This window comes from uncultured Chloroflexus sp., assembly GCF_937951745.1.
In the GTDB taxonomy this organism is placed as follows: domain Bacteria; phylum Chloroflexota; class Chloroflexia; order Chloroflexales; family Chloroflexaceae; genus Chloroflexus.
This window is the reverse complement of record NZ_CALFBQ010000054.1, coordinates 1-46,033: the sequence shown is the minus strand read 5'-3', so window position 1 is coordinate 46,033 and position 46,033 is coordinate 1. Positions and strand designations below refer to the sequence as shown.

Annotated in this window: 42 protein-coding genes and 1 tRNA gene; 17 read left to right on the top strand and 26 right to left on the bottom strand. The window is 58.8% G+C overall.

Annotation, left to right across the window (positions count from 1 at the left end; translation table 11 throughout):
- The 5 genes from Q1A59_RS13300 to trpA all read right to left on the bottom strand — a co-directional run.
- On the bottom strand, positions 1–2,126 hold a 2,126-nt coding region (locus tag Q1A59_RS13300), incomplete at its 3' end, for a lipopolysaccharide assembly protein LapB (RefSeq protein WP_299645112.1).
- 266 nt (positions 2,127–2,392) lie between these two features.
- Positions 2,393–2,469: transfer RNA gene (locus Q1A59_RS13295), tRNA-Pro, on the bottom strand.
- Between the two features lie 34 nt (positions 2,470–2,503).
- Positions 2,504–2,755, bottom strand: coding sequence for an ABC transporter ATP-binding protein (locus tag Q1A59_RS13290; RefSeq protein ID WP_298406205.1), 252 nt, complete (start codon positions 2,753–2,755; stop codon positions 2,504–2,506).
- A gap of 65 nt (positions 2,756–2,820) precedes the next feature.
- A complete protein-coding gene (locus tag Q1A59_RS13285; RefSeq protein WP_066782560.1) occupies positions 2,821–3,054 on the bottom strand; it encodes an Lrp/AsnC family transcriptional regulator in 234 nt (77 codons plus the stop codon).
- 101 nt (positions 3,055–3,155) lie between these two features.
- On the bottom strand, positions 3,156–3,953 hold the full coding sequence (gene trpA / locus Q1A59_RS13280; protein ID WP_298406208.1) for a tryptophan synthase subunit alpha: 798 nt from the start codon (positions 3,951–3,953) through the stop codon (positions 3,156–3,158).
- Positions 3,954–4,194: 241 nt separating this feature from the next.
- Here trpA and Q1A59_RS13275 point away from each other — a divergent pair, with 241 nt between their 5' ends.
- Positions 4,195–5,613, top strand: coding sequence for a BCD family MFS transporter (locus Q1A59_RS13275; RefSeq protein WP_298406210.1), 1,419 nt, complete (start codon positions 4,195–4,197; stop codon positions 5,611–5,613).
- A gap of 49 nt (positions 5,614–5,662) precedes the next feature.
- Here Q1A59_RS13275 and Q1A59_RS13270 read toward each other — a convergent pair whose 3' ends face one another.
- The 5 genes from Q1A59_RS13270 to Q1A59_RS13250 form a co-directional block, all read right to left on the bottom strand.
- Positions 5,663–7,051, bottom strand: coding sequence for a nitrilase-related carbon-nitrogen hydrolase (locus Q1A59_RS13270; RefSeq protein WP_299645111.1), 1,389 nt, complete (start codon positions 7,049–7,051; stop codon positions 5,663–5,665).
- A 164-nt stretch (positions 7,052–7,215) separates the two neighbouring features.
- Positions 7,216–7,725, bottom strand: a complete 510-nt coding sequence (locus Q1A59_RS13265; RefSeq protein ID WP_299645110.1) for a hypothetical protein — start codon at positions 7,723–7,725, stop codon at positions 7,216–7,218.
- A gap of 126 nt (positions 7,726–7,851) precedes the next feature.
- Complete coding sequence (locus Q1A59_RS13260) at positions 7,852–8,502, bottom strand: response regulator transcription factor (RefSeq protein ID WP_299645109.1); 651 nt, start codon at positions 8,500–8,502, stop codon at positions 7,852–7,854.
- Positions 8,477–9,745, bottom strand: coding sequence for a sensor histidine kinase (locus Q1A59_RS13255; protein WP_298406218.1), 1,269 nt, complete (start codon positions 9,743–9,745; stop codon positions 8,477–8,479). Before Q1A59_RS13255 ends, Q1A59_RS13260 begins: the two co-directional genes overlap by 26 nt.
- Positions 9,742–10,698: a hypothetical protein gene (locus Q1A59_RS13250; protein ID WP_298406220.1), complete on the bottom strand. Its 957-nt coding sequence runs from the start codon at positions 10,696–10,698 to the stop codon at positions 9,742–9,744. Before Q1A59_RS13250 ends, Q1A59_RS13255 begins: the two co-directional genes overlap by 4 nt.
- Positions 10,699–10,945: 247 nt before the next feature.
- On the opposite strand from Q1A59_RS13250, the gene Q1A59_RS13245 reads away from it, so the two are divergent.
- The gene (locus Q1A59_RS13245) at positions 10,946–12,436 is read left to right on the top strand and encodes a M1 family metallopeptidase (RefSeq protein WP_299645108.1); all 1,491 of its coding nucleotides are present in this window, start codon (positions 10,946–10,948) and stop codon (positions 12,434–12,436) included.
- 521 nt (positions 12,437–12,957) lie between these two features.
- On the opposite strand, the gene Q1A59_RS13240 is transcribed toward Q1A59_RS13245, so the two are convergent.
- The 7 genes from Q1A59_RS13240 to mnmA all read right to left on the bottom strand — a co-directional run bounded on the left by Q1A59_RS13240 (position 12,958) and on the right by mnmA (position 17,797).
- Positions 12,958–13,236 (bottom strand): HU family DNA-binding protein, encoded by a 279-nt coding sequence (locus Q1A59_RS13240; protein ID WP_066782544.1) that lies wholly within the window; start codon positions 13,234–13,236, stop codon positions 12,958–12,960.
- 259 nt (positions 13,237–13,495) lie between these two features.
- A complete protein-coding gene (locus Q1A59_RS13235; RefSeq protein ID WP_066782542.1) occupies positions 13,496–14,026 on the bottom strand; it encodes an ATP/GTP-binding protein in 531 nt (176 codons plus the stop codon).
- A 31-nt stretch (positions 14,027–14,057) separates the two neighbouring features.
- Positions 14,058–14,870, bottom strand: coding sequence for a DUF4388 domain-containing protein (locus tag Q1A59_RS13230; protein WP_298406226.1), 813 nt, complete (start codon positions 14,868–14,870; stop codon positions 14,058–14,060).
- A gap of 39 nt (positions 14,871–14,909) precedes the next feature.
- Positions 14,910–15,845 (bottom strand): DUF1385 domain-containing protein, encoded by a 936-nt coding sequence (locus Q1A59_RS13225; RefSeq protein ID WP_298406227.1) that lies wholly within the window; start codon positions 15,843–15,845, stop codon positions 14,910–14,912.
- A 99-nt stretch (positions 15,846–15,944) separates the two neighbouring features.
- Positions 15,945–16,397 (bottom strand): hypothetical protein, encoded by a 453-nt coding sequence (locus Q1A59_RS13220; protein WP_298406229.1) that lies wholly within the window; start codon positions 16,395–16,397, stop codon positions 15,945–15,947.
- Between the two features lie 66 nt (positions 16,398–16,463).
- The gene (locus Q1A59_RS13215) at positions 16,464–16,721 is read right to left on the bottom strand and encodes a hypothetical protein (protein WP_298406231.1); all 258 of its coding nucleotides are present in this window, start codon (positions 16,719–16,721) and stop codon (positions 16,464–16,466) included.
- Positions 16,718–17,797, bottom strand: a complete 1,080-nt coding sequence (mnmA, locus tag Q1A59_RS13210; RefSeq protein WP_298406232.1) for a tRNA 2-thiouridine(34) synthase MnmA — start codon at positions 17,795–17,797, stop codon at positions 16,718–16,720. The genes Q1A59_RS13215 and mnmA overlap by 4 nt, the downstream gene beginning before the upstream one ends.
- A gap of 48 nt (positions 17,798–17,845) precedes the next feature.
- On the opposite strand from mnmA, the gene Q1A59_RS13205 reads away from it, so the two are divergent.
- The 3 genes from Q1A59_RS13205 to Q1A59_RS13195 all read left to right on the top strand — a co-directional run bounded on the left by Q1A59_RS13205 (position 17,846) and on the right by Q1A59_RS13195 (position 21,365).
- Complete coding sequence (locus Q1A59_RS13205; RefSeq protein WP_298406233.1) at positions 17,846–18,718, top strand: alpha/beta fold hydrolase; 873 nt, start codon at positions 17,846–17,848, stop codon at positions 18,716–18,718.
- A gap of 86 nt (positions 18,719–18,804) precedes the next feature.
- Positions 18,805–19,593 (top strand): alpha/beta fold hydrolase, encoded by a 789-nt coding sequence (locus Q1A59_RS13200; protein ID WP_298406235.1) that lies wholly within the window; start codon positions 18,805–18,807, stop codon positions 19,591–19,593.
- 83 nt (positions 19,594–19,676) lie between these two features.
- Positions 19,677–21,365 carry a long-chain fatty acid--CoA ligase gene (locus tag Q1A59_RS13195; protein WP_298406237.1) on the top strand — a complete coding sequence of 563 codons (1,689 nt, stop codon included), beginning with the start codon at positions 19,677–19,679 and terminating at the stop codon, positions 21,363–21,365.
- 60 nt (positions 21,366–21,425) lie between these two features.
- On the opposite strand, the gene Q1A59_RS13190 is transcribed toward Q1A59_RS13195, so the two are convergent.
- Positions 21,426–23,114, bottom strand: coding sequence for a hypothetical protein (locus Q1A59_RS13190; protein WP_299645107.1), 1,689 nt, complete (start codon positions 23,112–23,114; stop codon positions 21,426–21,428).
- Positions 23,115–23,686: 572 nt separating this feature from the next.
- Between Q1A59_RS13190 and Q1A59_RS13185 the strand changes: the two genes are divergently transcribed.
- From Q1A59_RS13185 to Q1A59_RS13160, 6 genes are all read left to right on the top strand, one after another.
- A complete protein-coding gene (locus Q1A59_RS13185; protein WP_299645106.1) occupies positions 23,687–25,207 on the top strand; it encodes an SPFH domain-containing protein in 1,521 nt (506 codons plus the stop codon).
- Entirely contained in the window at positions 25,204–26,445 is a 1,242-nt protein-coding gene (locus Q1A59_RS13180; RefSeq protein WP_298406242.1) for an SPFH domain-containing protein, read from the top strand. The genes Q1A59_RS13185 and Q1A59_RS13180 overlap by 4 nt, the downstream gene beginning before the upstream one ends.
- Positions 26,446–26,496: 51 nt before the next feature.
- The gene (locus Q1A59_RS13175; protein ID WP_298406244.1) at positions 26,497–27,675 is read left to right on the top strand and encodes a helix-turn-helix domain-containing protein; all 1,179 of its coding nucleotides are present in this window, start codon (positions 26,497–26,499) and stop codon (positions 27,673–27,675) included.
- The gene (locus Q1A59_RS13170; RefSeq protein WP_298406246.1) at positions 27,662–28,018 is read left to right on the top strand and encodes a type II toxin-antitoxin system PemK/MazF family toxin; all 357 of its coding nucleotides are present in this window, start codon (positions 27,662–27,664) and stop codon (positions 28,016–28,018) included. Before Q1A59_RS13175 ends, Q1A59_RS13170 begins: the two co-directional genes overlap by 14 nt.
- A 65-nt stretch (positions 28,019–28,083) precedes the next feature.
- Entirely contained in the window at positions 28,084–30,363 is a 2,280-nt protein-coding gene (locus Q1A59_RS13165; RefSeq protein WP_299645105.1) for an FAD-binding oxidoreductase, read from the top strand.
- A 282-nt stretch (positions 30,364–30,645) separates the two neighbouring features.
- Positions 30,646–31,431, top strand: a complete 786-nt coding sequence (locus tag Q1A59_RS13160) for an RNA methyltransferase (RefSeq protein ID WP_298406250.1) — start codon at positions 30,646–30,648, stop codon at positions 31,429–31,431.
- Here Q1A59_RS13160 and Q1A59_RS13155 read toward each other — a convergent pair.
- Positions 31,428–32,048, bottom strand: a complete 621-nt coding sequence (locus Q1A59_RS13155) for a LysE family translocator (protein ID WP_298406252.1) — start codon at positions 32,046–32,048, stop codon at positions 31,428–31,430. The genes Q1A59_RS13160 and Q1A59_RS13155 overlap by 4 nt on opposite strands.
- 230 nt (positions 32,049–32,278) lie before the next feature.
- Between Q1A59_RS13155 and Q1A59_RS13150 the strand changes: the two genes are divergently transcribed.
- Together Q1A59_RS13150 and Q1A59_RS13145 are read left to right on the top strand one after the other, a co-directional pair.
- A complete protein-coding gene (locus tag Q1A59_RS13150; protein ID WP_298406253.1) occupies positions 32,279–32,974 on the top strand; it encodes an Rcas_1661 family thioredoxin-like (seleno)lipoprotein in 696 nt (231 codons plus the stop codon).
- Positions 32,975–32,994: 20 nt separating this feature from the next.
- Positions 32,995–33,744, top strand: coding sequence for a hypothetical protein (locus Q1A59_RS13145; protein WP_299645104.1), 750 nt, complete (start codon positions 32,995–32,997; stop codon positions 33,742–33,744).
- Here the strand turns inward: Q1A59_RS13145 and Q1A59_RS13140 are convergent.
- Positions 33,695–34,018 carry a hypothetical protein gene (locus Q1A59_RS13140; protein WP_298406256.1) on the bottom strand — a complete coding sequence of 108 codons (324 nt, stop codon included), beginning with the start codon at positions 34,016–34,018 and terminating at the stop codon, positions 33,695–33,697. The genes Q1A59_RS13145 and Q1A59_RS13140 overlap by 50 nt on opposite strands.
- Positions 34,019–34,165: 147 nt before the next feature.
- Here Q1A59_RS13140 and Q1A59_RS13135 point away from each other — a divergent pair, with 147 nt between their 5' ends.
- From Q1A59_RS13135 to Q1A59_RS13120, 4 genes are all read left to right on the top strand, one after another.
- Positions 34,166–36,007, top strand: coding sequence for an AarF/ABC1/UbiB kinase family protein (locus Q1A59_RS13135; protein WP_298406257.1), 1,842 nt, complete (start codon positions 34,166–34,168; stop codon positions 36,005–36,007).
- Between the two features lie 139 nt (positions 36,008–36,146).
- Positions 36,147–37,517 carry a GH1 family beta-glucosidase gene (locus Q1A59_RS13130; protein ID WP_299645103.1) on the top strand — a complete coding sequence of 457 codons (1,371 nt, stop codon included), beginning with the start codon at positions 36,147–36,149 and terminating at the stop codon, positions 37,515–37,517.
- A 17-nt stretch (positions 37,518–37,534) separates the two neighbouring features.
- A complete protein-coding gene (locus Q1A59_RS13125) occupies positions 37,535–38,785 on the top strand; it encodes an MFS transporter (RefSeq protein ID WP_298406259.1) in 1,251 nt (416 codons plus the stop codon).
- A gap of 108 nt (positions 38,786–38,893) precedes the next feature.
- Positions 38,894–39,958 carry an NADH:flavin oxidoreductase/NADH oxidase gene (locus Q1A59_RS13120; RefSeq protein WP_298406260.1) on the top strand — a complete coding sequence of 355 codons (1,065 nt, stop codon included), beginning with the start codon at positions 38,894–38,896 and terminating at the stop codon, positions 39,956–39,958.
- A 13-nt stretch (positions 39,959–39,971) separates the two neighbouring features.
- Here the strand turns inward: Q1A59_RS13120 and Q1A59_RS13115 are convergent, their stop codons facing one another.
- The 6 genes from Q1A59_RS13115 to Q1A59_RS13090 form a co-directional block, all read right to left on the bottom strand.
- The gene (locus Q1A59_RS13115; RefSeq protein WP_298406261.1) at positions 39,972–41,012 is read right to left on the bottom strand and encodes a cytochrome c family protein; all 1,041 of its coding nucleotides are present in this window, start codon (positions 41,010–41,012) and stop codon (positions 39,972–39,974) included.
- Positions 41,013–41,124: 112 nt separating this feature from the next.
- Positions 41,125–43,050, bottom strand: a complete 1,926-nt coding sequence (locus Q1A59_RS13110) for a PhoX family phosphatase (RefSeq protein WP_298406263.1) — start codon at positions 43,048–43,050, stop codon at positions 41,125–41,127.
- A 261-nt stretch (positions 43,051–43,311) separates the two neighbouring features.
- Positions 43,312–44,358: a hypothetical protein gene (locus tag Q1A59_RS13105; RefSeq protein WP_299645102.1), complete on the bottom strand. Its 1,047-nt coding sequence runs from the start codon at positions 44,356–44,358 to the stop codon at positions 43,312–43,314.
- A 6-nt stretch (positions 44,359–44,364) separates the two neighbouring features.
- On the bottom strand, positions 44,365–45,339 hold the full coding sequence (locus tag Q1A59_RS13100; RefSeq protein WP_299645101.1) for a sugar phosphate nucleotidyltransferase: 975 nt from the start codon (positions 45,337–45,339) through the stop codon (positions 44,365–44,367).
- Between the two features lie 3 nt (positions 45,340–45,342).
- Positions 45,343–45,573 (bottom strand): FmdB family zinc ribbon protein, encoded by a 231-nt coding sequence (locus tag Q1A59_RS13095; protein ID WP_299645113.1) that lies wholly within the window; start codon positions 45,571–45,573, stop codon positions 45,343–45,345.
- A 247-nt stretch (positions 45,574–45,820) separates the two neighbouring features.
- Positions 45,821–46,033, bottom strand: a 213-nt coding sequence (locus Q1A59_RS13090; protein ID WP_298406269.1) for a hypothetical protein, incomplete at its 5' end; no start/stop codon positions are given.

Sequence of the window (46,033 nt, the reverse complement as noted above, 5' to 3'; positions counted from 1 at the left end):
GCCTCTAGCTGCGCGACCTCTTCCGGCGACAGCCCCAGCTCCTCCAGCGAGAACGGCGTCAACTCCGGCTCGGCCGAAAACGGCGTAAACTCCAGCTCTTCCTCCGGCTCTTCACCCTTGCCGCCCAATGCACCAACTGCGCCAGAAGGAGCGAGACTCTCATCAAGGCTCAGCTTCGGCAAACGGAAGGTGCCGGTCAAGCGCTCAGGCGAACCGTCATCCTCGCGCAATGACACATCATCACTCGAGAAATAAGCCGCTACGTCAGCATCAGTAAGTTCAACTGACGACAGCGGCGGCTCTTCGATCGGCGGCAACGCAGCAGCGCGTTCAACCAACTTGCTAAAGATTGACGGCCCGCTCGGCTCGACCTCTTGTGGCAACTGAATACCGCCACTCCGCATTGACGGTTCTTGCCAGCTATAGATCCCCGGTTCAACCGTTTCAGCTTGCGGCGCAGGCTTTGCCTCATCGAGCGCCAGATCGTCTAGCGAGAAGGGTTGCAATGATGGCGGCAATTCACCGGCAGAAGCATTTGCCCCGAAATCAAGATCATCAAGCGAGAAAGGTTGCAAACTGCTCAATTCATCAGCAAATGCATCACTGCCAGCCGTACCCAGCTCTTGGGATCGCGCGGCCTCATCCGCCGGCAAGCCTAACTCCTCGAGCGAGAACGGCGTCAACCCCTGCACCGCCGAACCCTCCAACTGGGCAATCTCTGCGGGCGACAGCCCCAGCTCCTCTAGTGAGAATGGCGTCAGCGCCGGTTCTGCTGCTTCCGCCTCCGCCGAACCCTCCAACTGGGCAATCTCTGCGGGCGACAGCCCCAGCTCCTCTGGTGAGAATGGCGTCAGCGCCGGTTCTGCTGCTTCCGCCTCCGCCGAACCCTCCAACTGGGCAATCTCTGCGGGCGACAGCCCCAGCTCTTCTAGCGAGAATGGCGTCAGCGCCGGTTCTGCTGCTTCCGCCTCCGCCGAACCCTCCAACTGGGCAATCTCTGCGGGCGACAGCCCCAGCTCCTCTAATGAGAACGGGGCCAGCTCCGGCTCAGCGGGGGCATCCGCAGCCACATTGACCCCAATCTCATCTAGTGTCAAACCGGTAGGAGTGGCAGCAGGCCCCGACAGATCGAAATCAAACACATCGCTACCCAACGTCGCTGGCTGAGGCGGGGAAACAACACTCATTGCCGGCGGCGAGAAGAGCAACATCGCTAGCAGATCGTCATCCGACATTGCCGAAGCCACGGCTGCGGGTTGAGCCGCCGGCGTCAACCAACTGGCTTCGGCAAAAAAATCATCATCGGCAGCAACCGCCGCCGGAGCTGCGACTGCCGCACGCCGCGCCCGCCACTCGGCCTCGTCCCACGCCGGCAACGAGACATCGGGCGTTGGTGCGCCCACCGGCAGTGGATCGAACAACATACGCGCTACGGTCTGATAGGGATCGAGGCGTTGCGCGATCCGCCAGTGGTCAGCGCCGCGCTGATCACCACCTTCCAGCAATATCGCGCCGAGGATCAGATGCGCTTTCAGGAGCTTTTGCTGTGCCTGCAACGCCTGCTGGCATGCCTCAACGGCTTCGTCGAGCCGGCCATCACGCCAGAGAGCCTCGATCAAGCCAACCCACGCATCGAGCCGCTCAGGATGTTCGGCAATCACATTGCGGAACTCATGAATTGCCTGTGGCAACATGTGGCCGCGGGCATACAGGCGAGCCAACCCAGAACGGCTGAGGCGAAGAGCAGCGTGCTCGCTCCCCCATGCTTCGGTGTAGAGCCGCACCAACTGGGCGCGCAACTCCGGCATATCCGGACGAATTTCCAGCGCCTGTTCAAACTCGGCAATCGCCTTATCGAGCCGGCCTTGCCACTCGTATGCCATGCCAAGGCCCACGTGGGCCGGAATATTTTCGGGATCAGCCTGCAACACCTGCTCGAAGGTCGCCACAGCGGCGGGCAAATCGCGCTGAGCGAGATACGCCTCACCAAGCAACCGCTGGGCTTCCAGATTATCAGGGTAGTGCGCGAGGATATGCTGGGTCAGGCCAAGTGCCTGCTCAATCTGGTTCGCCTCGAGGAATGTTCTGGCTTGTGTGTAGGCGTCTTGCAGGCTGATAGTCGCCATCCCGGATCCTCCCACATAAATATATGCTTGCGCCGCCCGAAAAGGTGAAATTATGCGTTGAGGGAACGCAGTAGCAGCGCGAATGGTATTCGCCACATGCTTGCAGTATAGCGCCGAATCATGGAAGGTGTCAAGATGTACTGAGTAATTATTGGCATTTTACCAGTATCGCCGGGCCAAAAACCGTTTACTGCGCTGGTTATGAGGACGGAAAAAAGCGCAAAAATACAAACGCTGGCGAGCAAATGCTCACCAGCGTTGCCGGATGGTCGGGGCGACTGGATTTGAACCAGCGACCTCCTGAACCCCATTCAGGTGCGCTACCGGTCTGCGCTACGCCCCGAACGCCCTGATTATAGCGCGGCTACGGCCAAGAGTCAAACTTCGCGCCAGATCAGCGATGCAAAAAAACCTAACGCCGCGCCAAACGGCAGCGCGCCTAGCCCCCAAAACAGTATTGCCGGCCACAGCACGCGCACCCAATCCACCCAACTGGCCTCAGGCGCGATTTGGCCGGTGAAGAGACCGATCACGGCGGTAAACACACCACCTAGCACAATTGCTAATAACGCCAGTATCAATGCGCCGCCCACAGCCCAGCGCATCCGTCGAGAAGGTGAGGGATCCATAGGTTTGTACAACACCCTTTTACCGATGATCCGTTGCCATTGAGAAGGAGTAGTAAGAATGAACTCTACCCAATCACCATACAGGTGATTGTGCGCTTGATGCCGCTAATGGCGTGGATTTCGCTCATCACCAGCCGGCCAATCTGGCGCGGATCAGGAGTTTGCACGGTCGCGACGATATCGTAGGGGCCAGTGACGGCATCAACCGCAATCAGGCCATCGATCGCACGCAGCGCGGCCAGCACCTCGCCGATCTTGCCCGACTCGGCCTCGATCAACACATACGCTCGCGCTTCCATTGCTCGGCTCCTCTCTTGTTTGGAATGGGTTTATAAACGTTCAATAGCGGAGCCGCACGGTCATGCGGCTCTACGGCTGTGTTATGCACCTTGCATCATCATTACCCTGCCACTTCGCTCAGCAACTCACGGATATAGGCAGCAGCGCCGGTCACCCGCTCGGACGGCGGCAGCCGTTCGAGGCGGTCGATCAAGGCACTGCCGACAATAGCACCATCAGCAATACGCGCCACCTCAGCAACGTGCGCCGGCTGGCTAATGCCAAACCCAACCACCAACGGCAGATCGGTTTGTTGTCGCACCGTGGCGATGAGATCGGCGAGATTGCCGGCTAGCGCCTGCCGCGCGCCGGTCACGCCGGTCAATGAGACGATGTAGATAAAGCCGCTGGCATGAGCCACAATCTGCGCGATCCGCGCCGGCGGGGTAGTGGGGGCGATGAACAAGATGAGATCAAGCTGGTGCTTAGCGGCAATCTGGCGCAGATCAGCCGCCTCTTCGAGCGGTAAGTCAGGAATGATCCAGCCATCACCACCAGCAGAGGCTAAATCGGCGCATGCACGGTCAATACCGTAGCGTAACAACGGGTTGTAGTAGCCCATTAACAGCAGCGGCGCTGCCACATGACGCGCGCGCAGCTCGGCGACAGTGGCAAGGCAATCGGCCATCGTCACGCCATGCTCGAGCGCACGCTGGGTCGCACGCTGGATGGTTGTCCCGTCGGCCAGCGGATCGGAAAAGGGCACCCCTAACTCAAACAAACTGGCGCCTGCCGCTTCCAGCGCCGGCACCAGCTCTAATGTGCTCTCGCGTTCGGGAAAGCCGACCGTCAAGTATGGCATTAAGGCAATCCGTCCCTCAGAACGGAGGCGGGCAAAGGTTTCGGCAATTCGGCTCATAAGGTACAATCTCGATAAACCAAGTACGCGTTGTGGCTATCATCATACCACAGGGAACAGTGAAACGCTTTGCGCACGATGGTCATCCCTGTAAGTGGCGAACGCTAATAGCAAATACATCGCACGACTATGAGCCTTGGATGGTTGAGCAGAAGAAGCATTGGAACCTCATTTTATACCGCATGTCACCGCGTGCTATAATACGTCACAACAACGACGCTCTAGCGCAAGGAGCCGGAAGATGGCAATGGCAGACACATTGCTGCGGCCGTTTCGTCAGGTGCAACACTGGCTGGAAGCCCGTCCGCGCCTGCGTATGTGGCTGCGTGTTTTTCGTCTCAGTCTGTTTCAGTTCGGAATGGGTCTCTCGCTTGCGCCGCTAACCGGCACCCTCAACCGGGTGTTAATCAACGAGCTAGGGATCGCCGCGTTTTTGGTCGGTTCCTTGCTGGCGCTGCACTACTTTATCTCACCAGCGCGCGCCATTTTCGGCTACCAGTCAGACGTGAATCGGGCCGCTGGCCGCTGGCGCACCCCCTATCTCGTATTAGGAGCGATGCTGACCTACGGTGGGTTGGCTACTGCGCCCTTCTCGCTGATTCTGCTCAGCGGCGAGGGCTATTTGCCGTTCCCGCTGGCGGTGATTGTCTGTTTTGCGATCTTTTTTGCCTATGGACTAGGGGTCAATATCGCCGAGACGATCTATCTCGCGATTGTCAGTGATGTAACCCCGCCAGAAGAGCGTGGGCGCGTGCTGAGTGTATTGTGGGTGGCACTGGTGCTGGGCACCATCGTTGGCTCGTTGTTGATCGGCGAGCTGCTGATCGACTATAGCCATACCCGCCTGATACAGGTGATGCAGGGTTCGGCGCTGGCTTTCGTCTTCTTAACGTTTATGTCAATGCTCGACCAAGAGCGGTTAAAGCCAAACGGCGAGCTAGCTGACGTGACACCGGTGCGGGTGCGCGAGACGTTGGGCGATTCGTTACGCATGCTGGCGGCGCAGCGCCCGTTGCGCAACCTGTTTATCGTGCTGGCGCTGGCCACCACCGGCTTTGCCGTGCATGACGTGTTGCTTGAGCCATACGGCGGGCAGGTGTTGGGGATGACGGTGGCCGAAACAACCCGGTTGACCGCAGTGTGGGGCGGCGGCATGCTCACCGCAATTGTATTGACCGGCTGGCTGCTCTGGCGCGGCCAACCGGCGTTGCGCATGATCGGCGGCGCGTCGCTGCTTGGCATTGTTGGCTTTGCTACGATCAGTTTCTCAAATTCACCCAATCACGTTGGCCAATTTCTGAGTGGAGTAGCTCTAATCGGTATGGGCCGCGGCATGCTGATCGTCGGCGGTCTCTCGCTGGTGATGGGTCTTTGCGACCGTGCTCACGCTGGTCTGTTCCTTGCTCTGTGGGGCATTACACAGGCGTTGGCGCAAGGCGTGGGCACCATTGCCGCTGGTCTTGCCCGCGACATCATCGGGCGAATGAGCGGCGTCGTTGCTAACGGTTACATCGCCGTTTACCTCAGCGCGCTCACCCTGATTGCAATCGCCGGCGTGATGCTGCTCGTTCTCTACCGGCGTGGCCAACTGCGCGCTGAGCAAGTGCGCTCGCCGTGGAGCAGCCTTGAGCAGGTGAATGCCGATCAGATTATTTTCTAGGTGGAAGGGCTGCTGGTGATCCTACTATCAGGATCACTAGAGTCTGTCGTTATGATGGCCTTGGCCGCCACGCTAGAATCAAGATGCCAGCTATGCTTACGCTCAGCCATTCAAACCAATCGCCAGCGAGCGTGTATAGCGTGTATTCAGCGCTAACAAATGTCTCGCCGATCAGCACTGTCGTCTGATTGACCCCGCTCTCGGCAGTGATACGGCCATACGGATCGACTACGAGGGCAATCCCGCTAGTAGTACTAACGGCAAAGGCGACTCGGTTCTCAACCGCGCGCAAGACCGTATCGGCGGCATGCGCGCGTGGAAACCACGGATTGGCGGCGAAATCATCATCGGCAGGCATAGCGACGATGCGAGCGCCAGCGCGAGTGAGTTGGCGTGTAATATCCGGTGTGTGCCGATCGTAGCAAACGCCGAGGCCGATGGTTCCCAGCGTGGTCGGATAGACTGGAAAGCGCCGCTGACCGGCGACAAACCCCTGCGCCCGTTCGTCGCCGGTCACATTGATTTTGGCTTGCCGCCCCACTTCAACCCCATCTGGCCCAAACAAGACTGCTGTGTCGTAGCGGCCAGCCGGTGTTGTCCAGATCATATCGGCAACGAGAAATGCGTTCAGTGCTTGGGCCAGTTGCCCGATCACCAAACGCAGCGCCGGATCGTCAGCCGTCGCCAACTCGTTTTCCGGCCATACCACCAGTTGCGGTTGCTGCGGTGCCAGCATTCGCGTCAGCGCAATATCACGCTCAAGCACAGCTTGTTGCTCTGACCCAAGCTGATTGGCGAGATCGACCATCACTCCGATCTGCACTGTTTCAGCAGGCGATGGCGCCATCACCCACCATCCGCATGCTAGTACCAAGGCAACACTCCCCAAGCTCAACACTGCCGGCCAAGCGATGCGTTTCTGCCAAGCGGCCACGAGCAGGGTCGCCAACGCTGCATTGGTTAAGGCGATCACGAAACTCAGTCCGGGCGAGCCGGTCAGAGTGACAATTTGCAACGCCGACGGAAAGCGCCATTGCGTTTTCGCGAGCGCCTCAAACCACCAATCGCCAATCACCGGTATGACCGTGCGTACAAACTCTAGTGCCGTCAATGCAAGTGGTAGACCGAGTGTCTGAACCGCTGACGGCAAGCGGCTGGCAAGCGCCATACCAGCTTGCAACAGTGCCGCGTCCAAGAAACCGACCGCCACGATCAGCAGCATGCCTCCAGCCCAACCAAACATCGCTGGATACCACGCATGCGCACCGAGCGACCAGAGGATGCCGCAAGGCAGCGCAATCCAGAGGTGAAAGCGAGTCGGACGGCTAGCCAGCGCGATCAAGATGGGCACGAGGCCTATCCACGCCAGCCAGCCCATATCAAACAGCGCCGGTTGGGCCAAGCCCATCAAGACACCCGAACACAGCGACAGGAGCATAGCTTGGCGCAACGTTTGTAATGGCGACGAAACGGCGGTAGATGCTGTTGTTAGAGGAAGCGTAGGGTGGTCAACCATAGTCACACACCTCTTTACCAAGCAAGGGGCTACGGTGTCTGGCCATAGCCCCTCGCTTCCCCTTCCTGCCGGAAATCGCCCTATCGTTACTCAGCTCCCCGCCGCAGCAGCAAGGCCACACCGATCCCAATCAGCACGAGCGGCCAGATCCAGCCGGCCCGGTTGAAGATCAGATCGAGCAGCGTGACGCCACCCTCACCGATCAGAATGAGCGAACCAATCATGGCCATCACACCGCCGGGGATGAACGGCCACCACACCTTCTCGTTGGCAAAGAGCGCGCTGAGTAGCGGAATAGCTGCCCAACCGGCTGCAAACGAGAGCAGGAAGACGCCACCTTCAAGGTTTTCGGCCAATGGTAGCGTTTCAACCAATGCCGCCCCTAGTCCGATCCCGCCAAGAATACCTGCTGGGATGAACCAACCTGCGTTGCAGGTGCGTATGCCGACGATTGCGAAGATAAGCGCTATCATCGGCAACACAAACAGACCAGCATCAACCATGTACCCCAACAGTAAGATGATGCCTAGCGCAATCAGCACCATCCCCACCACTGACCGGTTGCGCGTTTCGGTCATTGTCGTTTCGGTTTCCATTGCTTTCCTCACGTTCGCTACAGCTCTGTTGCCTGACTAGAGCATAGCACTCGGCGCGATGGGCAACCAGTGGCGAAGGATAGATTGTGGTCATAGGCGGAGGATGACGTTCGGCATAGGAAGGGATTATTCGATCAACCCCAACTTGCGGGCGCGGATGATAGCCTGTGTGCGATCGCGCACCGCGAGCTTGGCAAGCAGACTAGAAACATGATTTTTGACCGTGCCCTCACTGATACAAAGCTGATCGGCGATCTCGCGATTCGACTGCCCGATGGCAATCCCGCGCAGCACGTCCATTTCACGCTCGGTCAGCGGTTCGGCCAACGGCAGCATTGCCGGCGCTCCTCTACCGGCCAGCCGGGTGAACTCGGCCAGTACTTTGCGGGTGATGCTGGGCTGGATCAGCGCCTCACCGCGAGCGACGATTCGCACCGCCTCGACAATCTCGCTACTGTCGGCATCTTTCAGCATATAACCGCGCGCACCAGCCTTTAAGCCCTCGATCACATATTCATCATCATCGAACGTGGTCAGAATGATGACCCCGATGTGCGGCCACCGCTTGGTAATCTCACCGGTAGCAGCAACGCCATCCATCACCGGCATGCGCACATCCATCAACACGACATCCGGCTGCATTTGCTCAACCATGGTCAGCGCCTGTTGGCCATTGGCCGCTGCCCCTACTACGATCAAATCCTCTTCTAGATCGAGCAGGGTCTGGATCCCCTGCCGCACCAGTGTCTGGTCATCGGCCAACAGAATGCGGATCATGCGGCCCTCCCTCTGCTCCCGCACGGGGCACAGCCATCACCAACCGGAAACCACCCTCCAGCAACGGTTCCGCCTGCAAAGTCCCCCCCAACCGCGCCGCTCGTTCACGCAGACCGGCAAGGCCAAAACCAGTCTCGGCGACCGGCGGCACCGGCGGGCCGTCATTGATTACTTCCAGTCGCACACCATCGGCATCACCGCTCAGCCGCACTGTCACTGTGGTTGCCTGAGCATGTTTTTGCGCATTAGTCAAGCCCTCTTGGGCGGCGCGATAGAGGGTCATCGCCACCGCCGGCGCCACCTCACCCACTTCACCTTCCAGCGCAAAGTTGGCCTGCAACGGCGAAACCCGATCGAAATCGCGCACCATCCCAGCGATCACGTCCGGCAGAGGTTGGCCGGCCAGCGGATTGGCCCGTATCAAAGCCACGCTCTGCCGCACCTCGGCCAGCGCCGCCTGCGCCTCCTCCCGGCAAAGAGCCAGCGCCTGCGCCGCCCGTTCCGGTTCGCGGTCGAGCAGACGGGCAGCGGCTTGCAACTGCACATTCAGCGCGGTGAGATGATGGCCTAGCCCGTCGTGAATCTCGCGCGCCAACTGCACGCGCTCTTCAGCCGCCGCCAAAGTAACTTCGCGTTCACGTGCCGCCGCCAACGCCGCATTAGCCGCACGCAACTCGGCGGCCAACCGCTCGGCACGGGCCATCTGATCGGCCAAACGCGCGAGCACAATCGAAAATACCAAGGTGAAGATCAAACCCAACAAAATGGATGAGGTCTGCGCGAGGAGCTGTTCAAGCGCTGCGCCGCGCAACCAGAACACTCCACTCCACCCAAGGTACAAGAGCAGACTGATGCCGAGACCACGCCACACCCCTAGCCCGACCACCGCCTGCGAAGCGATGACGAAAAGCAAAAAGGGTAGAAACGTCCAACCGGCATCGAGACCAACATAGTTCACCACCAAGAAGAGCGTGATACTGGCGGCGAAATAGAAACGGTTCGCTGCTGCTTCGCCCCAACGGCGCTGCAAACCCTCCCAAGCTGCGTTGAGCGCCAGCAGGACACTCAAAAGCAACACGACTGGGTAAAAGCGTTCTGGCGGCAAGTGGCGATGAAAGAGGATAAACTCAACGAGCGCGAAGCTAATCATAGCATACGCCGCCAGCATCAGCGTGCGCTGCCCGCTACTAAAATAGCGCGCAAGTCGCTGCCAAAGCTGGAAGACCGGCATCTGCACATTCATGGGACTATCCACGGTTGCAAGATATACTGCCACCAATTATTGGCGATACCATCGGTCTCGCCGGCAACCCGCGGCAGATGATCGAGCCACCAGAGATGGTGGAGGCGCACATCGCCGCCGCCCCATTCGGCGCAGCGCATCACCCGGGCCGGCGCGCTCAGGTTGGGAAACTGGTACCACGCATCGGCCCGCGCCCACACCGGTCGCGGGTTGCCCCAATCGTAGTCGCGCGCGCTCGACGGCGCAAAGTGGACGTTGCCGCACTCATCGAGGCGAGTGAAACGCTCCCACAAGTTGCGCTCCGGCGGATGATTGCGGTAGACATACGCCATAATCGACTCGACGCGATGACCGAAGTTTTCGAGCATGCAATCAACCCCACGCTCGACATTGAACCCCATCACAACATAGCGGCGGCGGGCATTGGGCAACCGCAGCGGCGGCGCATTGCACCAAAACGCATCCACACCGACCATCCGGCTCTCGTAGTAACCGGCATACGGAAAGGCAAACAACCACAACTCATCCAACTCACCGCGCTCAAGCTCGGCGGCCAGCCCGATCTGATCGAGCAACTGCTCATAATCGGCTTCATCCGGTTGGTGCGCCGGCATCCGCCGCTCCCATACCGCCAGATACGTGGCGCTATCGTAGCGAAAGCCATCGCTCTTGATCGGAAAGTCGGTATAATGCCGCCGCATCACGATTCGATAGTCGGCGATCCCACCCGAACAGGCACGCAGATCGGCGATATATCGGGCGGCCAGTGTTTCGGCATCGTTCCAACCCATCACCCGGCTCAACGGCAAGCCGCCGCGTTCGGGAATCGGCGGATCGTGGGTAATAAGCGCTACCTTGAGCGTAATCGGCTCGCCGGGCCGGTCACCGCGCAATATAGCCGGACGATCGCCGGATTCGCCTCGTTTACCCCCGCCGAAGAGACGGTTCAGCATAGTATAATCTCCGAATAGCCACGAAAAGACCCAAAAACCACAAACGTTTTGGTGCCTCTTGGGTCTTTTTGTGCTCGTTGGCATTTGTCTGCTAAGACGAGCAGGATTGCCAACGCAAAGACGCTAAGCTCGCCAAGAAACGCAAAGACGGTTGCCATAAAGATAACAGCCCAACCACCCTCTTTACTATACCTCAAACCATCCTTTGCGCCTTAGCCTCGTTCGCGGCCCGTGGTATGATAATTGCATGATACGCCTAATTCTGCTGTTGATCATCATCTTCACCACCGCCTCCCAGCCGGCACCCTACCACATCGCACGCGATGGTAGTATTGACCCCTTCCTCGTTGCTCAAACGACAGCGATGCGGCCTGACCGTATCACCGATCTCATGCGCGAGCCTTGGGATCGCTACACTATGCACATCCAACTCGACCCTAGCGGGCCACGGCTGAGTGGTGAGATCACGGTGCAACTTACGAACCGGACGGAGGTTGAGTTCGATACGATCTGGTTCCACCTCTACCCCAACCACCCCAATTTCGGTGGCCGGCTCGATGTCACATCAGCGCAGATCGACGGTATACCGGTTTCATCACGCACCTTGCACGGTGACACCCTCATCGGGTTGAGCGCACCACACATTATTGCTCCCGGCGCTCAAGCGATCGTCACAATGACCTTCACTGCGCGCACCCCAAGCAATGCCAGCCAACGCACCTTCGGCGCGTATAACATGGAAGCAGGCGTATGGTCGATTGCGTCGTTCTATCCCATACTGGCCCGCTACATTTCGGGTCTCGGCTGGGATACGCGGCCAATAGTGTCACGAGGTGATTTTACCGTCAGCGCGATCGCGCTGTACGATGTCACCGTCGAAGCGCCGACAGATTGGCAACTAGTGACGAGTGGAAGTCAGCACGAACACCGCACAACCGCTGATAGTCGCCAGCTTGCGCGCTTCGTCAGCGGGCCGCAGCGCGAATTCTACCTTGCCGCACTCCAAGGGCTGCGGCAGGTCAGTGTCAACGTGGATGGCACGCAGGTGATCAGTTACGTACAGTCAGATGATCCAACCGCTGGGGAACGCAGTGTAGCCATTGCGGCTACTGCCCTGCACGCCTTCAACCAGCGCTTCGGCGCTTACCCCTACGCCGAGCTAGAGGTCATCCAAGCGGCATTGACCCAATTTTACGGCATGGAATATCCGGGAGTCGTGTTGATCGAGCAGAGCCTCTACCAGCGCAATGACCGGCTGCTAGAAACCACCATTGCCCACGAGATCAGCCATCAATGGTGGTACGGGTTGGTCGGCAACGACGCGCAGGGGGAAGCGTGGCTTGACGAGGGGCTAGCCAGTTATAGCCAAATCCTCTATTACGAGATGATCGATGTGCCGGCACAGGCCCAAGCCGAACTCGAGGCCTTCCGCGCTGTCTACCGTCGCTTGCGCGAACGAGGTGGCGATGCGCCGCTCGCCACCCCACCCTCGGCGTTGAGCAATGGCCGCTACGTACCGGTGGTCTACGCTAAAGGCGCGCTGTTCTTCCACACCTTGCGTCAACATATCGGGGAAGATGCGTTCAACGAATTCTTACAGCGATACGTCACAACAGCGAGCTATCGCGAAATTGCCGGCCCTGATTTACTCCATGCCGCTGAACAGGCGTGCGTATGCCTGTTAGCTGATCTGTTTCACGATTGGGTCGTATCGGCGGCAGCGGTAGACATACCGTAGGGACAACGCAGTGCCGTATCTCAAGGCTGTGACCCTCTCGCCGTAAGGGAGAGGGAGGAGGGCCGTCGTCCCGTACCCACCTCAGGGCACCGCAGCGCGGTGCCCCTACCGAAAAACATCTGCTCTTGAACGATGAGATTAGATTGCGCTAGCCGTCTGTTTGTAGGATCCGAGCCAGCGGAGGGAGACATGCATTCTTAGCATTACGCTGCGCCCCTCCGTGTCTCTGGGGAGAGGGAGGAGGGCCGTCGTCCCGTACCCACCTCAGGGCACCGCAGCGCGGTGCCCCTACCGAAAAACATCTGCTCTTGAACGGTGAGATTAGATTGCGCTAGCCGTCTGTTTGTAGGATCCGAGCTAGCGGAGGGAGACATGCATTCTTAGCATTACGCTGCTCCCCTCCGTGTCTCTGGGAAGCACTGTCTAGACGTACCTTTAGGGGTGAACAGGCTGCTCGTATGCATAAGGCAAGCGGCGATTATCCGTGCGGACGACGTGTCCAACATCCCCACAATCGCCACTTATTCGCCCTTCACCGCTTCTTTCAACGTACTGCTCGCGCTAAAACCGGGGGTCTTGGTAGCGGGGATATGGATCTTCTCGCGAGTTTGCGGATTAACACCCTCGCGCGCCTGCCGCGAGCGCACCTCAAACGTGCCAAAACCGGTCAGCGTCACTTTCTCACCACGAGCCAACGCCTCAGTGATCACCTCGAGCGCAGCGTCAATAATTTGCTTCGTCTCCTTCTGCGAAGCTTTGGCGCGCTCAGCCACTGCCTTGATAAAATCCGTCTTCTGCATTGGTGCAGTCCTCCTCTATGCACTCAAGCGGTCATAGCTCTTCAGAAAGCAGTATACCGCATCTGTCAAGATCTGTATCTCTTACTGATGCGGTAAACCGCTTATTAGGCTTTCCAATATAATTTTACGGCTTTGCAATGAGGAAAATCAATTTAACCGCATTGCAAAGCCATACCGAAGGCACTCACATCACCGTCACAACACAACAGGGGCGACGGCTCGGTCGCCCCTTCGCAACTTCCCAAGCAAACGTGCGAACCTAATCCTCGCTGCGTTCTTGAATCACATACAGCAACTCAAGCAACACATTCTTGACGCTCTCGCGGTCGGTCGCCGTACAAGGCAACACCTTGATATGCGGCGGTTGGCGCAAAGCCAAGCGCAATTCATCAGGCGACCACGCATTAGGCCGATCCTGCTTATTGGCCGCAATCACATAAGGCGTATCGCGATACGAGACAAAGAAATCAATGATCCGGTTCGTCTCGCGGAACGTTTCCGGGCGGGTGCTATCGACAAGGATGACCAGACCGAGCATCCCCTCGGCGAGGATCTCCCACATAAAGTCGAAGCGCTTTTGTCCCGGCGTCCCAAAGAGATGGAGCACGAGATCATCAGAGATCGCGATGCGTCCGAAATCCATCGCGACAGTCGTTTCCTTCTTGATCAGCCGAGTATCGTCGGTCGCCCGGCGTTCCGTCGAGACGACCTCAATCTCCGAGATCGTCCTGATAAACTCAGTCTTGCCGGCGTTGACGGCGCCGCTGATCACCATCTTTACCGTCTGCACACAGCCCTCCGCTCCGATGCTCCGGCCCCAGCTACATGCTGCGGATCCGATTGATGATCCGGTTGACGAGGCTCTTCTTCAAACGCGGCTGTTCAACCGGCGGCATTCCGGCGGCCAGCACGCGCTGCCGTTTCACCAATTCCAGCATACCGGCGGTCAAGAAGCCATAGACCGCGCGGCACACATCAAAATCGCTTAGCCCAGTCTTTTGGGCAATCTCGGCCAGCGTATCGCGGCCATTGATGCGCGCAAACACCTTCCACTCATCTGGCGAAAGACGCATCCCTTTCAGCTTCTCACCCGGCGGGGCCAAGAAGCGCGGCACGAGATCGGTCGAAGGGATGCGGTCGCGTATCCGCTCCCATTCATCGATCCGGCGCACCCCTTCCATGATTAGGTGATCGATCGAGATCGGCGTCAGCGCCAGCGGGGCATCAGGCGCCGGGCGCTGATTATGCTCGAAGACAAAATCCCCTTCCGGCCACGCAAACAACCCATACACCGATTGCTCGGTATGGCCCATCAGCGCACTCTGCAATCGCTCAGGGCTAGCCATACCGACATCAATCACGACCTGACTCAACGTCACTCCATTGCCACGAGCCGCCAACACGCGGCAGGCTTGCGCCAACTGATCGACATTCAGCACGCCGAGCCGCACCAACAGCTCCGGCTTCTCGTCTTCGGGACGGCGCGCCGCGAGCAGCAGCTTGCCTTTCTCAAAGTAGAGCCGCGCCGTCTGATCATGGTAGGTCAAATGCAGGGCGCCCGTTTTATACCCGCGATCAACGAGCGAGAGAAAATCTGACAAACTAAAATCGCGGATGTTCCCCACCAGCGCCATACGTTCCTCCGCTATCGCGGGTGTAGTGCGACGATCACGTCACATGGTCGGTTGTGTATCAGCCAAACCGGGCGCAACACCGGTAGTTGGCGCCGGTTGGGCAGTTTCAAGTTGATCGGCGGCCACGACCGGCTCGAAGGCAGCGATCGCGGTAGCAATCATAGCATCATCCGGCTCGCGAGTTGTCAAGTACTGCGCCGCCAATGTTGGGGCCAGCAACCAGCGCACCCACGGCACATGGTAATAGTTTGCGGCGAGTTGTTGGGCCTCAAAGGCAACCGCCGCCACTAACGGAATGAGCACAATCCGGGCGATAATCCTCTGCCAAACCGGCAAACCGGCAACTGAGAGAAAGATCAGAAACCCGATCAGCGCCACCACCAACAGAAAGCTTGTGCCACAGCGCGGGTGAATGCGGCTGCATTCCCGCACCGATTCGACCGTCAGCGGCAGGCCCGCCTCATACGCATTGATCACCTTGTGCTCGGCGCCGTGATAGCCAAACACCCGGCCAATATCGGGAATACGGCCAATCACAGCGATGTAGGCCACGACTAACGCCAGATTAATCAACGCTTCGATGATTTCCCGCACGAGCACTGGCGCGCCAAGCTGGCCGATAAAGTTGGCTACCAGTGATGGCAACACTACAAAGATGCCAATCGCGATCGCCAGCGTGACCACAAAGATCAAAGTTTGGACAACCGGGTGCAGATTTTCATCGTCATCAGCGGCAACCACCGAGGCCGAGAAATCGAGCGCCTTGCGCCCAATCGTAAAGGCTTCGGCCAGTGCAGCAAAACCGCGCAGCAACGGCCAACGTTGCCACTGTGCGCTGCGGGCCGAGATCGGCAGGTCGAGCCGGGCAAAGCTGCCGTCAGGGCGACGCACAACGACGGTCGCTTGCCGGCGACCGCGCATCATCACCCCTTCGAGCACCGCTTGTCCACCATACTTAAATTGATTGGTACTCATGCCAATTCTGACTCTTACCCGCTCGCCAGCCACACCAAACTTCTACTATCCTCTATCTTACCATGCCAACAGGCACGGTAACGTATCGAACATGGGGGGTCATGAGGCCGGTTCGTCAGGTTTTCCGCGCCGAGCTAAGGTTGTGGCTGCCGCCCGCACACCGCTCACCAAACTTGAGACGCGAATAATCGGCGCAACCACTCGTTCCGCAACGTATGTTGTCGCCGTTGTCGCCGTCTGCGCCGAGTCGCGCACATTATTGGCAATCGCGCGCGTTGTGTCTAGCGTCTCATTCGCTTTCGCCAGCGCCTCATCGAGCTTAGGCAACACATTATTGCGCGCCAGCCGGTTGATCTGCTCAACCGCGTAGAGGATCGCAATGAGGATTGCAACCGATAATACCGCGCCGATCAGTTGCAACGCGGCCAAGATCACGATGAATACATCTCGCCACGCGGCGCGGAAACCTTCACCGAGGAAGATCGCCGCGATGATAAACCCGAACAGAACTGCGGTCAATAAGCCAATGCCGATGCCAATCCAGCGTAACACGGGGCTACCTCCGTACCGGGCCGCAGAATACGCGGCTGCGAGGGCGCTCTAATGCGCCAAATTATATCATAGCCGCAAGCGTGAAACAACTATCAGCAAGATCCACGCCAACAGTGAGGCTTCGAGCATTGGCACCCCCGCTGGGGCGGGCAGATCAAGAGGGAAGCGCCAGCCAAGCAGGGTGGCGATCAGACACCCGGCGGCTGCCGTGACCCAAAAAATCGGGATCTGCCGCCACGAGCGGCCCAGCAAGAAATGGGCCAACGCCGCATGGGTCGTGGTCAACAAGAGTAAGAGAAAGGCTGCTGGTGAGAACGCGCTCATCCCACCTCCGGACGGGCGATCCATCCCCCGCCAAGCACGCGCTGGTCATCGTAAAAGACAGCAGCTTGGCCGGGGCTGACAGCGCGCTGTGGCCGTTCCAACTCCACCAGCCAGCGTCCATCGAGCTGTGCCGAAACGCGAGCCGGCAGCGGTTCGGCGTGGGCGCGCACTTGCACCATACAGGTCAATGGCTCAGCCGGCGGCTGATCATCAACCCAACGCACGTCGGTGACGGTAAATCGCTCGCGGTTGAGCGCCGACGCCGGGCCGACGATCAACGCATTGCGCGCCGGATCGATTGCAACCACATAGCGTGGTTCGCCACCGCTCAACCCTAAACCACGCCGCTGACCGACGGTGTAGAACGGTAGCCCTTTGTGCCGCCCGATCTCGCGCCCCTCTAGATCGACTATTGGACCGGGGGTAAGACTCTCTGGCGCTTCAACCCGTAACAGATTGCGGTAGTCGCCGTCAGGCACAAAACAGATGTCTTGGCTCTCTTCGCGATCGGCACTCGGCAAGCCGCGTGCTGCCGCCATTGCGCGCACTTCACTTTTGGTATATTCACCAATGGGGAAGAACAGGCGGGCTAGATCGGCTTGGCCGAGCATGTGCAGCATGTACGACTGATCTTTCTCGCGGTCTACCGCTCGCCAAAGCTGGTAGCGGCCATCGGCGCCGCGCACAATCCGGGCGTAATGGCCGGTCGCCACCGCATCAAACCCCAAAGCCCGCGCCCGATCAAGTAACGCGCGAAACTTGATCATGCGGTTGCACTCGACGCAGGGGTTAGGGGTGAGACCATGCGTATACGCCCGAATGAAATAGTCGATGACGTGGCGGCGAAACTCGCGCTGGTAATTAAAAACGTAAAAGGGGATGCCGAGTAAGGCGCAGACGCGCCGCGCGCTGGCCGCTGCTTCGGCAGCACAACACAGGCTCTCGCGCAGCCCGTGATCGTCGTCATCCCATAGATGCATCGTTACGCCGGTCACTTGATGGCCGGCTTCAAGTAAGAGCGCCGCGGCCAGTGAGCTATCAACACCGCCGCTCATTGCAACCAGAATATTTGCCATATTTGGTATTATACTCGGTATGACCGTTTCCAACTAGAGAGCGCCAACGTGACAAATCCTATTACCACTATGACGGCTTCTGTCACCATCGAATGCCGCTACCACGACCGCCTTGGCCTCAGCTATTTGACTGCTGGCGCCAGCGGGCCGGCGATCGTCTTTCTGCACGGCTGGGGTGCGTTTAAAGAGCTCTGGTGGAGCACCTTGCGCGATCTTGGCCGTGACTACCGTTGTTTTGCCGTCGATATGCCCGGCCACGGCGAGAGCCGGATCGGGCGGGCCGACCGGATCGAAGCTATTGCCGAGCTGATAGCCGCGTTTTGCCGTGATCTCGGCCTGACTGCGATTACGCTTATTGGCCATTCGATGGGGGGAAGCGTGGCCGTGGAGCTGACCTTGCGCTATCCCGAATTGGTGCAGCGGCTGGCACTAATTGATGCCGCCGTCGATGCCTATCGGATGCCAGCTTACACCCGCACGTACCTACTGCCCACCGTAGGATGGACGACGTTCCGCCTGACCCAAGCCATCGGTCGTACCTTTCGCCCACTAGGCCAGCGTATCCCGCACGAGCATGGCGGTGGCTGGATTCGCCCATGGCTGCGGCGAGCATCGTACCTCGCCACTTTCGACCCAGAAGGATTGTACCGCATTTTACGATCCCTCTTTGCGACCCGTGTCGATGATCGGCTCCAACAGATTCGCGTCCCGACCTTAGTGATGACCGGCCAATTTGATAGCCTTGCCCCGCCAGCCCACGCCCGCCGACTGGCCGCAGCTATTCCCGGCGCGCAGTACGTGATGATCCCGGCCAGCTTGCACAACCCTATGGATGAACGACCACGCACGTTTACGCGCGAATTGCGGCGGTTTCTCGATCACGTTGCGACTCAGCATGCGCAAAGGCGCGCAGGCGCATAACGCAAAGGCGCGAAGGGCGCAGCGGACGCAAAGATTTTTACTGTTACAGCGACGGTACAATGCACCGTCGCGCAAGAGAGAGAGGTATGAACCTCGAACCGTACCGCAAAGAGATTCAGCTTACCGGCACCGCACCGGTGCGCTTGAGCGTCGTCGATGTCGGGCCGCTCGAAGGCGAGCGACAAGGCACCATTGTCTGCATTCACGGCTGTGCCGGCAATCTCGAACAGTGGGCGCCGCAGATCGCGCATTTGTCGAGGCACTACCGGATCATCGCACCTGACCTGCGCGGTCACGGTCGTTCTGAGGTGGTGAATTCAGCCTACTCGCTAGAAGAGTTTCTCTGGGATTTGACCCAGTTGCTCACCCGCTTGAACGTCGCAGAGCCATTCATCCTGATGGCGCATTCGTTCGGCGGGCCGATTGCGATGACCTTTGCCGCCAGTCAGCCCCAGCGTGTCAGCCGCTTAATCTTGATCGCTACCGGCCCTGAGATGCATCTCAATCCGCTCCACGAATGGATCGTCAAACTACCAGTTTCGCTTGCGATGCTCGAGCGATTGCGCCCAATCTTGATGCCAAAGACCTACGCGCCGGTGAACGTTATCCAAAAGGTGCTGGCCGGCACCCTCTTTCGCTGGGATGGGCGAGCCGTTCTGCCGCAAGTGCAAACGCCCACGTTGATCATCGCTGGCCAGTGGGATTTTATCGCGCCGGTGGCCCAAGCCCGCGAGAGCCAGCAACTCATGCCCAACGCCCGGCTCGAAATTGTCCGTTATACCCGCCATCTCCCCCACCTTGAGCGACCTGAAGCTGTTAATCGGCTGATCGACCGTTTCCTCGCAGGGCCACGCATCTGGCGTGAACAGCAATGATCGACCGCTAGATATTGACACCGCTGATGATGCCCCTGATAATTCGGCATAGCGACGTTGGAACAGACGTAAGGATCATCTGTATGACCGCCGATCACGTTGCCGCTCGTCCGTGGCTGCGTCACTACGATCCGGGAGTGCCGCATACGCTTGCTATCACACCGGCGCCACTGCCCGAACTCCTACGCCACGCTGCCGAGCGATGTGCCGAGACGGCGGCAATTGCGTTTTACGGCCGCAATCTGAGCTATGTCCAGTTGTGGGAGGAGGCAACCCGTTTTGCCCGTGGCCTGCTCGCGATCGGCTTTCAACCCGGCGAGCGGGCCGTGATCTTGCTCCCCAACATCCCGCAAGCAGTGATTGCATACTACGGCGTCTTGCTGGCTGGCGGGATTGTGGTGCTGGCCAATCCGATCTTCGACGCAGAAGGCTTTGCCTATGAAGTCCGCGACTCGGAAGCGACCACCGTCATCGCGCTGAGTATGTTTTACCGGCTGGTTGATCAGGTACGCGCTGAGCTACCCTTTCCCCACCTAATCTACACCAACGTAAAAGAATATCTCCCTTCTGGCCAGCGCATCCTCTTTACGCTGCTCCGCCAAGAGCGCGAAGGCCACCGCGTGCCCGCCGAACAAGCCACTCAAGCCCACTGGTTTCAGCATCTCTTGGCTGCCGGCGCGGACGGCGATCTGCCTGCGTTGCGCGCCGATGATCCAGCAGTCATTCTGTACACCAGCGGCACCACCGGCGCCGCCAAAGGCGTCTTACACCGCCATGCCAGTCTCTACGCCAACACTTGCCAAACGCGGGCATGGTACGCCGATGCCGACGAAGGCAACGAGCGCGTGCTCTGTGCAATCCCCTTCTCGCATGCCTACGGTATGACCGCCTGCATGAATGTCGGTATCGCGCTCGGCGCAACGCTGATCTTGCTGCCAACCTTCGAGACCCGCAATGTCTTGCATTCCATCCGGCGTGAACGGCCGACCTTCTTCCCCGGCGTGCCGCCAATGTATGCGGCGCTGAACGAGGTGCGCGACGTGCGCAAATATGGTTTGTCTTCGCTGAAGAGCTGTTTGAGCGGCGCGGCCCCGTTGCCGATTGAGGTGCAAGAGGGGTTCGAGCGCATGACCCGTAGCCGACTTGTCGAGGGTTATGGGTTGACCGAAGCCGGGCCGGTGACGCACGCTAACCCGTTGCGTGGGACGCGCCGAGCCGGTACGATCGGATTACCGCTACCTAACACCGAAGCGCGCATTGTTGATATGCAGAGCGGGGCCGATTTGCCGCCGGGAGCGATTGGCGAATTACTGGTGCGCGGCCCCCAACTCATGGCGGGTTACTGGCGCAATCCGCAAGCTACGGCTGAAGCGATTACCGCCGATGGCTGGTTACGCACCGGTGATGTCGCTCGTATGCTGCCTGACGGCTATTTTCAGATCATCGAGCGCAAGAAAGAAATGATCATCGCCGGTGACTACAATATCTACCCACGCGACCTCGAAGAAGCGCTCTACGAACACCCGACGGTCATCGATGCTGCTGTCGTTGGTGTACCGCTGCCCGACGGCCGCACCGAAATCCGCGCCTTCGTCGTCACCCGCCCCGGCGAGCGAGTCAGCGAAGCCGAGGTCTTTACCTTCCTGCGCGAACGGCTCAATCTGCCGGTCATGCCGGAAAAGATCGAATTCCGTGAGGCGTTGCCGCGTAGCTTCATCGGCAAGCTACTGCGCTGGCGACTGGTCGAAGAGTTGTTGCAGCGGGAGAGGTAAAATCCCTCACTCCACTCGTACAATATCCACCGACGTGATACACCTCTCTTGACAGCGTGCTTACCTTGCTACCAGTGGCACGAACAGCCGATTGATTGCCGCTGGCCGCCATGCAGCCGCTAGTGTATTGCCATCGGTCGTGATTGGCCCAGTCGCACCACTCGCCACGTCAAGCCACCAGATGTCAGATCGACCATCGAATCGTTCAAGCGTATAGACAAGGTATGTACCATCAGGCGACCAACTCAGATTACCGATAGAGCGGCCGTGATCGGCAAACAGCAGCATGCGCGGCAGAGCCAGATTCTGGCGGTCGTACAGCATAAGCGCGAACGTGCGGTCGCTACTATCTGCCGACGGGCTGGTCGTTACCCGTACCACCGCAAAGCGCCGCCCGTCAGGATGCCAGACCGGCTCACGATCAGCGTGGTGAGCAATCAGATGGGTCGCGCGTGGCGGCTGAACCGTTGTATCAATCTCCCAGATACCATCGGCGCGATTACTGCGACCCGAAGAGAGATCGAAGCCATCAACCAATACGCGACCGTTGCGGTTCGCGGATGGTCGGATCGCGTGCTCAGCAGCAGTTATCGGTGTCATCGAGGGTGGCGCCACAAGCAGGACATCGGAGCGACCGCCTTGGGCTAGGCGTCCATCGCAGAAGACGCCAAAGCCGGTCTGTGCCAACACCACGCGACTATTATCGGGCATCCACTGCACCTGAGAAACGCGCACAATCAAAGACGGTTCCTCCGATGGCCCACCGGGTGGTCGGACGAACGGACAACGCGACCCCTTGCGGCTTTGAGTTTGATAGATCTGCTGGACACCACTCCCATCGGCATTCATTACTGTCACCGCTGAAGCACTCAGATTGTTCTGTGGATCGGGATCGGGCACCGGCCACGGCCACGTGTTGTTATCAACCACTGCCAGCCGCTGGCCATTCGGCGACCATGCCGGGCTGGTCACACTGTTGAGCAAGCCACGGTAGATAAGCTGGCGATTCTGACCATCGGTATCCATTCGGTACAGCCAGCGATTACCTTCCTCGATCCGCACTACGGCCAAAGGACGACTACCATCGCCCCGTAACCGTGGTGGCAGTGGCGCAGCGGCAGTGCGCTCGTCGGCAGCGACCACGCGCACATCGTCGATTAACAGCACTGCACTATCCGTAACATCGGTGCGTTCTTGGATAACAATAGAGAAGCGCAATGATTGACCGCGCACCCGATCCAACTGATCTCCCTGCAACACTGTCCGATACAATTGCCATCCCGGCGGTTGATCGGTCGCAAAGGTACCCAGTTTCACACCGCCAAGATTCGGGTCGAACTGATAGTACCCACGGGCAAGAAAGACATCAACCGTCGTGCCGGCAGCAGCGCGAAACCAGAACGACACCGTCACCGCCGGTGCATTCCCCGGAATGGTAAGCGACTGGGTCAATATTTGGCGGGGCGTTGTAAGATCAGGTAATTGCGGACAATCGCTACCGTCGGCGTTAATCCCCATCACTGCCGCATACCGGCCAGCATAGACAGACTCAGTCCCATCCTGCTGAGCATCGACCAATTGAACGTTGCCACATTCCTCCCAACTAGCGCCTAATTGCTCGAAACCGCCATTCTGGATCAAGTTTGGCGCATTGGCCGGTTCAGCCAGTTGCGCAGCAACCGGGGTGATCCCGCTAAACAACCAACCTCCAACCACCAACAAAAGCACATACCGCACGAGGCGTGACATACACCTTGCCTGCATCTGCCGAAGTTGACGTCGGAACAACACCATACCCCTCTCGCTTGTCGTGAAGCTGGCGCAGCGCACGGCGTGAATGATGCTACGCTAGCTTGCCCCAATAACCTAAACAAAGGGGAGGAGTCTCGGCAGAATGCAGGGAAGTGATTGAGACATCATCCCTCTATCATTGTACCAGAAAGTGATAGAACGAGCTATTAAACATTCTTTATCACCGGATGAACCATTTGCAAGTGGGTTCCATCCTACCTTACGGCTGGAGAAATTCCAGATAGCGAAGCAGGATGCATCTGTGGCGAGAACACAGGCAGTGAGCACACAAATGCTGATAATCTCGGTACCTACTGAGAGGTGGCAAGACACCGAACGAAAAATACACTCGCAAGTCGCTGAGCGTACTACAGCCAGACACCTCGCTCATTGGGCTTGCTAGCTACAGCGCAGCACCATTCCTGAGAGTTATCACTAGGACAGAAACGATCTGGTCTTCCACTGCGACGTTTGCTACACTGTAATTGTACATCCCTGATGCCAGCTCCAAGTAAAGTAAGGAAAGCGATATGAACCGTCTCCAGCGCGGTCTGAGCACTGCCAAGCAGTTACTCGAAAGTGGGGAACTCGAACAGTTGCAGATCAAGGCCAGCGACTTCATCTCGCAGCGGGCGGGCAACGAGAGCGGCGCCACCCGGATCGAGCAGATGAGTGTGATGCTCGATGAGGCGGCTGAGCTGCTCAACCGCAATTTGCAGCAGCGAGACAACCGCGGACAGGTTACAAACGTTATTTCACCGGTCGTCATCCCGCGTGACCCACGCTCAGCAGTGTGGGTAGCGGTGACGATTATTCTGGTGATAGTAGGATTGTTCGGCTGGCTGATCAGCGCCGCAGTCGATGTGGTCTCGTTTGGCTTCACCAATTTGACGCTGGTCTTCTTTGGCCCGCACTACTGGCTGCTGGTGGCTGGCTACGTCGTCTACAGCCTCTGGCGTAACACCTTCATTATGGTACCGGACGGTTGTCAAGCGCTGATCACCCGCTTCGGCAAGCTGGAAGAGATCGCGCCAGCGGGCCGCAAAGTGCTGCTCGATCCTTGGAAGCGAGTCAGCTACATTGTCAACGTCACCCGCGAATACCCGTACAACGCACCGATCCGTGAAGCACCGACCGCCTCGCGAGTCAATGCTTCGGTCGATCTCTTTTTGCAGTTTAAGATCGAAGACCCGGCGGCATTCATTTTCACGCTCGGTGGCGCGAAAGGTTTTCAAGAGAAGCTGCAAAACGCGGTCAGCGAAGTGACGCGAGCGCTGATCTACGAGCAACGCGCCGAAGCGATCTACGATTTAGTTGGCGAGAGTACCCAAAACCTGCTCGACACGCTTAACCAGCAGTTTTTGCCGGCGGTGCGCTTCGTCAACGCCAATATCACCCACGCCGAGCCATCAAGCCAAGAATACCGTATCGACCTCGCTAAGCCGGAGATGATCCGGGTCGCAAAAGAGGCCTACACCTACGAGTACGAACTAGCGTTGCGCAAAGAGCAGGACGAAGGCGATCTCAACCGCGAGCTGACCAGCCTCAACGAGCAGTTGTCGGCAATTCGGGCCGAGATTGCCACCTTTCAGGCCCAAATTGACACTGCGCGTGAAAAAGAAACCTACCGGGCCAGCGCGTATGCCAGCCAATTACTGAGCGAAGCCGAGAGCGCGGCGCGGGCGAACGCAGCTCTGCTTGAAGCCCAAGCGCTTGACATTCGCGCCGTCGGCGCGGCGATGTACCCCGAAATCTTGCAGTACCGTTACCAGCAAGACATTCTCGACCGGCTCGAAGCTGTAGCCGACCACCTGCCGCAAATCGTGCAAGTAGGCGGCGGTGCTGAAGCGGCGATTGACTATCTGGCAATGGCACAGCGGATGCTTGGTATCGTTGACACCGAACTCTACTCGCCAGATGACGTTGCTGCTATCCGTACCCGCATGCACGAGATTCGCCAGCGGATTCAAGCACGCGCCGAGCAGATCAAGCAGGTGGTGGCCGCTGAACGCGAGGCAGCCCAATTGGCCGAGAAAGGAGGGAACCAATGACCGATGCTCGGCGCGAGTTTTCACGCATCCGCGAGGCGGTTGCGACGTGGAGCCGCATCCGGCAACTGCTCCGCTCAGGCGAAGAGGGCCAACTGGTGCCGGTGGTCATTCCGAAAGATCGCCGACGAGCACGCTGGCTGCTGCCATTGGCAGTAAGCTTCTATCTGCTAGGGGTGGCCGTGTTCAGCGGTCGCTTCTTCGGCCTGTTTGCCATCGTGCTCGCCTTCCTCTTCTTCATCGCCGCAGTCGTTTCATTCATCCTCGGCGCGATTGTTGAGATCGAACAAGGTACCACCGGCATCCTCTCGCGCTGGGGTCAGATCGTCGGCATCCTCACACCGGGCCGACATTACCTCTGGTGGCCATGGGAAAAGGTCGAAGCGGTGGTTGACACTAGCACCGAGATTCCGTACACCGCACCGGTCATGGCAGCGCCGACCCGCGAAAATGTGCCACTCAAATCGATCGAATTCTTTCTCAAATTTCGGATCGAAGATCCGATCGCATTTATCCGCCGGCTCGGCGCTAGCAACTTCGATCTGGTGCTGAGCAGCGCAGTGCAAGACGCCATCCGCCAGCGTGCGCGCCGGGTCGAGACCGAACGTGCCTACGACCTGCGCGGTAGCGATGTTGGTGATATGCAAGAGCTGCTCAACCGGCAACTGGCCCGCTACGGAGTACGGATCACCGGCGCCAACATTCCCGATGTACAGTTGCCCGACCAGTACCAGCAGCATCTGGCCACCCGCGAGCGGGTCGCGAAAGAGTTGCAAGCCTACGAGCGCGAGTGGGAGCTGATCAAGAAGCAGCGGATCGACAATCTGCGGCTCGAAATCGAACGGGCCAAGAAAGTGCGTGACGCTAAGCTTGTCGAGGTGCGTGCAGCAATCAACAAAGCCCGGGAAGACGTTGCCCGTATGCTGCAAGAGAAAGAGACCGAAGCGCAGCGGGTGCGCTGGGAGATCGAAGCGCGGGGACGGGCAACCCTGCGACAAGCCGAGAACGAGGCGCGCGGATTAGAATACCTTGGCCGAGCCTATCAAGATAATCGCGCCGTCTTGCAATATGAGCTGGCCCGCCGCCGCCTGCAAGTGGCCGAAACGTTAATGAAACGCGCCCCCCGACCGATTGTGGTGCAAAGCGACGGCGGCGATACCTCAGCGCTGACTACCCTGATTACGGCGCAGTTGTTGCCGAAATTGACCGGCAACGCCGATGGACAGGCGAGTGCTGGTTGACAATCAACCCGCTATAGGTGATAATTGTCAACTGAAAGGGGGCGCACGATTATGATACAGCAACGGTTGCGCCAATTACGCTTGGCACGCGGGATGACTCTCGACGATTTAGCACAAGCGACCGGACGGATCGTTACTCGGCAGGCGATTTCTAAGTACGAACATGGGCAAGCACAGCCATCGCCAACCGTCTTACACCACCTCGCGATGGCATTGGGCGTGCGCACCACCGATCTCCTGAACAGCCACGAGGCGCAGATTGAGCTTATTGCGCATCGCAAACGCGCGTCGCTCGGCAAACGTCAGCACGAACAGATGGAGGCACTGGCGCAGGAGGCGCTACGTGACCGGCTGTACCTGCAAGAGCTGATCGGCGAGCCGGCCCAGCTTGCACTGCCCCTGTTTGAGTACCCTGTTACCAGCCTCGACGACGCCGAAACTGCTGCTACCGATCTCCGCGCGCGCTGGGGCCTAGGCAGCGCGCCGATCGCCGACCTCACCGATACGCTGGAGGAACACGGCCTGCACGTCATCGCGCTCGATGCAATCGACGGGTTCGATGGCGTCGCTGCCATCGCCCGCGATGAACACGGCGCTGCCTTAGCCGCGGCGGTGATCGGGCGGCGCAGCCTCGATGGGGCGCGCTGGCGCATGAATCTCGCGCACGAGTTGGCGCATCTGGTCTTGCAGCCACACGATGGGCTTGACGAGGAAAAGGTCGCATTTCGCTTTGCTGCTGCGTTGCTCGCTCCGGCAAACGCACTGCGCAGTCATATCGGTGAACACCGTACTCATCTTTACCTCGAAGAGCTGCTGCTGCTGAAACGGCATTTTGGTATGAGCATCCAAGCCCTGCTCTACCACATGCAGACACTGGGGATTATCAACCAACGGCTCTACCGGTCATGGATGATTAAGCTGAGCGAACGCGGCTGGCGCACCGCCGAACCAGAACCGTTGCCGCCGGAGGAGCCGTTGTGGTTGCGGCGAGCAACGCTGCGGGCATTGGCTGAAGAGCTGATCGATCCCGCCGAGGCGCGCCGTTTGCTTGGTGAAGAAGTACCGGTGCAGGATATACCTGAGCGTAGCGAAGGGCGTTGCCAGCGTCTTCTCCGACAACCGCTAGCAGTACGCCACGCGGTGTTAGCTGAACAGGTGGCGGCTGCCGCCGATCTCTACCCGTTTCCCGCCACCGAAGCCAACGAGGTCGCAACGCGTGAGCACGCCTAGCATTCCCCACCGTGGCGAGATTTGGCAGGCTGATCTCGGCGATGGCACTTTGACACCAGTCATCGTCGTCAGTGCCAACGCCTTTGAACGCCTGCCAATCCGTCTTATAGCACCCTTACAACCGTGGGAAGAGCGGTTTGAACAGACCATCTGGATTCAGCGGATCGAAGGACGATGGCCAACACGGTTGGGTAAGCCGCATGCGGCTGATCTGCTCCGTTTGCGCAGCATCGAGACTCGGCAGATGCGTGAGTTGATAGGTCGGGTACCAGCGACAAAAATGGATGAGATTGCAGCAGCCATTGCGATAGTCGTGGATTATGATCCGACGGTACGATCGTGACGTTGGTCAGGCGTTAGGGTAGGTATGAAACTGCCCTGTCACTAACCCCAACCAATAAATATACCATGCCTACCATATCATCACCCTTCACCATTAACCCCGGCGCATTACTGGCCAGCGCACCGGCGACCGCTACCGCTACCGCGCTGAACGAGGCGCTGGCACCGTATGGCCTCTGCCTGCCGATTGTACCGTTGCGCGCCGAGGTGACTCTGGCCGAGCTGGTGGCGTGCAACAGCGGCGGACGGTACCGGCTGCATAGTGGCCCAATCGGGCGCTATGTGCGCGCGGCGACTATCGAACATTATTTAGAAGTTCTACATATTGGCGGGCAAACGCTCAAACGTGCTACGGGCTACAATCTTCACCGCGCGCTAGCCGGGCATGGCGTACAACTAGGAACCATTCGCGAGCTAACTTTCAATCTGCGGCCACTGCCAGCCACAACCACCCGCTGCCTGATCCAAGGGCCTGCCGCACAGGTGTTAGCACTAGCCACTGAGCTGATGGTCAATGGTCTTGCCCTATACGCGCTCGCTTTCGACGCGAGTGGTCTGCTGTTGGTTGAGCTAGCCGGCTTGCCGGAGGTGATCAAGCGCCAAGCGCAAGCGGTCGCAACGATAGCAGCGCAGTACCACCTCGCTGTAATGGACGACCTACCTACCGGCTGGCAACATTGGGAAGCGCTCGCTCATCAGCATGTTGCCCTGCCGCCCGACCAACGGCTCGATCTCACCCTGCCCCGCCGGGCACTAGCAACGTTCGTCGCAACCTGCCGAGCGGCGACCGCTGCCCCAATCTGGGGTGATGCCGGTGTAGGCAGTCTGCATATCGGGCCACTATCCGACCGAGCGTTGGTAGCGTCGCTTAAAGCGCAGGCCGCCGCGCTAGGCGGGCAACCCTGTTGCGAGTTCGGCCCGCCACCAACCCCGGTCTTCCCTGCTCTTGCCCAACCCAGCCGCGTGACGGCAGGCGACGCCATTACCGAACTGACAACGGTGGTCGGGAGTCGCTACCTCCTCCACCACCCCGACCAACTGGCCGTCTACGGGCAAGACGCTTCCATTGCGCAGCCCGATGGCTTGCCGCTAGCCGTGGCATTGCCGGCGACCACCGCCGAAGTAGCAGCGCTGATGCGGATCGCCGCCGCGCATGGTCTGCCGGTGGTGACACGCGGCGCCGGTAGTGGCTTGGCCGGCGGCGCTGTACCCACTGCCGGCAGTCTGGTGATTGGTCTCAACCGCATGGAGCAGATCACGATTGACCGCGACCAGCAAATCGCCCACGTTGGCGCCGGCGTGGTCACTGCCGACCTGCAACGCGCCACCGAGCGGCTCGGTTTGTTCTACCCGCCCGATCCGAGCAGCCAAACCGCTGCGACTATCGGCGGCAATATTGCCTGCAACGCTGGCGGGCCACGCTGCCTCAAGTACGGCGTCACCGCCGATTATGTGCTGGGCCTAACCGCTGTGCTGGCCGATGGCAGCATCGTGCGTTATGGCGACGGCTTGGCCGGCCAAGGCGAGAGCGACGGGTTGGCGCAATTGTTGGTCGGTTCCGAGGGTACGCTGGCGGTAATCACCGAAGCCACCCTACGCCTGATCCCCTTACCGCGTGCCCGCCGCACAACGATGGCGATATTCGCCGACTTGCACGCCGCCTGCGCCACCGTCGAACAGATCATGGCAGCGGGCATCATTCCGGCCAGCCTCGAACTAATGGACGACACCACCATTGCGGCTGTTGAGGATTATCTGCGCATTGGGTTGCCCCGCGACGCCGGAGCAATGTTGCTGATGCTGACCGATGGTGAACCGGAAGCCGTCGAACGCGAAGCGACGGTATTGGCCGAACTGGCGCGGGCTGGCGGCGCGCAACGGGTTACCGTCGCGCGCACCGCCGGCGACGAAGCCAACCTCTGGCAAGCACGGCGCGTCATCGCACCGGCGCTAGCCCGCATCCGGCCCAACCGACTCGGCGAAGACATTAGCGTTCCCGTCACCCGCATCGCCGAATGCGTCAGCCGGATCAAACAGGTCAGCGCCGCCTACGCTCTGCCGATAGTCGTCTTCGGCCACGCTGGTGATGGCAACTTACACCCCAACATTCTCTTCGACGCCCGCAACCCAACCGACATGGCCCGGCTCTGGCCATGCGCCGAAGCCATTTTCACCGTTGCGCTTGAGGTCGGCGGCACCCTATCAGGCGAACACGGCATCGGTACCCTCAAACGAGCTTTTATGCGGCAAGCGTTGGGCGACACGCAAATCGCCATCCAACGCGCCATCAAAGCCCGCTTCGACCCGGAAGGGCGGCTCAATCCGGGCAAGGTGTTACCGTCGTGACCTCAGCAATCTTCCGCTTAGGCAGGAGCAGGGCAGGTAGGCAGCACTCCCGTGCATGCAAGGGATTGCTTCCCCGCTAGGCTCAGCGCGGTGCGCTGACCCTACACAGCTCGCAATGACAAGCGGGGAGCAGGGGCATTGCCCCCACCCCAGCTCTCCCCCTCTGACGGAGGGAGGCGCACGTCCCTCCGCAAGAGCGCTTCACGCCCGTAGTCCTTCAGCGAAAAATATGGTACAAACTACCAACAAATGTCACGATAGTACCGAGAGAACATACATCGTATGCTCATCACCAGTCTCGCCAACCCAACCATCAAAGCATTGCGCGCACTGCGCCAGCGCAAAGCCCGCGACGAACAGGGCCGCTACCTGATCGAAGGTATCCGGCTGGTTGCGGAAGCGATCCAGTGCAAAGCGCCACTCGACATGCTCATCGTCGCCCCCGATCTCCTCACCAGCGCCTTTGCCCGCGAGATCGCAGCAGACTACGCTGCCCACGGCGGGAAAGTGCTCACCGTCAGCGCCAGCGTCTTTGCCAGCCTCGCCGGCAAAGAACACCCGCAGGGCCTCGCTGCCGTCGGGTGCATCAAGTACACCCCACTAGCAGAACTACCGGCAACCGAGACCGGCTGGGTTGCGCTGGTCGAAGTCGCTGACCCCGGCAATCTCGGCACGGTCTTGCGCACCGCCGACGGGGCCAGTTTCAGCGGCGTGATCTTAGTGGGAGCGACCACCGATCCCTTCGATCCGGAAGCAGTGCGCGCTAGTATGGGCGCGCTCTTTAGCCAACCAATTGCGCGCGCGAGCTGGACCGAGCTTGTTGAGTGGAGCCGCGCACGCCAAATTGCATTGGTCGGCAGCTCTGATCGGGGCGCACACGACTACCGCACCGCACTATACCCGCAGCCGCTCGTGCTCGTGCTCGGCAGCGAACGGCAGGGTCTCAGCGCAGACCAACTCGCGGCATGCGATCTGGTGGTACGCATCCCAATGCGCGGACGCAGCGACTCGCTTAATCTAGCGGTCGCGGCGGGAGTGTTGATGTATGAAATCACCCGCCATCGTTAACGCTCAACCGCCATCCGCAATCCCAACGCCGCCAACACTGCGCCGGTAGTATAATTTAGCCGCCGGCGCACCGCCGCCTGTCGCAGCCACCTACTCACCCCCGCCACCACAAACGTCAGGGTCGAAAACCAGATCACACTCAGCGCAAAATGGATCGTCGTCAGTGCCAGCGCGGTTAGCAGCACCGGATCGGCAGGATCGATAAACTGAGGCAAAAACGCCAAATAAAACACCGCCACCTTCGGGTTAAGCACATTGCTCAACACCCCCTCCACGAAGGCATAGCGTTCTTGGCCGGCAGGCAGGTGGAATTCAGAAACAGTGCGTTGCCGCCACGTGGTGATGATCGTCCACCCACCCAACCCCACCAAATAGAGCGCACCGGCCAACTTGACCATGTGGTACAGCTCAGCAGACTTCACCACAATCGCGGCCAACCCCAGCCCTGACAAGGTTGCCTGCACAAACAGACCGCTCCCGATCCCAAACGCGGTAGCCACGCCAGCAAGGCGACCGCGAGCCAGCGCATTGCGCAGCACCAGCATCGTATCAGCGCCGGGAATGAGGGTCAGGATAGCGACGGCAACGGTGTAGGCGAACAAACGATCGGTGAGCATGGTGGTGGCTCCGGGTATTGATCTAGTTGAATTGGAGGAATGATACTCGATTTATTGTTTTTTGCCCTCAAGACCGGACTGCACCCTTGCCGCGCCATGGCAACCTATGGTAGAGTGACTGCGGGAATAGTCACATCATTCCTACGCACATTCCTTATAGATTCTAGCATCTCGCACGGCGATCCTAGAGTACAGGTATCGCGTCGCACGACCCAACCTAATCGAAATCTATGCGTCGTTTCTTTCTGCTCTCAATTTTCGTGCTCGCTGCCTGCGCGGCGCCGGTTGCGCCAGAACCTACGGCGACGGCCACCCCACCCCCGACCCGTATCCCCACGTCAACCCCAACCACAGCGCAGAGCGAGCCGACCACTAACCGCTATTTTCCTGATCTGGCACGCGGTCGCACTACCGAAGGGTACCACTACCTTGGTAATCCTGACGCGCCGGTCACAATTATGGTCTATTCCGATTTCCTCTGCACTTCATGCGCGATCTATACACTTGATGTCGAACCTCGTCTGATCGAGGAGTTTGTGGCTACTGGCCAAGCAAAACTGGTCTACCGTCACCTTCTGCAATTAGGGGAACGGTCGCAAACACTGGCTGAAGCGAGCGAATGCGCCGCCGATCATGGCAAATTCTGGGAGTTGCGGCGTGAGCTGTACGCGCGGTACAATCAATTGTACTTCAACACTCGCGAGACGGTAATTGATCTTGCCGCTGGTTTGGGCATACCAAAGGATGCTTTTACCGCCTGCCTCGATGCCCACACCTATAAAGCACAGGTGCAGGCCGATTACGCAGCCGCGATGGAAGAAGGTATCTACGCTCGACCAGTGTTTCGGATCGGTAATGAAACAATGGTAGGATCACAACGATTTGAGGCATTTGTGCAGGTGATCGAGCGCGCGGCGCAGCGGTGAGACATTGGTTGAGGAAGAACATGATGGCTCGTTCCCGTCCCATCTTGCCCTTAAGCGTGATTTTGGTGGGTTTGACTTTTGTCTTTTGGGTGTCGTTATCAACCTCGCCGAACGCATCACAGGCCCAGCCAAGTTGTGATGAGAAACCGGCTTATCCGGGGTGCATTGAAATACCGGTCGACTGTGGCTCGTATCCAGCGAATGTCTGCGATGTAACGAAGACAGCCATCATTACTACCCGCACTGCCGCCGCAGCACAGGCATTTACCCGAACCGCGCTGGTCAGTGGCCAACAAGGGCAACAATTCACTGCCACCCCGACGGCAACGGTTACTGTCACCGGATCGCCAATTTCATCAACTACTGCGACCGCCACCCCCACGGTAACACAACCACTCATAAACACCCAACTGCCAACGAATACCCCATTGCCCACCCCCTCCCCAACAACATCTATGGAACCAACCGCAACGGCAGCGGTGGCTCTCCGTTGCGCTCCGGGGGATCTCCTTGAATTAACTGGCGAGGCAAACCCACAAACCGCACTGTTAGTTCTGTTTGATGATCGTCCGGTAGGCGGTGGCGCGAGCGATCGCAGTGGTTCGTTCCACATTGTGCTCCGGATCGGCGACGAACGGCCCGGCGTCCACGACATCGTGGTGCGCGAGCGTGAACGGGCAGTTGTAGTGGCTGAATATACGTGCCAGACCCCTTCCCCGCCTACCCCAACCCCGACCTTTGGCCCGATTCGGGTGACGGTGACACCGTAGGAGCGCCGTCTTGGCGGATTGTCTCCATAATCAATGCCAATGCCCGTTCGCGGGAACGGGTCAACATTTCAAGTTCGGTCAGGAGGAGATTGAGCCGGCGATAATCGCGCCGGATGGCCTGTTCGTCGGCTGAAGAGAGGCTAGGGCGAGCGGCGGCGAGCCACTCCTCAAACGAAGCGCGCCGGCCAAGCAGGTCAGGCGCGCCAAATTGGCTGAGACGCTGCCATAGATGTGCGGCACTGTCGGCCAGCAAACGCAAACTATCGATGGTCATAATGCCAGTGGTACCATAACTAGCGAGCTCATTCCACGTGCGTAACGCACCCTTCGTATGGTAGTTGGTAATCAATTCAATGCGGATCGGTCGCGAGATTGAGTTTCGCCTCTGGTATAATCGAAATAGAAATACTGGTAGGAAGCTATGCGTGAACCAATCTCTATTCAAGCAACCGAAACCGCCAACACCGGCGCTGTCCCTCGCCCAACCGAGCCGCCCCGTTTTCGCCCACGCGAGCGTTTTTTGCGGGTGTCGTCGTTCTTTCTCGGCGTTGTTATCCATATTTATATCTGGGATATCTTTCTCGCCCGCTTTGCCATCTTCCGCTGGTACGTTCAGCGCACGATGCTGCGGCGCTGGGTGAATATTGCCCGCCGCTTTCGCATGATGGCAGTGGAATTAGGCGGGATGCAGATCAAGCTCGGCCAGTTTCTCTCATCGCGGGCCGATATTATTCCTGATGTTGTGCGCCGTGAATTGACCGGCTTGCAGGATGAAGTACCGCCGGCCCCCGCCGGCCATGTGCTCGAAGTGATTCTGGAAGAGTTAGGCGCACCGCCGAGCGAGATCTTCCGCAGCTTCGAAACCAAATGCGTTGCGGCGGCTTCGTTGGGGCAAGTGCATTACGCGGTGCTCCACGATGGGCGCGAGGTGGCGGTGAAGGTGCAACGACCGTGGATCGATAAGATTATTGAGGTCGATCTGAGCGCGGTGACATGGGTGGTGCGCCTGATCAAGAACTATCCGCCGATCCGCCGCCGCGCCGATCTTGAGGCGTTATTAGCCGAGTTCGCCCGCGTGTTGGTGCAAGAATTGGATTACGTGCAAGAGGCGCGTTCGGCAGCGATCTTCCGCCAAAACTTCGCGAATCACCCCGGTATCTACATCCCTGAACCAATTTTCGAGCTGACGACGCGCCGTGTGCTGGTGATGGAGAGAATCAGCGGGATTAAGATTACCGATTTACATACGCTTGACCAATTAGGGGTCAGTCGGCTCGAACTGGCTGCCCGCCTCAATAACTGTTACCTCAAACAGTTCTTTATCGATGGCTTCTTCCATGCCGATCCCCATCCCGGCAATCTGTTCGTCCGGGTGGAAACCGGCCTTGCTGCAACCAAACCAGCGCCACCGCCAATGCCGGCTAGCGTCAATGGGCATGCTACGATTGAGACGCTTGAAGCGCAGTTGCCGATCGATCATGCGCCTGATGAAGTGCAAACCGGTACACCCTTCACGCTGATTTTTGTCGATTTTGGTATGGTAGGGCGGTTGCCGCCCCAGACTATGGAGATTATGCGGCAAGGCGTCTTGGGCTTAGCGACCAATGACGCCGACCGGCTATTGAATTGTCTTGAACAACTGAACGTGATCTTGCCCGGCGCTGACCGGCGACCGATCAAAGCAGCGATCGAGACGATGCTGCGCTATTCGTTCAACCGCACGGTGCGCGAGTTGACCAATCTCGATGTCGAGGCAATCATGGCCGAGACAAAGGACCTGATTTACGATCTGCCATTTCAAATCCCCCAAGACTTGCTATATCTGGGGCGAGCATTAAGCATGGTGGCCGGCTTAGCAACTGAAATCTATCCTGACATCAATCTCTTCCAAGAGTTACGCCCGTTTGCGCGGGCAATGCTTGCCCAAGAGCAGCGCAATGGCAATTGGATGGAGAAGTTGCAGCAAGAGTTGACCGAACTCGGCCAGATTCTGATCGGTCTGCCCCGCCAGATGGATGCGTACTACCGAGCGGCCAATCGGGGCGAATTGCAAACCCGCTCGGATCTGAGCCGGCTCGAACGCAGTATGAAACGGGTTGAACGAGCCACCGACCGGTTGATGGGCGGGATGCTGGCAACCGGTCTGTTCCTCGGCGGGGTGCAACTGCGTACCCGTGGCCTCGAACGCGAAGCGAACCGGGCATGGTGGGCGGCGGCGGCAGCGATCCTGTGGGCACTGTGGCCGCGTCAGGAGCGGTGGTGATCCATGTTCGCGGCGCGGGCTACGTCGATCCTATGGCTTCATAGGAGCGGATAAACACGGATTGGGATTGATGTTCACAGCTTAGGCTATCCGTGCCATCCGTGTGTATCCGTCTATTTCATTCTGAAGATCATTCCGCATGAACAACGACATCCGCTTTCCGGCCAATTTTTGGTGGGGCGCAACGACTGCTGCGTATCAGATCGAAGGGGCGTGGAACGAAGACGGTAAGGGTGAGAGTATCTGGGATCGTTTCGTGCGGCGGCCCGGCGTCATTGTTGATGGCAGCACCGGCGATGTGGCTTGTGACCACTATCACCGCTACGAAGAGGATCTCGACCACATGGCGGCGTTAGGGCTGAAGGCGTACCGCTTCAGCATCGCATGGCCGCGTATCTTTCCCTCTGGCGCCGGCCAACCCAATCAGCGCGGGCTTGATTTCTACCGGCGCTTGATTGATGGGTTGCACCAGCGCAATATTGTGCCGGTTGCTACCCTCTACCATTGGGATTTGCCACAGGCGCTAGAGGATCGCGGCGGCTGGACCAACCGCGATACGGCGTTGCGTTTCGCTGAATACGCTGATTATCTCTTTCGCCAGATTGGTGGCGAGGTCGCGCTATGGGCCACGCACAACGAACCGTTTATTCAGGCGTTCTACGGCTATGGCAATGGCGAAAACGCGCCGGGCAAGCGCATGCCGTGGCAGGTGCTCAAGGTGGTACATCACCTCTTGCTCTCACATGGGCTGGCGGTGAGCGCCTTTCGCGCTGCACGACCGCAACCGGCCCGCACTGATCTACCGCCGCCCCAGATTGGTATCGTCCTGATGATTTGGTCACATTACCCGGCCAGCGATCACCCTGCTGACCACAAAGCTACTCAGCGCATTGATGGAGTGATGAACCGGCTCTTCCTTGAACCACTCTTCTGCCGGCGCTACCCCGCCGATCTGATGGCCCACTTCGCCCGCCGGCTCATCTTTGCGCCGATCAAGCCCGGTGATCTGGATATTATCAGCCAGCCGATCGATTTTCTCGGCATTAACACCTACACCCGCCTGTTCCACGCCTTTAACTGGCGCGAACCATTTTTGATGGCTAAGCAGGTGCCGGGGCCGTTGCCTAAGACAGCAATGGGCTGGGAAATCTATCCCAATTGTATTGTCGAGGCCTTGCAAAAGGCGCGTGAATATACCTCCATCCCGCTGTACATCACCGAGAATGGGGCGGCGTTCGATGACCCTCCACCCGGGCCTGCTGATCAGGTAGTTGAAGACCCTGATCGCGTTGCGTACCTCCGTTCCCACATCGAGGCATGCCAGCGTGCGCTGGCTGCCGGGATCGATCTGCGCGGCTATTTTGTCTGGACGCTGATGGACAACTTTGAATGGACCAAAGGGTTTAGCGCCCGGTTCGGTCTGATCTATACCGAGTACGCAACCCAACGTCGAGTGTGGAAGCGCAGCGCGCACGTGTACCGCGCTATTATCGCGCGCAATGGGTTGTGAAGCGCCGGTGCGCCAACATGCGCCACGATCAGCGTTATTTGTTGACCATTGGCCTGTTGAACGCCGGCCTGACGGTGGGTTGGTTGTTTGCCACCATCGCTTACGCTGAACGAGGGTACGGCAGCTACCGGATCGGGGTGCCATTGTTCGGCGATCTAACGCTGATCGGGCTGCTCAACAGCGGGCCAGTATTGGCTGGCGGAATCAGCGGGCCGTTCGCGTGGCAAGCGGTACGGCGGTGGGGCGCGCGCCCGGCGTTGCTGCTCGGTTGTTGGTTGCATAGCGCGGCATTGTTCGCACTGGCACTGGCTCCGCTCAGCAGCGCAATTACCCCGGCAACAGCGTGGATGCTGTTACTCGGCGTATCGCTGAGTGGGCCGGCTAGCGTGCTCTTTAATCTAGCCGGGCCGTCGCTGATGATGCAACTCAGCGGCGCCGATGGCCCTGACCGGCTCTTTGCCCGCAGCGCAGCCTTGAGCTTGATCATCGGCGGCATCGCTAATCTGCTTGCCGGCAGTTTGGCGACAGTGTGGCGGGTTGTGCTGGTCGAGAGCGATGCAATCGCGCCGTACCGGCTCAATGCTACGCTGAGCGCAGTGGTCGTCGCCCTCGCCGGGTTACCGTTGCTAGGACTGCGCCTCGCCTCGTCGCGATCACCGGCGCCAGCAACGATGATCCGCCGTGAGATCAGCGACCTCTGGCGCGCGCTTGCCAAAGCGATTATCTTCGCGCCGGGGCCATTGCTTATTTCGCTCGGCGCGGCGCTGTTCATTCCCTACCTCAGTCTCTTCTTCCGCCAACGCTTCACCGCCACCGATGCAGTTATCGGATTACTGTTTGCGCTGATCAGCCTAACTACCGGCCTTGCCACACTCATCGGCCCACACCTAGCGGCACGAGTTGGCCGCATGCAAGGCGTGGTGCTGACACAGGCGCTCGCCATTCCCTGCCTGATTGCGCTGGCCTTCGCGCCCACGTTGCCGGTAGCGGCCCTGATCGCGATGGTGCGCGGCGCACTGATGAATATGGCCACACCACTGTTTGAAGCGCATGCGCTGGCACAGACCCCACCCGAACACCATCCCACCGTGATCGGTCTCATCCGGGCTGCTGCGTCGGTGGGGTACATTGCCGGCCCCACCATCAGCGCCGAACTGCAAAGCGCCGTTGGCTTTACGCCGATCTTACTCATTGCGGCGCTGTGCTATACGCTGGCGGTGATGGTTAATGCTGTGATCTTTGTGTGGCGCGGCCAGCGTACATCCTAATGGCGCCGCACAGCCGTGCGGCACGACAGCGCGGTTATTTGCTTACCTGCACGAATTACAGGTATACTAGCAACAGATTGCCGTCATTCAACGATTGAGAGATACGCCATGCAACCACATCTGTTTACCCCGCTGACCATCGGCAGCGTAACCTTACGTAACCGGATCGGGATGTCGCCGATGTGCCAGTACAGCGCCGTCAATGGCTTCCCTACCGATTGGCATCTGATGCACCTCGGCGCGCGGGCAGCCGGCGGAGCAGGATTGATTATTCTCGAAGCGACCGCCGTCTCGCCTGAAGGTCGGATTTCGCCGTTTGATTTGGGCATCTGGAGCGATGATCACATTGACGCGCTCGCCCGGCTAGTCAAGCTGATCGAGAGTCTTGGCGCGGTGGCCGGCATTCAATTAGCCCACGCCGGGCGTAAGGCCAGCGTGGGCCGCCCGTGGGAAGGCGGCAAACCTATCTCGCCTGCTGCTGGCGGCTGGCCAGTAGTTGGCCCGACCGCTGAACCGTTTGCTTCCAACTACCCTATTCCTACCCCGCTTGATACGGCCGGGATCGCCAAGGTTATCAACGATTTTGCCGCTGCCACCCGACGGGCACATGCAGCCGGTTTCCGCTGGATCGAGATCCACGCTGCGCACGGGTACCTGCTGCATAACTTTCTCTCACCGTTAGGCAACGACCGCAGCGACGAATACGGCGGCGACCTGCGCGGACGCGCCCGTCTGTTGCTTGAAGTGACTGACGCGGTGCGCGCAGCATGGCCGGCTGAATTGCCGCTGGCCGTGCGCCTCTCATGTAGTGATTGGACTCCAGAGGGGTTAACGATTACCGATACGATTGAGGTAGCGCGTATGCTGCGTGAACACGGGGTTGACCTGATCGATTGCAGCTCCGGCGGGATCGCACCGGGCATTACCATCCCCGTTCGCGAAGGCTACCAAGTGCCGTTTGCGAGCGCCATCCGTCACGATACCCAGATTGCCACGGCTGCCGTCGGTTTGATTACCCGTCCTGAACACGCTGATGCGATTGTCCGCAACGGCGAAGCGGATCTGGTGCTGCTCGGTCGCGAACTCCTGCGCGACCCGCACTGGCCGTTACGTGCGGCGCGGGCGCTGGGGCACGACCTCGCGCCCCCGCCACAGTATTTGCGGGCGTGGTGAGACAGCAGTGCTACTATGTATGGCACGCATGACACGGCAAATCCGGCAGCGGCTCGTGACGATTGTCAATCTGATGCATACTGTGGCAGGTCGGGCAGCCAATCCGGCTCGGTGAACCGCGGTGGCAGTCGTTGCAGGTTGGGTTGAGCGGATGTGGCATCCGTACCTGTTGCGGGTGCAAATTGTGGCAATTGACGCAACCGAGAAACTGTTCTAACCTCGCTTCGCTCGCCACTGGCGGCACCGGAGTCGGTTCAGGCGCCGTCGTTGGGGTAGGCGGCGGCGTTGGTGTTGGCGCCGGCGATGGAGTGGCGGTAGGTGATAGCAGCGGCGTTGCCGTCGCCGGGACACCGGTTGGGGTGACGGTGAACGCCAGTGTAGGCGCGACCGTTGCCGAAGCTGTGGCCGTTATCTGCGGTGAAGGCGTGAATGTAGCGCTGGTCAGAGGCGACATTGTTGGCGTTGCTACTGTCGTAGGCGAGAACGCTGGCGTTACGGTCGCTGTGGGCGCGAGGGTGAGCGTCGCGGTCATCGTGTAGAACAACGTAGGTGATACGGTTGGTGTGGAAGTGGGCGATAGGAAAGGGGCTGACATGACTGCCTCGCCGGCGACTTCTACCGCCTGTTGTTGCAGCAGAAAATCAACCAACGCCGCAATTTGCTCGTCCGGCAATAGGTTGCCGTAATCGTCACCGACCACTGCGCGCACAATCCCCGCTTGGTGGCCGGGAACGATAAATTCATCATGCGAACGGATCGACCGCTCGAGATATTCCCGTCCGCTCACGCCGGGTATGCGCTCACCGCCCCTCTGGCCAATCCCGGCTAAGTTAGGTCCAACTCCCGCCCGCCCGCTTGCATCAAGGGTATGGCAGGTTATGCACGGCACGCCACCGGCCAACGGCGCGCGGCCAAAGAAGAGATCAGCACCGCTAATAGGCGTCACAACGGTAGGCGTTGGCGGAAGCGATTGCTGCGAAACGCAACCACTGACAACACCGACAAGCATGACGCCGGTAAGTAGCAACGCTGACCATAGTGGCAACCTGCCCATAAGCACCTCTCCTAACGCAACCCATCCCATCTGACAAGAAGACAGAGCGCAGTGCGCACATAGGTCACACTGCGCTTACCAGCAGCCAATTGCCAATCTTGTGCCTGAGCGCCTACGTTCCAATAATGCCGCTATCAAACCGCTGCACGGTGATCACGCTCGGTCGCGGCAAACCTTGCCGGTCAGGCCACGTGCTGCTCGGGTTCTCGAAGGTGCTGCCCTCACCGGGGTGCTGAATGGCAAGGAAGAGCGTGCGATTGTCGGGAGTGAACTCTGGCCCGCACACCTCGCTGCCAGCCACCGACGAGAAGAACTGTTGCAGATTACCGCGTTGCGCACCGCTCACCGGCACCGCGAACAAACCATCGTTGAACTTGATCGCGCGCGGCGCGCCGTCGGTCGCAATCCAGAGGTTGCCCTGATTATCGAAGGCCACATTGTCGGGCGCACCAATTGGCGAGACCTTGCTCTTGTCAAAGCCGGCAAAGTAGGTATCCGGTTGGGAAGGAAGCCCGGCGAGAATGAAGATCTCCCAGCGGAAGGTCGTAGCGGCGTGATCATCGTTGCGTTCGGTCAGCTCGATGATGTGGCCCCACGCATTGTTAGGCCGCGGATTAGCCGCATCAGGACCGGGCTGACCGCTTGCTCCACGGCGGGTGTTATTGGTGAGGGCGATATAGACCTTCTTGTTAACCGGGTTGGTCTCAACATCCTCCGGTCGATCCATCTTCGTCGCACCCACCAAGTCAGCGGCCAAGCGGGTATTGATCAACACATCACCCTGCGAGCGAAAGCCGTTTTCCGGCGTTAGCGGGCCTTGGCCAAACACCAGCGGCAACCACTCACCAGTGCCATCAGGATTAAACTTCGCCACATAGAGCACGCCATCGTCAAGCAAGTTCATGTTCGCTTCACGGTTGCGCGGGTTAAACTTGCCGTTGGTGACAAACTTATAGACATACTCAAACTGGGCATCGTCACCCTGATAGCCGACCACGCGCCCATCACGCGTCACCACAAACGTTGCCCCCTCGTGGCGGAAGCGACCAAGTGCCGTGCGCTTAATGACTGGCTTCAACGGATCGTAGGGGTCGATCTCGACACACCAGCCATGCCGGAAGCCCTCATTCGGCTCTTGAGCAATATCGAACCGGCTATGGAACCGCTCCCACTTACGCTCCGACTCACCAGCCGGCATACCATACCGGCGATGCACCGCATAGCGTGGATCGTTCCGATCAAGACCATTGAGATTGGCAAAATACTGATGGAAGTTCTCTTCCCCGCTGACCACCGTGCCCCACGGCGTCTTACCGCCAGCGCAGTTGTTAAGGGTGCCAAGAATGGCATCAGCTCCGGGATCGGCACTGGTGCGCATCCATGGGTGATCGGCAGCCGGCCCGCTCAAGCGGGTTGCGCTGAAACCACTCACCCGTCGGTTATAACGTGAATTGCGCACGTAGCTCCACGTACCGTCAGGCGCGCGCACCACTTCGACCACCGACATACCGTGAGCAGCAATGCCGACATCCACCTGATTGCGAGTCGGATTCTTATCATCGTACTTCGGGAACATCAACTCTTCGTTGGTGTACTCGTGATTGACCACAAGTAGACCACGATTCGAGGCATTGGAACCGTAGGGCAGCGGCAAGAAGCCGATAAAGTCACAGTTATAACCAAACTGCTTGACCTGCGCTTCCGGTGTCTGTAACCAGACATCGAAATCGGGCGCATCAGCACTCAAGGGCTCACCCCAACGGATCAGGGTGCGCGCATAATAACCATCCGGCACCACCACATCATCAAAGTTCGGATCAGTAGGCTTTACCGCCTTAAACTTCAACCCCGGATTGGCCGCTAAGGCCTCTTCGGCCGCGGTCAGATTTGATCCGATTAAGACAAGCGAACCACCTAGTGCTAGGGTCTTCAGCATACCGCGCCGTGAAATGCGCAGCGCCAACACCTCTTCCAGTGTCTGGCCGATACCAGCCTGCGAGCGCACAACCCATTTGTCTTTCTCATCACGACCACCCATAGTCTGAAAACCTCCTTGCAATGCAGAAAATTAAGAGTATCCGCGAACATCAGACAAGGATGCTGAGTTGTGATGTATACGTCTTGAGCAGCCGTGATTATATGGAATGTTTATAAACAAGAATTGGTGTAAATATGAAACGAGAGTTAAGCAAAAATGATCATGGCATAACACGCTCGAGGTTGGCGAGGGATGGAAACAAATAACGCCGCTCTCTGCGATGAGAGAGCGGCGCAAGAAGAGACAGATGGGATCAGGGTTTCAACACCCCACGGCCCGCGCCAATTCCGGCCTGAGCGCAGCATTGGCCGGATCAAGCCGGGCCATCACCCGTTGCACCATCCGGAAATCGTAGGCGATTTGGAGGTTGCGCGCCGGATCGGCGGCAAACAGGCCATTACCGTAGCGATCGAAGCTATTGGCCAAAAACAGCCACATATCGCTATCGAGGGTAGTATCAGGCGCGAGGCCATACCAGCGTAGAAAGCCGGCAATCTGCGCCGAGGGGCTCAATTGCGGCAACTGCGGCCCGCCGAACACCGCGCGCAATCGATCACGGGCTTCGACCACATCACGGACAGAGTCGCGGATCATAGCTCGTTGCAAGCCTACCGGCGGCGGCAATTGGGGCGGCTGCCGCCGGTAGGCAGTGACATTGACCTGATGGGCATAAGCCAATAGTTGCGCATCGCGCACCGACAATTGATTGGGTTGGTGAAATGTGGCAATGAACAACACATTCGGCAGCGCGGCTACCGGCTTAGCAGCGACCGGCAACAGGTGCAGCCGTTCGTGCAAGTAATGGAACAACTCATCGGGGGCCAAACCATCAAACAAGACAAAGTAGAGCTTGCCGGCGCCTTGCGGCGATTGCGCTTCGCTCAGCACCTCACTCAACTGGCTATCGCCGAAGCGGGTGTGGAGATCACGGTAGTAATCACGCTGGCCGCTCTGCGCCGTCCACTGCGCTGAACCAATGCGAACAAACTGGCCGGGGGCGACACCGATCAGCGCTGCTACCAGATGCTGCACTAATGCCGCTTTACCGGCCCCAGCCCTTCCACTCAGCACCACACATGGATAGGTCTTGAGCGAAACGTACACAGCGGTCAACAAACGAGCTTCGGTTGGGTCAGCATCAATATGCAATCGCCGGATCGTCTCGCGCTCCGCGCTCGGCATATCTTCCTGTCCCCATCCAGCCAGTGCTGGCGCCTGCCCGCTCGCAGGCAAGGCCAACCCCCAGCGGCCCCCTTTGGCCTCGCCGCGAGCGCCATTGCTTGCGGCATGGAAGTTGTAAGCAATCATAGTGGTTCACCCGAAACGAATATCCGACATATCACCGACATTCAACTCTTGGCTAACACCGCTCACATGGGCTCGATCACCGATTAAGCTGCGGGTGATAATGACCGATTGGATCTGCGCGCCGGCATTGATAATTGAGTCGCGCACAATGGCCTGCCGCACCGCTGCACCGTCGGCGATCGAGACATACGGCCCGACTACCGCCTCTTCAATCACTGCCGTTGGCGCAATATTGACCGGCGGAATGATCACCGCATTAGGATACTCGGCGACGCGATTATGGCCATGTTCGAGCAGATAACGATTGGTATCGAGCAGCGACTCAATCGTGCCGCAATCTCGCCAGACCCGCACCTTCTCGGCATGCAGCTCTTCGCCGCGGTCAATCATCACTTGCAGCGCATCGGCCAAATAGAATTCCCCCTTGGTCTGAATATTATTCTCCATGATGTAGTCGATCGCCGACATCAACCGGCTGGCTTCCGGCACATAATAGAACCCGGCTACAGCCAGATTGGAAATCGGCTCGCTCGGCTTCTCGACCAGCCGCACGATCCGGCCTTGTTCAACCACTACTACACCAAACCGGCGGGGATCATCGACCTCTTTGCAGTAAATGATGCCGTAATTGGGATGCTCGTTGAGCCGTTCAATATCAAACTCAAGCAAGCCATCGCCAAACACGATCAAGAGCGGACCAGTCAATTCACGGGCTAATGCGATTGCATCAGCTTGGCCACGCATCACCTTTTGCTCAAGAAAGCGCATCGGGTACGAATAATTGGCCCGCATAAACTCTTCGATCTGGTTGCCGAGATAACCGACCACACAGATCAGCTCCTCGATGTGCAGGGGAGCTAGATAGTCAATAATGTGCGCCAATACCGTCTTGCCGGCGACGCTGACTAATGGCTTAGGGCGAACAAAGGTATGCGGACGCAAGCGTGTGCCCAAACCGGCTGTCAGGATCATCACGCGCATAGCTTAGCTCCTTGACCCGCAGCCGCAACTGCTGCAACTGCACCCGCTGTCGCTCATCGTCGCAGCTACTGCTGGGGCTGAAGCTTCGCCACGGCTATACGTAGCAAAAAGCGACAACCGGCGCTGAACACGGGTGCTCTGGCAGAAGGGGCAGACAATATGCTGATCAGCCGCGTTCATAGGCAGCAAGCGTTCGAACTGGCGCGCACAATCCAAGCAGCCATATTCGTACATCGGCATACATTCACCTCATAACGTCAGGGGGAAGAATGCGGGCGGACACGGCCCATCCGCATTATACCACGGCGGTTTGCCTGCTTGAATAACGGTTTGCTTATCTTCACGATGAGAGGACGCAAACATCGACAATCTTCGAGGAATCACACCTGCGGTACGTCCTTCGTGTTAAACATTTTGCCACCTTACGAGAGGATGTTACCGTGTTCAGGGGCAAGTTCAACACGTCCCCCCATGCCCGCTATCAGCGTAGTTCAGGTAACTCTATCGGGTCTTCACGTGGCTCACAGAGACCGCAAAAGAGCGCACGTGAAGTGATAATCGCTTTGTGGATGCCCTTCCGATCTGCGTACAAGGCAACAATATGCGGCATCTCTTGGGCGTGATCGCGACAGACCGCTCGTCCGCAAAAGATACAGACGCCGTGCGCAGGCCGGTTACAGTGCCAACAGTTCAT

Excerpts from the sequence above, each read along its gene's own strand:
- Q1A59_RS13160 (WP_298406250.1), top strand. The coding sequence starts at position 30,646 with ATGCTCATCACCAGTCTCGCCAACCCAACCATCAAAGCATTGCGCGCA.
- Q1A59_RS13140 (WP_298406256.1), bottom strand. The coding sequence starts at position 34,018 with ATGACCATCGATAGTTTGCGTTTGCTGGCCGACAGTGCCGCACATCTA.
- Q1A59_RS13285 (WP_066782560.1), bottom strand. The coding sequence starts at position 3,054 with ATGGAAGCGCGAGCGTATGTGTTGATCGAGGCCGAGTCGGGCAAGATC.
- Q1A59_RS13120 (WP_298406260.1), top strand. The coding sequence starts at position 38,894 with ATGCAACCACATCTGTTTACCCCGCTGACCATCGGCAGCGTAACCTTA.
- Q1A59_RS13255 (WP_298406218.1), bottom strand. The coding sequence starts at position 9,745 with ATGAATGTGCAGATGCCGGTCTTCCAGCTTTGGCAGCGACTTGCGCGC.
- Q1A59_RS13225 (WP_298406227.1), bottom strand. The coding sequence starts at position 15,845 with ATGAGTACCAATCAATTTAAGTATGGTGGACAAGCGGTGCTCGAAGGG.
- Q1A59_RS13270 (WP_299645111.1), bottom strand. The coding sequence starts at position 7,051 with ATGCTCCTGTCGCTGTGTTCGGGTGTCTTGATGGGCTTGGCCCAACCG.
- Q1A59_RS13200 (WP_298406235.1), top strand. The coding sequence starts at position 18,805 with ATGAACCTCGAACCGTACCGCAAAGAGATTCAGCTTACCGGCACCGCA.
- Q1A59_RS13155 (WP_298406252.1), bottom strand. The coding sequence starts at position 32,048 with ATGCTCACCGATCGTTTGTTCGCCTACACCGTTGCCGTCGCTATCCTG.
- Q1A59_RS13245 (WP_299645108.1), top strand. The coding sequence starts at position 10,946 with ATGATACGCCTAATTCTGCTGTTGATCATCATCTTCACCACCGCCTCC.
- Q1A59_RS13150 (WP_298406253.1), top strand. The coding sequence starts at position 32,279 with ATGCGTCGTTTCTTTCTGCTCTCAATTTTCGTGCTCGCTGCCTGCGCG.
- Q1A59_RS13095 (WP_299645113.1), bottom strand. The coding sequence starts at position 45,573 with ATGTACGAATATGGCTGCTTGGATTGTGCGCGCCAGTTCGAACGCTTG.
- Q1A59_RS13105 (WP_299645102.1), bottom strand. The coding sequence starts at position 44,358 with ATGATTGCTTACAACTTCCATGCCGCAAGCAATGGCGCTCGCGGCGAG.
- Q1A59_RS13250 (WP_298406220.1), bottom strand. The coding sequence starts at position 10,698 with ATGCTGAACCGTCTCTTCGGCGGGGGTAAACGAGGCGAATCCGGCGAT.
- Q1A59_RS13260 (WP_299645109.1), bottom strand. The coding sequence starts at position 8,502 with ATGATCCGCATTCTGTTGGCCGATGACCAGACACTGGTGCGGCAGGGG.
- Q1A59_RS13125 (WP_298406259.1), top strand. The coding sequence starts at position 37,535 with ATGCGCCACGATCAGCGTTATTTGTTGACCATTGGCCTGTTGAACGCC.
- Q1A59_RS13175 (WP_298406244.1), top strand. The coding sequence starts at position 26,497 with ATGATACAGCAACGGTTGCGCCAATTACGCTTGGCACGCGGGATGACT.
- Q1A59_RS13190 (WP_299645107.1), bottom strand. The coding sequence starts at position 23,114 with ATGTCACGCCTCGTGCGGTATGTGCTTTTGTTGGTGGTTGGAGGTTGG.
- Q1A59_RS13265 (WP_299645110.1), bottom strand. The coding sequence starts at position 7,725 with ATGGAAACCGAAACGACAATGACCGAAACGCGCAACCGGTCAGTGGTG.
- Q1A59_RS13165 (WP_299645105.1), top strand. The coding sequence starts at position 28,084 with ATGCCTACCATATCATCACCCTTCACCATTAACCCCGGCGCATTACTG.
- Q1A59_RS13110 (WP_298406263.1), bottom strand. The coding sequence starts at position 43,050 with ATGGGTGGTCGTGATGAGAAAGACAAATGGGTTGTGCGCTCGCAGGCT.
- Q1A59_RS13135 (WP_298406257.1), top strand. The coding sequence starts at position 34,166 with ATGCGTGAACCAATCTCTATTCAAGCAACCGAAACCGCCAACACCGGC.
- Q1A59_RS13240 (WP_066782544.1), bottom strand. The coding sequence starts at position 13,236 with ATGCAGAAGACGGATTTTATCAAGGCAGTGGCTGAGCGCGCCAAAGCT.
- Q1A59_RS13195 (WP_298406237.1), top strand. The coding sequence starts at position 19,677 with ATGACCGCCGATCACGTTGCCGCTCGTCCGTGGCTGCGTCACTACGAT.
- mnmA (WP_298406232.1), bottom strand. The coding sequence starts at position 17,797 with ATGGCAAATATTCTGGTTGCAATGAGCGGCGGTGTTGATAGCTCACTG.
- Q1A59_RS13290 (WP_298406205.1), bottom strand. The coding sequence starts at position 2,755 with ATGGATCCCTCACCTTCTCGACGGATGCGCTGGGCTGTGGGCGGCGCA.
- Q1A59_RS13100 (WP_299645101.1), bottom strand. The coding sequence starts at position 45,339 with ATGCGCGTGATGATCCTGACAGCCGGTTTGGGCACACGCTTGCGTCCG.
- Q1A59_RS13145 (WP_299645104.1), top strand. The coding sequence starts at position 32,995 with ATGATGGCTCGTTCCCGTCCCATCTTGCCCTTAAGCGTGATTTTGGTG.
- Q1A59_RS13230 (WP_298406226.1), bottom strand. The coding sequence starts at position 14,870 with ATGGCGCTGGTGGGGAACATCCGCGATTTTAGTTTGTCAGATTTTCTC.
- Q1A59_RS13185 (WP_299645106.1), top strand. The coding sequence starts at position 23,687 with ATGAACCGTCTCCAGCGCGGTCTGAGCACTGCCAAGCAGTTACTCGAA.
- Q1A59_RS13130 (WP_299645103.1), top strand. The coding sequence starts at position 36,147 with ATGAACAACGACATCCGCTTTCCGGCCAATTTTTGGTGGGGCGCAACG.
- trpA (WP_298406208.1), bottom strand. The coding sequence starts at position 3,953 with ATGAGCCGAATTGCCGAAACCTTTGCCCGCCTCCGTTCTGAGGGACGG.
- Q1A59_RS13180 (WP_298406242.1), top strand. The coding sequence starts at position 25,204 with ATGACCGATGCTCGGCGCGAGTTTTCACGCATCCGCGAGGCGGTTGCG.
- Q1A59_RS13215 (WP_298406231.1), bottom strand. The coding sequence starts at position 16,721 with ATGAGCGCGTTCTCACCAGCAGCCTTTCTCTTACTCTTGTTGACCACG.
- Q1A59_RS13275 (WP_298406210.1), top strand. The coding sequence starts at position 4,195 with ATGGCAATGGCAGACACATTGCTGCGGCCGTTTCGTCAGGTGCAACAC.
- Q1A59_RS13115 (WP_298406261.1), bottom strand. The coding sequence starts at position 41,012 with ATGGGCAGGTTGCCACTATGGTCAGCGTTGCTACTTACCGGCGTCATG.